Origin of the sequence: Arthrobacter silvisoli, from assembly GCF_003369445.1 — a bacterium.
Taxonomy (GTDB): Bacteria; Actinomycetota; Actinomycetes; order Actinomycetales; family Micrococcaceae; genus Arthrobacter; species Arthrobacter silvisoli.
In genome coordinates this window covers 1-46,607 of the sequence record NZ_QRCU01000010.1, presented here as the reverse complement: position 1 = coordinate 46,607, position 46,607 = coordinate 1, and the positions used below count along the sequence as shown (strand labels likewise).

At 66.7% G+C, this 46,607-nt stretch carries 43 protein-coding genes, 4 tRNA genes and 3 pseudogenes; 19 read left to right on the top strand and 31 right to left on the bottom strand.

Translation table 11 applies throughout. The features are described from left to right. Positions 1–191: 191 nt before the first annotated feature. From DWV11_RS20595 to DWV11_RS01635, 3 genes and pseudogenes are all read left to right on the top strand, one after another. A pseudogene (locus tag DWV11_RS20595) lies at positions 192–488 on the top strand (DUF5134 domain-containing protein); the annotation flags it as partial. 37 nt (positions 489–525) lie between these two features. Beyond that, positions 526–969 (top strand): hypothetical protein, encoded by a 444-nt coding sequence (locus tag DWV11_RS01640; RefSeq protein ID WP_425452034.1) that lies wholly within the window; start codon positions 526–528, stop codon positions 967–969. A 30-nt stretch (positions 970–999) separates the two neighbouring features. Then, a complete protein-coding gene (locus tag DWV11_RS01635; protein ID WP_115787157.1) occupies positions 1,000–1,473 on the top strand; it encodes a ribose-5-phosphate isomerase in 474 nt (157 codons plus the stop codon). A gap of 318 nt (positions 1,474–1,791) precedes the next feature. Here the strand turns inward: DWV11_RS01635 and DWV11_RS01630 are convergent, their stop codons facing one another. Next, positions 1,792–2,928, bottom strand: a complete 1,137-nt coding sequence (locus DWV11_RS01630) for an NADH:flavin oxidoreductase/NADH oxidase (protein WP_115787156.1) — start codon at positions 2,926–2,928, stop codon at positions 1,792–1,794. An 83-nt stretch (positions 2,929–3,011) separates the two neighbouring features. On the opposite strand from DWV11_RS01630, the gene DWV11_RS01625 reads away from it, so the two are divergent. Next, complete coding sequence (locus DWV11_RS01625; protein WP_115787155.1) at positions 3,012–3,818, top strand: exodeoxyribonuclease III; 807 nt, start codon at positions 3,012–3,014, stop codon at positions 3,816–3,818. 55 nt (positions 3,819–3,873) lie between these two features. After that, positions 3,874–4,740 carry a DUF8083 family protein gene (locus DWV11_RS01620; RefSeq protein ID WP_115787154.1) on the top strand — a complete coding sequence of 289 codons (867 nt, stop codon included), beginning with the start codon at positions 3,874–3,876 and terminating at the stop codon, positions 4,738–4,740. Between the two features lie 46 nt (positions 4,741–4,786). Here the strand turns inward: DWV11_RS01620 and DWV11_RS01615 are convergent, their stop codons facing one another. The 15 genes from DWV11_RS01615 to DWV11_RS01540 form a co-directional block, all read right to left on the bottom strand. After that, the gene (locus DWV11_RS01615; protein ID WP_115787153.1) at positions 4,787–5,839 is read right to left on the bottom strand and encodes a LacI family DNA-binding transcriptional regulator; all 1,053 of its coding nucleotides are present in this window, start codon (positions 5,837–5,839) and stop codon (positions 4,787–4,789) included. A 111-nt stretch (positions 5,840–5,950) separates the two neighbouring features. Beyond that, positions 5,951–6,175, bottom strand: coding sequence for a hypothetical protein (locus tag DWV11_RS01610; protein WP_115787163.1), 225 nt, complete (start codon positions 6,173–6,175; stop codon positions 5,951–5,953). Between the two features lie 68 nt (positions 6,176–6,243). Continuing rightward, the gene (locus tag DWV11_RS01605) at positions 6,244–7,128 is read right to left on the bottom strand and encodes a carbohydrate ABC transporter permease (protein ID WP_115787152.1); all 885 of its coding nucleotides are present in this window, start codon (positions 7,126–7,128) and stop codon (positions 6,244–6,246) included. 1 nt (position 7,129) lies between these two features. After that, positions 7,130–8,149, bottom strand: coding sequence for a carbohydrate ABC transporter permease (locus DWV11_RS01600; protein ID WP_115787151.1), 1,020 nt, complete (start codon positions 8,147–8,149; stop codon positions 7,130–7,132). A gap of 79 nt (positions 8,150–8,228) precedes the next feature. Beyond that, positions 8,229–9,509, bottom strand: coding sequence for an ABC transporter substrate-binding protein (locus DWV11_RS01595; protein WP_115787150.1), 1,281 nt, complete (start codon positions 9,507–9,509; stop codon positions 8,229–8,231). Positions 9,510–10,006: 497 nt separating this feature from the next. After that, positions 10,007–10,420, bottom strand: a complete 414-nt coding sequence (locus DWV11_RS01590; RefSeq protein ID WP_115787149.1) for a hypothetical protein — start codon at positions 10,418–10,420, stop codon at positions 10,007–10,009. A gap of 250 nt (positions 10,421–10,670) precedes the next feature. Beyond that, a complete protein-coding gene (locus DWV11_RS01585; protein ID WP_115787148.1) occupies positions 10,671–11,282 on the bottom strand; it encodes a hypothetical protein in 612 nt (203 codons plus the stop codon). Further along, a complete protein-coding gene (locus DWV11_RS01580; RefSeq protein ID WP_115787147.1) occupies positions 11,279–11,905 on the bottom strand; it encodes a DUF6286 domain-containing protein in 627 nt (208 codons plus the stop codon). Before DWV11_RS01580 ends, DWV11_RS01585 begins: the two co-directional genes overlap by 4 nt. Continuing rightward, a complete protein-coding gene (locus DWV11_RS01575; protein WP_115787146.1) occupies positions 11,902–12,288 on the bottom strand; it encodes a hypothetical protein in 387 nt (128 codons plus the stop codon). The genes DWV11_RS01580 and DWV11_RS01575 overlap by 4 nt, the downstream gene beginning before the upstream one ends. Beyond that, complete coding sequence (locus tag DWV11_RS01570; RefSeq protein ID WP_115787145.1) at positions 12,285–12,476, bottom strand: hypothetical protein; 192 nt, start codon at positions 12,474–12,476, stop codon at positions 12,285–12,287. The genes DWV11_RS01575 and DWV11_RS01570 overlap by 4 nt, the downstream gene beginning before the upstream one ends. Further along, the gene (locus DWV11_RS01565) at positions 12,473–12,928 is read right to left on the bottom strand and encodes an Asp23/Gls24 family envelope stress response protein (protein ID WP_115787144.1); all 456 of its coding nucleotides are present in this window, start codon (positions 12,926–12,928) and stop codon (positions 12,473–12,475) included. The genes DWV11_RS01570 and DWV11_RS01565 overlap by 4 nt, the downstream gene beginning before the upstream one ends. Positions 12,929–12,989: 61 nt before the next feature. After that, positions 12,990–13,466 (bottom strand): hypothetical protein, encoded by a 477-nt coding sequence (locus DWV11_RS20000; RefSeq protein ID WP_168404505.1) that lies wholly within the window; start codon positions 13,464–13,466, stop codon positions 12,990–12,992. A 161-nt stretch (positions 13,467–13,627) separates the two neighbouring features. Beyond that, positions 13,628–13,703 (bottom strand) — tRNA-Phe (locus tag DWV11_RS01550). Between the two features lie 49 nt (positions 13,704–13,752). Then, a tRNA-Asp gene (locus DWV11_RS01545) sits at positions 13,753–13,826 on the bottom strand. A gap of 84 nt (positions 13,827–13,910) precedes the next feature. Then, positions 13,911–13,983, bottom strand: a tRNA-Glu gene (locus DWV11_RS01540). Positions 13,984–14,200: 217 nt separating this feature from the next. Here DWV11_RS01540 and DWV11_RS01535 point away from each other — a divergent pair. Continuing rightward, complete coding sequence (locus DWV11_RS01535; RefSeq protein ID WP_115787141.1) at positions 14,201–15,118, top strand: DMT family transporter; 918 nt, start codon at positions 14,201–14,203, stop codon at positions 15,116–15,118. 58 nt (positions 15,119–15,176) lie between these two features. On the opposite strand, the gene DWV11_RS01530 is transcribed toward DWV11_RS01535, so the two are convergent. Both DWV11_RS01530 and DWV11_RS01525 read right to left on the bottom strand, forming a co-directional pair. Continuing rightward, complete coding sequence (locus DWV11_RS01530; protein WP_115787140.1) at positions 15,177–16,100, bottom strand: carbohydrate kinase family protein; 924 nt, start codon at positions 16,098–16,100, stop codon at positions 15,177–15,179. After that, positions 16,097–17,209, bottom strand: a complete 1,113-nt coding sequence (locus tag DWV11_RS01525) for a LacI family DNA-binding transcriptional regulator (protein ID WP_245953385.1) — start codon at positions 17,207–17,209, stop codon at positions 16,097–16,099. Before DWV11_RS01525 ends, DWV11_RS01530 begins: the two co-directional genes overlap by 4 nt. 138 nt (positions 17,210–17,347) lie before the next feature. Here DWV11_RS01525 and DWV11_RS01520 point away from each other — a divergent pair, with 138 nt between their 5' ends. Both DWV11_RS01520 and DWV11_RS01515 read left to right on the top strand, forming a co-directional pair. Then, on the top strand, positions 17,348–17,764 hold the full coding sequence (locus DWV11_RS01520; RefSeq protein WP_115787138.1) for a metallopeptidase family protein: 417 nt from the start codon (positions 17,348–17,350) through the stop codon (positions 17,762–17,764). Between the two features lie 95 nt (positions 17,765–17,859). Continuing rightward, on the top strand, positions 17,860–18,780 hold the full coding sequence (locus tag DWV11_RS01515) for a cation diffusion facilitator family transporter (RefSeq protein ID WP_115787137.1): 921 nt from the start codon (positions 17,860–17,862) through the stop codon (positions 18,778–18,780). A gap of 11 nt (positions 18,781–18,791) precedes the next feature. On the opposite strand, the gene DWV11_RS01510 is transcribed toward DWV11_RS01515, so the two are convergent. Further along, a complete protein-coding gene (locus DWV11_RS01510; RefSeq protein WP_115787136.1) occupies positions 18,792–20,219 on the bottom strand; it encodes a GntR family transcriptional regulator in 1,428 nt (475 codons plus the stop codon). Between the two features lie 155 nt (positions 20,220–20,374). Between DWV11_RS01510 and DWV11_RS01505 the strand changes: the two genes are divergently transcribed. After that, complete coding sequence (locus tag DWV11_RS01505) at positions 20,375–20,755, top strand: hypothetical protein (RefSeq protein WP_115787135.1); 381 nt, start codon at positions 20,375–20,377, stop codon at positions 20,753–20,755. Positions 20,756–20,978: 223 nt separating this feature from the next. On the opposite strand, the gene DWV11_RS01500 is transcribed toward DWV11_RS01505, so the two are convergent. From DWV11_RS01500 to DWV11_RS01475, 6 genes are all read right to left on the bottom strand, one after another. Continuing rightward, on the bottom strand, positions 20,979–21,323 hold the full coding sequence (locus DWV11_RS01500; protein WP_210725639.1) for a DUF6510 family protein: 345 nt from the start codon (positions 21,321–21,323) through the stop codon (positions 20,979–20,981). Then, positions 21,320–22,057, bottom strand: a complete 738-nt coding sequence (locus DWV11_RS01495) for an FAD-binding oxidoreductase (protein ID WP_245953384.1) — start codon at positions 22,055–22,057, stop codon at positions 21,320–21,322. Before DWV11_RS01495 ends, DWV11_RS01500 begins: the two co-directional genes overlap by 4 nt. Before the next feature lie 10 nt (positions 22,058–22,067). Next, positions 22,068–22,571 carry a molybdopterin-dependent oxidoreductase gene (locus tag DWV11_RS01490; RefSeq protein WP_245953383.1) on the bottom strand — a complete coding sequence of 168 codons (504 nt, stop codon included), beginning with the start codon at positions 22,569–22,571 and terminating at the stop codon, positions 22,068–22,070. A 224-nt stretch (positions 22,572–22,795) separates the two neighbouring features. Then, entirely contained in the window at positions 22,796–23,179 is a 384-nt protein-coding gene (locus tag DWV11_RS01485; RefSeq protein ID WP_115787133.1) for a carboxypeptidase-like regulatory domain-containing protein, read from the bottom strand. A 23-nt stretch (positions 23,180–23,202) separates the two neighbouring features. Then, entirely contained in the window at positions 23,203–25,935 is a 2,733-nt protein-coding gene (locus DWV11_RS01480) for a PEP/pyruvate-binding domain-containing protein (RefSeq protein WP_115787132.1), read from the bottom strand. Between the two features lie 43 nt (positions 25,936–25,978). Then, complete coding sequence (locus DWV11_RS01475) at positions 25,979–26,995, bottom strand: universal stress protein (RefSeq protein ID WP_115787131.1); 1,017 nt, start codon at positions 26,993–26,995, stop codon at positions 25,979–25,981. A gap of 328 nt (positions 26,996–27,323) precedes the next feature. On the opposite strand from DWV11_RS01475, the gene DWV11_RS01470 reads away from it, so the two are divergent. Further along, positions 27,324–27,959 (top strand): NAD(P)/FAD-dependent oxidoreductase, encoded by a 636-nt coding sequence (locus tag DWV11_RS01470; RefSeq protein ID WP_115787160.1) that lies wholly within the window; start codon positions 27,324–27,326, stop codon positions 27,957–27,959. 4 nt (positions 27,960–27,963) lie between these two features. Here DWV11_RS01470 and DWV11_RS01465 read toward each other — a convergent pair whose 3' ends face one another. Next, complete coding sequence (locus DWV11_RS01465; RefSeq protein WP_115787130.1) at positions 27,964–28,608, bottom strand: copper resistance CopC family protein; 645 nt, start codon at positions 28,606–28,608, stop codon at positions 27,964–27,966. A 132-nt stretch (positions 28,609–28,740) separates the two neighbouring features. Between DWV11_RS01465 and DWV11_RS01460 the strand changes: the two genes are divergently transcribed. The 5 genes from DWV11_RS01460 (at position 28,741) to DWV11_RS01440 (ending at position 36,799) form a co-directional block, all read left to right on the top strand. Further along, positions 28,741–30,201 (top strand): NCS2 family permease, encoded by a 1,461-nt coding sequence (locus tag DWV11_RS01460; RefSeq protein WP_115787129.1) that lies wholly within the window; start codon positions 28,741–28,743, stop codon positions 30,199–30,201. A gap of 87 nt (positions 30,202–30,288) precedes the next feature. Continuing rightward, positions 30,289–31,293 (top strand): formimidoylglutamase, encoded by a 1,005-nt coding sequence (hutG, locus tag DWV11_RS01455; protein ID WP_115787128.1) that lies wholly within the window; start codon positions 30,289–30,291, stop codon positions 31,291–31,293. Positions 31,294–31,418: 125 nt separating this feature from the next. Next, positions 31,419–31,489: transfer RNA gene (locus tag DWV11_RS01450), tRNA-Cys, on the top strand. A gap of 139 nt (positions 31,490–31,628) precedes the next feature. Further along, on the top strand, positions 31,629–36,476 hold the full coding sequence (locus tag DWV11_RS01445; RefSeq protein WP_115787127.1) for an NAD-glutamate dehydrogenase: 4,848 nt from the start codon (positions 31,629–31,631) through the stop codon (positions 36,474–36,476). Between the two features lie 101 nt (positions 36,477–36,577). Further along, positions 36,578–36,799, top strand: coding sequence for a hypothetical protein (locus tag DWV11_RS01440; RefSeq protein ID WP_115787126.1), 222 nt, complete (start codon positions 36,578–36,580; stop codon positions 36,797–36,799). Between the two features lie 128 nt (positions 36,800–36,927). On the opposite strand, the gene DWV11_RS01435 is transcribed toward DWV11_RS01440, so the two are convergent. After that, positions 36,928–38,034: a LacI family DNA-binding transcriptional regulator gene (locus tag DWV11_RS01435; RefSeq protein ID WP_168404507.1), complete on the bottom strand. Its 1,107-nt coding sequence runs from the start codon at positions 38,032–38,034 to the stop codon at positions 36,928–36,930. Between the two features lie 215 nt (positions 38,035–38,249). Here DWV11_RS01435 and DWV11_RS01430 point away from each other — a divergent pair, with 215 nt between their 5' ends. The 4 genes and pseudogenes from DWV11_RS01430 to DWV11_RS01415 all read left to right on the top strand — a co-directional run bounded on the left by DWV11_RS01430 (position 38,250) and on the right by DWV11_RS01415 (position 43,080). Next, the gene (locus DWV11_RS01430) at positions 38,250–39,566 is read left to right on the top strand and encodes a sugar ABC transporter substrate-binding protein (RefSeq protein ID WP_115787124.1); all 1,317 of its coding nucleotides are present in this window, start codon (positions 38,250–38,252) and stop codon (positions 39,564–39,566) included. 29 nt (positions 39,567–39,595) lie between these two features. Further along, positions 39,596–40,201: pseudogene (locus tag DWV11_RS01425) on the top strand (carbohydrate ABC transporter permease); the annotation flags it as partial. An 8-nt stretch (positions 40,202–40,209) separates the two neighbouring features. After that, positions 40,210–41,106 (top strand): carbohydrate ABC transporter permease, encoded by an 897-nt coding sequence (locus tag DWV11_RS01420; RefSeq protein WP_115787123.1) that lies wholly within the window; start codon positions 40,210–40,212, stop codon positions 41,104–41,106. A gap of 30 nt (positions 41,107–41,136) precedes the next feature. Further along, positions 41,137–43,080, top strand: a complete 1,944-nt coding sequence (locus DWV11_RS01415) for a glycoside hydrolase family 3 protein (RefSeq protein ID WP_245953382.1) — start codon at positions 41,137–41,139, stop codon at positions 43,078–43,080. A gap of 92 nt (positions 43,081–43,172) precedes the next feature. On the opposite strand, the gene DWV11_RS01410 is transcribed toward DWV11_RS01415, so the two are convergent. From DWV11_RS01410 to DWV11_RS01395, 4 genes and pseudogenes are all read right to left on the bottom strand, one after another. Beyond that, the gene (locus tag DWV11_RS01410) at positions 43,173–44,093 is read right to left on the bottom strand and encodes a helix-turn-helix transcriptional regulator (RefSeq protein WP_115787122.1); all 921 of its coding nucleotides are present in this window, start codon (positions 44,091–44,093) and stop codon (positions 43,173–43,175) included. A gap of 237 nt (positions 44,094–44,330) precedes the next feature. After that, positions 44,331–44,579 (bottom strand): hypothetical protein, encoded by a 249-nt coding sequence (locus tag DWV11_RS01405; RefSeq protein ID WP_115787121.1) that lies wholly within the window; start codon positions 44,577–44,579, stop codon positions 44,331–44,333. 190 nt (positions 44,580–44,769) lie between these two features. Next, complete coding sequence (hutH, locus tag DWV11_RS01400) at positions 44,770–46,362, bottom strand: histidine ammonia-lyase (RefSeq protein WP_115787120.1); 1,593 nt, start codon at positions 46,360–46,362, stop codon at positions 44,770–44,772. A 5-nt stretch (positions 46,363–46,367) separates the two neighbouring features. Beyond that, a pseudogene (locus tag DWV11_RS01395) lies at positions 46,368–46,607 on the bottom strand (urocanate hydratase); the annotation flags it as partial.

Here is a 46,607-nt window from a genome sequence, read left to right as displayed (position 1 = left end):
CGAACCCCACGGCTTCTTCAACCAGAACCCCACCCTGAACCTGCCCACCGAAACCCGCGGCACCACCGGCGGACACTGCAGCACCAAATAACCGGCAACACCGCTAGTAAACCGGCAACACCGCTTCGGTCCCCGGCACGCCCACACCGTGCCGGGGACCGAACCCACCCCCCACCAATTCCCTGGCTGTCGTGAAAGGCGTGATCGGCGTGTTCAGCATCCCCGCACTCAACTGGGCCCTCACCGCCGTCCTGCTCCTGGGCGCAGCCGGCCACCTGGCCAGAACCGTACGCACCGGCCAGGCCACAGACCGTGTCAACAACGCCCTGCACGCCCTCATGCACCTGCTCATGGCCGCCATGCTCTGGAACCTCGCCCCCGCCACCCTCCTGGCCCAGATCACCCTCCTGGCCGGCGCCGCGCTCTGGTTCACCATCCAAGCCGTCGCCCGCCCCGAATTCCCCCTCCTCTGCACCGGCACCACACGCCGCCTCGGCTGCGCCCGGCGCCGCGCTCTGGTTCACCATCCAAGCCGTCGCCCGCCCCGAATTCCCCCTCCTCTGCACCGGCACCACACGCCGCCTCGGCTGCGCCTACCACGCCCTCTCCATGAGCGCCGCCGCCCTCATGATCGCCCTCATGGCACCCCACACCACCCCCGACCCCACGGCAACAAAGAGCACCACCGGCATGACCATGCCCATGACCCACGCACACCACCACACCACCGCCGCAGCCACGGCCTCCGGCTCCCCCGTGCTGGCACCCGCCCCCGCCCTCGCCCTCGCCATGACCGTGCTCTTCGCAACCGCCGCGGTGGTCTTCACCATCCTGCTGCTCCGCAAACGAACCACCCGCCACCCAAACCACCCGCACGCAAACCACAAACACCCCACCCACACCACACACGCACTCGAAGCCCTCGGCGCCACCGCCATGGCCCTCATGTCCGCCACCATGACCACCTGAGCAGAACCCATCAACCTTAAGGACCCACTCATGCGCGTTCACATCGCAACCGACCACGCCGGCATGGAGCTTAGCTCCCACCTGATCACGGCGCTCTCCGCCAGCGGCTACGAGATGGTGGATCACGGGCCCTCGGTCTATGACGCCGAAGACGACTACCCGGGATTCTGCATCAAGGCCGCGCAGGCCGTGGTCGCCGACCAGGCCGCGGGCGTGGACGCGCTCGGCATCGTGCTGGGCGGTTCGGGCAACGGCGAGCAGATCGCCGCGAACAAGGTCGAGGGCGTGCGCGCTGCCTTGGTGTGGAACCTGGACACGGCAAAGCTGGCCCGCGAACACAACGACGCCAACGTGGTGGCCGTGGGCGGACGCCAGCACACCGTCGAAGAGGCCACCGAGCTGATTGAGGCCTTCCTGGCGGAACCCTTCAGCAACGCCGAACGCCATATGCGCCGCATCGGCAAGATCGCCAGCTACGAGGCCACCGGCGTCGTCGCCTACTGAGCCGACCAAGCCGATTATCACACCACACACGCACTCGAAGCCCTCGGCGCCACCGCCATGGCCCTCATGTCCGCCACCATGACCACCTGAGCCCGAAGGGCGCCCGAAACGGTCCCGGCCACGGCGGCGCAGCGGCGTGCACCCTTGCGCCAGGTGACGTTCCCTCCCGGTTGCTCCCGCCTTCACCGGACAAGCAGCGGCATTTCCGCAGCTCAGGGGTCGGTCAAGCGCAGCGAGCGGCCGTGAACCACATTGCAGGCGGGAAGGAACGTCGCCGACCCGCCCTCACAGAGCCGACCCGCCCTTACAAAGCCGGCATCACCAGTGCGCGCGCCAGTACTGCGGCGCGGAAGGGGTCTTCTCCAACGCCTCGCCGAGTTCCCGTGCTGCCAGTGCGGCCCAGTTCGGCTCACGCAGGGCGGCGCGGGCGATCGAGACGCCGTCGGCCTGGCCGTTCACCAGCACCTGCTCCGCCTGCTGGGCCGTGGTGATCATTCCGACGGCGGTCACGAAAGCGTCGTTTTCCACGCCCCGCGCAGCCGCATCGGCGGCGAGGGCCTTCTTCACTTCGTCCGCCAGCGCGATCTGGTAGCCCGGACCCACCGGCCCCCGGTAGGCGCCGATCCCACCGCTGGACAGGTCAAACACGGTGACGCCCAGTGAACGGAGTTCCACGGACAGCCGCGCTGTCTCTTCGATGGTCCAGCCGCCGTCCACCCAGTCGGAGCCGGAGAAGCGCACGCCCAGAGGCTTTTCCGCCGGCCATGCGGCGCGCACGGCGGTAACCACTTCCCGCAGGTACCGGGTGCGGCCCTCGTACGAGCCGCCGTACCCGTCCGTCCGCGTGTTCGTCAGCGGAGACAGGAACTGGTGGATCAGGTAGCCGTGGGCGGCATGGATCTGGACGAAATCGAAGCCCGCCTCGTCGGCACGCCGGGCGGCATCCGCCCACGTTTCAACGGAGTCCCCGATCTCGTCCACGGACAGCGGATGCGGCTCGGCCAAGCCGAATGCAGAGGTGGCCGACGGCGCCACGGTGACCCAGCCGCCGTCGCCGGGTGGAACGGACCCGGTGAGTCCCTGTGAAACGAAGCGCGGCACGTTGCCGTAGGTGGACGCCTTGGCGCCGGCATGCGCCAGCTGGACGCCGGCGGCGGCGCCCTGGCTCCTGATGAAGGCGGTGATGGGCTTGAAAGCCGCCGCCTGCCCGTCGTTCCAGAGGCCCAGGTCCTCGGGCGAGATGCGTCCCTCCGGCACGACGGCGGTCGCTTCAGCGATCACCATGCCGAACCCGCCCGCGGCCCGCGCTCCGAGATGGACGAAGTGCCAGGGAGTGGGAACGCCGTCGCGGGCGTCGACGGAGTACATGCACATCGGGGCGAGGAAGGTCCGGTTGCGCAGCACGAGCTGGCCGGACGGGGCGGAAAGGACGGCTTCGGAGAAAAGTGTGCTCACGTCGGTGGCAACGAGGGATCCGTGCGGGGTATTCCGTACGGTACCCGCAGACCCGCCCTGCCAAGTTCGGTAAGTTAGTGCCTGTGAAGATTGCTACCTGGAACGTGAACTCCCTCCGTGCCCGTGCCGACCGTGTGGAGGCCTGGCTGCAGCGCAGCGACTGCGACGTCCTGGCCATCCAGGAAACGAAGTGCAAGGACGACAACTTTCCTTGGGAACTCTTCGAACGCATGGGCTACGAGGTGGCGCACTTCGGGCTGAGCCAGTGGAACGGCGTCGCGATCGCCTCCCGGGTGGGGCTCGACGACGTCGAACGCACCTTCCTCGACCAGCCGGTCTTCGGCAAAGCAGGCAAGGACCCTGTCCAGGAGGCACGCGCCATCGCCGCTACCTGCAACGGGGTGCGCGTCTGGAGCCTCTACGTGCCCAATGGCCGTTCCCTGGACGATGAGCACATGCCCTACAAGCTCAAGTGGCTGGACACCTTGAAGGGCCACGCTGCCGGCTGGGTCACGGAGAAGCCGGAGAGCCAGATCGCGCTGATGGGTGACTGGAACATCGCCCCCACGGACGAGGACGTCTGGGACATCGATTTCTTCCTGGCAAACCGCATGACCCACGTCAGCGAACCCGAGCGAGCCGCGTTCCACGCCTTCGAAGCCGCCGGCTTCACCGACGTCGTCCGCCCGTACACGCCGGGCCCCGGCGTCTACACCTACTGGGATTACACCCAGCTGCGCTTCCCCAAGAAGGAAGGCATGCGCATCGACTTCGTCCTGGCCTCCCCGGCGCTGGCGGCCCGCGTCACCGGCGCGCAGATCGACCGGGAAGAGCGCAAGGGCAAGGGCGCGTCGGACCACGCACCGGTGATTGTCGAGCTCGCGGACTGACGCGGACCGGCTTTCCGTAGACAGGCAGGCAACAGGTGAAGGAGGCGGGGCTGCAATGAGCGAAGACTTCTACCGCGGCCAGGCAGGGCTTCCCTTTTCCTCTGCCCTGCGCGTCTACGAGCCGCTTGAGGCGTTCCCCGAGCGGCAGCGCGCACAGCTCGAAGCCAGCGGCACCCGCGGCGGCTCCCGGGCCGCCGTCGAGCACGCCGAACTCCTCGCTTCCCTCGGCCGTGTCACGCGCCCCGGGGGCGACCCCTTCCCCACCGGCCACACGGACCTGGTCCGGGTGACGCGCGCCCCCGCCGAAGGTGGAAAGCACGACGGCGGCCGCCTCCTTTACTGCCCCAGCCAGCTGGTGATCCGCGCCGGACTGGCGGCGAACGCCTTGATGGAAGGCATCCACGGTTCCCTCGCGGAGCTGCTCATCCCGGTGGACCAGCGCGAGAAGCACCAGCTCCGGATCGACCGGATCAATGCGGGCCAGGATTCCAAGCGGGTGCATACGCGGGCCTCCACGTGGGGCATTCCGTTCAGCTGGTTCTCGCTGTTCCAGGAGGCGGACCACAAGGAGGTGGTGGAGGGCAACGGCCGCATCCTCACCGTGCGGGTGTGGGTGCCGTTGACCGAGGCGCTGGAGCGGGCGCGTTTCGCTGTAGCCAACCTGGCCCTCGCGGCACCGGACCTGGACATGCTGGACGACCTCACGCAACTGACCGAATGGTTGGAGATGTTCCACGTGGACTCGATGGTGGAACTGGACTACGGCGCGGTGGCGGACAAGGTCTACCCGGACGAGTCTCCGCTGGATGTGCGGCTGGGCATCGAGTGCCTGGCCGAGGGCGACATGACCGGCGCGGCCGCGGCGTACCGCCGGCTGGCGTCGCGCTGGATCCCGATCCGGCAGTTGGCCCGCGCCTCGTAGCTTCAGGCGGCTAGTTTCAGGCGGCCTAGCTTCAGGCGGTCTAGCTTCAGGCTGCGGGCGGGGCCGTCGTTTCCCGGACGATCAGGTGGTGCTCGGCGGTGACCGATCGGATGGATCCTGCAGTCCCGCCAAGCTCTTCAAGAAGCATTCGGGTGCCTAGCTGGCCCTGTTCGAGGGGGCTCTGGGCAATGGTGGTCAGCCCCATGGCCTCGGAGAATTCGTGGTTGTCGATGCCGATGATCGAGAGTTCCTCTGGCACGCGCACGCCGCGCCGCCGGGCCTGCAGCATCGCGCCGATCGCCATTTCGTCGGAGGCGCAGAACAGCGCGGTCGGCTTCGGTCCAGGCTTGGACCACAGCTCGTCGAAGCCGGCCTGCCCGCTGCTGACGGTGAAATTGCCGAAGATGTCCCACTCGGGCGGCAGGGTTAAGCCGGCATCCTTCATGGCCTTGATGAAGCCCTCCACGCGGAGGCGGGGAACGGCGAAGTTGAGGTCGGAATCGTCCTGGCCGTGGAGCAACGCGATCCTGCGGTGGCCCAGCTTCAGCAGGTGCTCGGTGGCTTCCACGGAGGCCGCAAAGTCGTTGATCCCGATGCTGGGGCAGGATTCCACGGGCCCGCCGACCACTACGAGGGGGATGTCGATCCGCTGAAGGTCGCCCACTTCTTCCGGGGTGAGGGACATGCAGAGCACCAGCAAGGCGTCGATCTGCTTGTAGACCATGGTCTTGCTGAAGAGGCGTTCGCGGCTTCCGCTTTGCCCGCCGAGGTTGAAGAGCGAAAGGTTGTAGCCGTTGGCGTGCAGTTCCCGGTCCACGCCTTCGATGGCTTTGAAGAAGAACCAGCGGTCCACGTAGGGGGCCAGCACGCCGACGGTGCGGGTCCGGCCGGTGGCCAGTCCGGACGCCGACGAGGAGGCGACGTAGCCAAGTTCCCCGGCGATCCTGAGGATTTTCGCCCTGGTGGCTGCAGAGACCCGGGGCAGTCCCCGCACGGCCCGGGAAACTGTGGCCGTTGAAACTCCGGCGGCCGCTGCGACGTCTTCGATGCTTACCCCGGCATGCCCTCCGCGCTGGGACCGCTCGCTCGTCTTCGCCAATGAAACCCTCTCCTGAGACCGCACGGAGGCGGGAAGTCCCTGCCGAGGGCTGGTATACAGTTTATCCCGCCGGCAGATGTCCCCGGGTTCCGCGCTCTTTTTGCCGCTTGCCTATTCGAACCGGCGCCCGGTCCGGGCGGGCAGCCGCCGACGCAAGCGCACAAGTCCCCACAGTCCCAGCACGGCGGCGAGGAGCCCCAGGGCCCAGCCGAGTGCAGGCTGGGCGGTGACTTCCATCCAGACTGTGGTGACAAGCAGCACCAGGGCCCAGAAGCCAAGGAAACCGATCAGGATGTCCAGGTCCTCGGCCGAACGGCGCTTGCGGCGTGCGTGGATGTCCTTGTCCGCGGAGCCCCCGACGGCGGGGCTGCCGCCGTCGGAAGCTGCGGGGTGTCCGGGACGGCTCACTTGACCGCGCCCGCGGTAAGGCCGGCCACGATCTTGCGCTGGAAGATCAGCACCAGGATCACCAGCGGGATGGTCACGATGGTTCCGGCGGCCATGACGGCGGTGTACGGTTCCTGGTGCGGCTGGGCACCGGCGAAGGACGCAATGGCGACCGTGACGGTCTTGGTCGCGTCCACCGACAGCTGGCTTGCGATCAGGAATTCGTTCCATGCCCCGATGAAGGTCAGGATCGCCGTCGTGAAGGTGGCCGGCGCCGCGAGGGGCAGGATGACCTTGCGGAAGGCCTGGCCCTGGGTGCAGCCGTCGATACGCGCCGATTCCTCAAGCTCCCACGGCATCTCCCGGAAGAAGGAGGTCAAGGTGTAGACCGCCAGCGGCAGGGAGAAGGAAATACTCGGGATGATCAGCGCCTGGTAGGTGCCGAACCAGCCAATGTTCGTGAACAGCTGGAACAGCGGGGTGATGAGGGCGACGCCGGGAAACATGGATGCGCCCAGGATGAAACCGAGCACCAGGCTCTTGCCGCTGAACCGCAGGCGGGCCAGGGCATAGGCCGCGAAGACACCGACAATCAGCGAAATGATCGTGGTGATGCCCGCGACGATGAGGCTGTTGATCAGGTTCTGGGCGAAGTGGTTGCCCCGCGATTCATCGAACACCGTGGCGAAGTTGTCGAACGTCACGTGCGTGAAGAAAAACGTCGGGTCGAAGGTGTAGCCGACGTCGCGGAAGGCCGTGACGATCATCCAGTAGAACGGTGCCAGGCACCAGATGAGGATGATCGCAGCCTGGATGTAGGTGCGGGCCGGAGCCCAATCGAAGACGCGGCGGCTGGCGGGAACATCGGCGTGCCGGGCAGCAGTGGCGGTTGCGGTGCTCATGTCACTTCTTTCCGGTAGTTGCCGCGTCCACGGCGTTCGCGCCAAGGAAGCGGACGAAGATGAACGCGACGAGGAAGATCACGATGAAGGTGATCGTGGACAAGGCCGAGGCATTGTTCAGGCCTTGCCTGATCTGGTCGACCACCAGGATCGAAAGCGTGGTGGTGTTGTTCGCACCGCCGGTCATGATCGCGGGGAGGTCGTACATGCGCAGCACGTCCAGCGTGCGGAACAGGATCGCGACCATCAGCGCGGGCTTGACCAGGGGAAGCGTGATCTGGGTGAAACGCTGCCAGGCCGAGGCGCCGTCGACCTTTGCCGCCTCGTAGACCTCGTCCGGGATCAGCTGGAGCCCGGCCAGGATCAGCAGGGCCATGAACGGGGTGGTCTTCCAGACGTCCGAGATGATGATGGCCCATTTAGCCGGCCATTCGGAACCGGTCCAGAGGATCTGGGTGCCGAAAAGTGTGTTCACGATGCCTTCGAAGGCGAACATGAAGAAGAACAGCTTCGCAGTCACGGCGGTGGGGATGGCCCACGGCACCAGCACGGAGGCCCGGACCAGGGCCCGGCCGCGGAAGGCGCGGGACATGATGACTGCCATCCAGAAGCCGAGCACGGTCTCCAGCGCGACCGTCACGATCGTGAAGAAGAACGTGGTGCTCATGGCGTCCCAGAACTGCGCACCAAGGGTGCCCGGCGGGCAGGGACCAAGCGCCGGCCCGGAACCACACTGCTGCAGCAGCCAGTGGGTGTAGTTCTCGAAGCCGGCGAAGCCGCCTTCGGTGAAGAAGCCGGTGGCCGGATCGAGGCCGGAGTCCTTCTGGAAGGACATGATGATGGCATTGATGATGGGGTAGACGATGACTACCCCAAGCAGGACGAGCGTTGGCAGTATCAGGGTGTAGGCCCAGCGGCCCTGGGTGACCTGGCGGCGGTCAGCGCTTTCCTTGCCCGGCATGTGATGCGTGCCGGCCAACGTCTCTTTGGCACTGGTCGGCGTGGGGGCCTCAGTGGACATGATGACTCCTGTTCTCCCCTTCTTTGGGGAAGCCGGAGAACCGCCGCTGCGCGGCGGCTCTCCGGCGGGTAGAGGACCGCTACTTGGCAGCGTCGATTGCGGCCTGCATGTCCGCAATCGCCTGGTCTACGGATTTCTCACCCTTCAGTGCCGAGTAGGCGTTGTCCTGGACGGCCTTGGTGACGCCCGGGTAGAACGGCGTCACGGGGCGCGGCACGGCGTTCTGGATGGAGGTCAGCAGGGTCGGCATGTACGGAGCCTGGGCAACGATCTCAGCATCGGTGTAGATGTTGGCCTTCACCGGCGCCAGGGAACCCTTCAGGGCGAAGAACTTCTGCTGTTCGTCCTCGGTGAGGAACTTGGCGAAGTCGAGGGCAGTGGCCTTGTACTTGGAGTAGACACTCACGGCTGCACTGTGGCCACCGAGCGAGGAGGCACCGGGGCCGTCCTTGCCGGGGAGCGGAGCAACGGCGAAGCTGTCCTTCACCTTTGAGGAGCCGTCAGTCTTGGCCAGGTTGTACACGTACGGCCAGTTGCGGAGGAAGAGGAGCTTGCCGTCTTCGAATGCCTGGCGGCCCTGTTCTTCCTGGAAGGTGATGCCTTCAGTGGGGATGTTGCCGTCCTTGTAGGCTTCGACCAGCTTGCCCAGGCCTTCCTTGGCTTCGGCCGAGTTGACCGTGGACTTGCCGGCGTCATCCACGATCTTGCCGCCGAAGGTGTTGATTGCCTCGGCAGCGTTCACCGTGAGGCCCTCGTACTTCTGGAACTGGCCCGCGTAGCAGCCGATCTTGTTCGACTTGGCGATGGAGCACATGGACATCATTTCGTCCCAGGTCTTGGGCGGAGTGGGGACGAGGTCCTTGCGGTAGTACAGCATGCCGCCGTCGGAGTGGACCGGAACGGCGAACAGGGTGTTGTTGTAGGTTGCGGCCTTTACCGTGGCCGGCAAGAGTGCCGAAGTGTCAACGGCCATCTTGTCCTTGAGCGGCTGCAGCCAGCCCTTCGCGGCAAACTCTGCGGTCCAGACGACGTCCACGGTCACCAGGTCGTAGCCCGGGTCCTTGGACTGGAAGTGCTGCACGAGGTCGTCGTGCTGCTGGTCGGCCTTGTCGGTCTGTTCCTTCAGCGTGACCTTCTGGTCCGGGTGGGCGGCATTCCAACGGTCAACTGTGGGCTGCTGGACGGCTGCGTTGTCCTTGCCGGTGACGTAGGTGATCGGGCCGCGGCCATCCAGATTGGCAGCTGCATCGCCGCCGCCGCTCTGGGTTCCACCCCCGCCGCCACCGCCGCCGCAAGCGGACAAAGAGATGGCGAGCACGCCGGCAACAGCGGCCGGAAGGAGGTACTTGCGAGTTTTCATTTCCGGGACTCCTCGATGAGTGAACCAGGTGATTGCCGCTATGCGGCGATGTGATGTGGTGCTGCTCACACTAGCGAGGATCGAGGGAAAAATGCAAGCGTTTACACATATTCCCGTAATCGTTAGGAAACACGGAATACATAACCCCTCCGTGACCAACTCGAGACCAAGGAACCCCCCGCCGTGGCCGCTCCGACACCGAAGAACATCTACCTGGTCCAGCCGTGCTCGTCCGCGGCGGGAACGGCCACGGGATGGGCGAGCTGCCCGGCATCACCTCATGCCTGGAGTGCCTTTCCGCACTAGGGGTCGACGCCGCCCAGCAGCTGTTCCGCGAGTTGCCGCCGTCAGCCACGGCCAGGTCAAGGCGAACCGCGCCGCGTGGCTGGTGAGGCCCGAAGAGTGAATCAGGTCCGAATGCTGAAGAGGTCCGGGACGAACCGATGGCAGGTCCCGCCGTTGCCGGCGGGACCTGCCATCAGACTGAGGACCAGGCGCTACTTGTCGCCCTTGAAGAAGCCCGCGATCTTGGAGCCCAACCCCTTGACGTTCTCCACCGCGTCGCCCGCGAACTCCTTGGCGTTTTCGACGGCATCGCCCGCGAACTCCTTCACGTTCTCCACCGCATCGCCCGCGAACTCCTTCACGTTCTCCACCGCATCGCCCGCGAACTCCTTCACGTTCTCCACCGCATCGCCCGCGAACTCCTTCACGTTCTCCACCGCATCGCCCGCGAACTCCTTCACGTTCTCCACCGCATCGCCCGCGAACTCCTTCACGTTCTCCACCGCATCGCCCGCGAACTCCTTCACGTTCTCCACCGCATCGCCCGCGAACTCCTTCACGTTCTCCACCGCATCGCCCCCGGGAACCTGACCCTCAGTGTTTCCATTGCCGTTTGCTTCGCTCATGGTTCTCTCCTTCTCCTGGTTCTCGTGTTCCTGGTTCGTCGGCTCCACTCAGACGCGTGTCCCCCGGCGGCCCGGGCAAAGCCCAAGCAAAGGGAAAAATGCTCATCCCCCTGCCAACAAACTAGGGCCCGTCGGACTGGCGCGGCAAGGCAAAACCCCTGTCCAGGGCGTATACCGACATATAGACCGGGATGTTCACCGCCGCGTCAACCAATGGCTATATGGACCCACGCCGGAGAGGGGACGGACCTCAGCGGACGCGTTCAGCTTTGCTGAACCGGGAGCGGGCGCCGCCTGCGATGTGGAGCAGCACCGGGGTCCTACGACCCACCACAAGGTCCAGGGCTTCGACCAGGCCGGAAACCTCGGCCGCGAGTTGCTGCGGGGAAACCCCCTGCCTGGGGTGCACCCGCACCCTCAGGCCAGGCCGGCCTTGGAACTCGTAGGTGGCGACAAAGACCGCTGCGAGATCGGCGCGTCCGGCCAACGCGGCCTTCAGGGCCTGCTCCGCCACGCCGCCGCCGATCTGGACGTCGCCAGGGGTGGTTTCGTCCTCATAGTCCGCAACGATCAGGTTGGCCCGGCCCTTGCCCTGCTGCGCCAGCCAGGACACCATCAGCACGATCAGGATCACCATCACGGCAGCGGCGGCCACCCAGAGCCAACTCTCCTGGCGCCCGGGAATCCGGGTTTGCTCGGCCAGGTAGGCAGCGTGCTGGTAGACATCGGCCGACCAAACACGCCACCACTGGGCCACCGAGGGAACGCTGGCGAGCAGCACGAGCAAGGCGCCGGACGCCGTCATGAGCAGTCCGAGGATCCCCACCAGGATCCGGTTGAGGATGTGCGGGGTCCCGTTCACGCTCCGATCACCCCCGAGACGGCGACGTTCACGCGGATGGCCGGCATGGGCGAGGGCGCCATGGCGCGCAGTTCGTCCTCGACGGCGGACTGGACGCGCTGCTCGTGCACCGGGACTCCGGAGGTGGGCCGGACGTTGACCACCACCAGGCGCTGCGACACCACCACCATCACTTGTTCCTGGGTGACGTTGGCGGCAGCGCGGGCGCTTCGCGCCAATGCTGCGGCGATGACTTCGTCATCCACCACGACCGCCACCCGCGGATCATCGAGCAGATGCCGAGCACGCCGGCCCGGGAGAACCGCAGTGAGCAGGAAGATGAGGCCAAACATCACCAGAACCGCGCCTGTTGCGCCGAGCAAGAGCGGGGAAATGCCTTCCGGAAGTTTCACGATGCGCTCGGCCGCTGTCTGCGGGTCGATCAGCCAAGGCTGCTGCCCGATGGCGCGCAGCGCCGACTCGAGCAGTCCATAGACGCAGATGGCGATGACCAGGACGGCGGCCACCCCGGCGGCCAGCGCACGGGAGGAACGGGTCTCGCGGCGGAGGATGGTGCGGATCCCGGGATCGGCGGGCGCATGGACGTCCTGGCCGCTTGTCACGCTGCTTGTGCCGCTGCTCATTGGACCCGTCCTCCCTCGGTGACACGGACCCCGCTGATCCTGATATCCACGCGGCTCAGGAGGGAGCCGCTCAGCTCTGTAACCCTGCGCAGGATGTCTGTCTTGGCCGCCACGGCACGGTCCCACACGGAGCCACCGGACGCCGCCACCCGGTCTGGTTCCACAAGGACGTCCGCCAGCGGCGGGATGCTCACGGGCGCGACGATCGACAGGGCCAGCAGGCCGCCGTCGTCGGACCATTCGGCGCGGACGTCGTGCGCGTGGACACCCAGCGCCTCAGCGGCGGCTTCGCGGGCCAGCGATGTCAGCGCCTGGGTGCTGATCCGGTTGTGGCCGGCCAGGCCCGCGGAAGCCTGGCTGACGGCCGCGGGAGCTGCACTCATGACGAGGAGCGCCGGCCGGTGATGGCGTCCAGCACGCTGCGCAGGTCCAGCTTCCCGTCGGCTGCGCGGCCGAGCATGGCCCCGATGCCCATGAACAGGAGGGAAACCAGGAAGCCCCAGAGTCCGAACTGGAAGGACATGAAAGCAACGAAGGCACCGATTCCGATGCCGACCACGGTCATGTTCACTGCAGTGCCTCCCTTTCGGTGCCCGCCCTGCCGCCCGGTTTCGCCGGCGGGGCGATGTAGACGTCGTTGATTTCGATGTTGACCTCGATGACCTGCAGGCCCACGAGCTTCTCCACCGCACTGTAGACGGCGGCCCGGACTTGGTTGGCAACGTCATGGAGGGGGTAGCCGTACACGGCCACGAGGTTGATATCCACGGCTACTTGGGTTTCGCCCACTTCGGCACGGACGCCTGCTGCGTGGTCCGAGCTTCCGACGGCGTCCCGGATGGCGCCGAGCGCACGGGACGGTCCGGAGCCGAGGGAGTAGACGCCGGGGACCGCCTTGGCCGCGATCCCGGCTACCTTGGCAACGGCCGAATCCGAGATGACCGTGCGCCCGGTGCCCGCAGGCTGTTCCTCCGCTGCCAGTTCCCCTGCTATCTCGTCACGGTTTATCTCGTCACGGTCCATGCCTGCGCCCCTCCCCTTCTTCTGGGTACCACCCTAACGCGTGGCTGCGACAGCTTGGGGGCTACTTGCAGTTCCTGTCCAGCCATTCCTCGATCGGCTTGAAGAGCTGTTCGAACTCGCCGGTCCCGTACTTGCTGTAATCCGTGCCTGCCGAATCGACGAAGGCCTTGAGCTTCTCGAAATGCGGCTTCAGCTCGTCGGGAACCTTGTCCTGGAACTTGGCGAGCTCGTCCTGGGCCTTCTTCACCTCATCGGGATTCCCGCCCATCGCGCCCGCCATTGGCAGGATCGAGATGCTCAGCACGGTGGCACTGACAGAGAGGCAGGCCTCGCTCATTGATCCGAAGCCGCCGGCCAGCCCACCTGATCCGCCGGTACTGCCGGACGATGAGCCCTCCGGTGACGGCTCCGACGCCGAGGGCGACGGCGGGTTGCTTTGCTGCGTGTTCTGGGCCGTCGGGGCCGGGAACGAACAGGCTCCCAGCGCCATGGTCGCGGCCAGTGCGGCGGCAAGGAACAGCCTGGACTTGAGCTTCATGGTTTCCCCCATTTCGACGCGGCCTGAGTGCCGGCGAGGAAAGAATACGCCCGGGGCCCACCGCTGAACAGAGCGGGGAATGAGGGACTTGAAGAACAGCCCGCAAAGAAGAAGCGCGTTAAAGAGAAAAGCACCAATTCCGAAGAATTGGTGCTTCCCAGTGGTGGCTCCGACCGGCGTCGATCCGGTGACCTTTCGATTTTCAGTCGAACGCTCTACCAACTGAGCTACAGAGCCTGAGGTGTTTTATCACCGTGATAGCCGGAATCTCTTCCGGCCATCAGAGCGACCCTGACGGGACTTGAACCCGCGACCTCCGCCGTGACAGGGCGGCGCGCTAACCAACTGCGCTACAGGGCCTTGCTTGTTTGCGGCGTATCTACCGCGTTTTTCAAGGCTTCCAGCCTACCAGACTTTTCAGCCTGCTTTGACCACTTCCTTGCGTACCCCCAACGGGATTCGAACCCGTGCCGCCGCCGTGAAAGGGCGGTGTCCTAGGCCGCTAGACGATGGGGGCCTGGAACAATCCGGATTTGCGGCAGAGAAGATCCCTGGGAATCTTTCCTGATGTTCGCTCGTCCGAACTGGACTCTAAAACTTTAGAGCATAGAGGCGGATATTCCCAAATCGGCGTCAGGCGGGCCCTCTGGAGCCGCGCAAGCTTGGCAGTTTCTTGTTGCAGGACGTCCGGAAATCGCGAGCCAAGTGCCGGTCCCCGGGGATAGTTTGGCTGCATGGCCACAAGCATCCCCACCACTCCCCAAGGCACGGCGCCCACAGGCAGCCGGGGCATCAGCAAAGCCGGCGTCGCCGCCGTCGTCATTACCGTCGTTCTCTGGGCTTCGGCTTTCGTCGGCATCCGTGCCGTCGGCCCAAGCTTCTCCCCCGGCTCCCTCACGCTCGGCCGTCTGGCGGTTGCCGCCGTCGCCCTCGGCGCGGTGGTGCTGCCCACCATCAAGGCCTGGCCGAAGGGCCGGGAATGGTGGCCGATCCTGGCCTATGGCGTGATGTGGTTCGGTGGCTACAACGTGGCGCTCAACGCGGCGGAGCACCTGCTGGACGCCGGAACGAGTGCCATGCTCATCAACGTCTCGCCGATCCTCATCGCGGTGCTGGCCGGAATCATCCTGAAGGAAGGGTTTCCGCGCTGGCTGATCATCGGCAGCGCGGTGGCGTTCGGCGGGGTGGCGATGATCGCCCTGGGTTCCGGGCAGCGCTCGACGGCGGATGTCGCCGGGGTGCTGTTGTGCCTCCTCGCTGCGGTGCTCGCCTCGGTCAGCGTGATCGTGCAGAAGCCCGTGCTGCGGAAGTTCACCGCGGCACAGGCCACCTGGTTCGGAATCATGGTCGGGGCGCTCTGCTGCCTGCCATGGGCCGGCCAGCTTGCGGCCGAAGTCCAGGCGGCGCCACTCCCGGCCACGGCGGGGCTTGTCTACCTGGGCATCTTCCCCACGGCCATCGCGTTCACCACCTGGGCCTACGCCTTGTCCCTGATCGAGGCAGGCAAGCTCGCCGCCACCACGTACCTCGTGCCGGGGACCACCATCCTGATTTCCTGGGCCCTGCTCAACGAAGTCCCGAGCATCTGGGGGCTCATCGGCGGCGTCGTGTGCCTAGTGGGTGTAGGGCTGACGCGGCGCCGCTCCCGCTAGGAAACGCCGCCTGCCAAACGGCGCCGCCGCCCGGGAGGCGGCGCCGTTCCAGGCAGTGCTAGCGTGCCATTCCGGCGAGCAGTTCACGATGCGTGGGCGGGTTCGCGCCGGGCCGGCCGACAGTGATGGACGCTGCCATCGAGGCCGTCTGGCCGATCCGCTCCAGCACCGTCGGAGCGAGCCCTTCGCTGCCGCGCAGCAGCAGGCCCATGATGAGGGCGGACATGTAGGAATCCCCGGCGCCGATGGTGTCGGCCACCGTCGAAGGAACGGCCGGCACGGTCAGCTGGGTAGCCCGGGTGGCCATGAGCGAACCGTTGCCGCCCCGGGTAACCACGGCCAGGTCCGCGCCCAGGCCGAGGATGCGCCCGGCGGCCTCCTCGAGGGACTTGCCCGGGTAGAGCCAGCCGGCGTCATCCTCGCTGAGCTTCACGACGTTGGACAGCGGAACGAGGCTTTCGAAGGTCCCGAGCGCCTCGGCGTGGCTGCCGAGGAGGTCCGCGCGGATGTTGGGGTCGAAGGTGACCATGCAACCGCCCTGGGCCTGTTCCAGCAGGTTCCGCACCACGCGGGCTCCGGGCTCCAGGAACGCCGCGATCGAGCCGGTATGCAGGATCTTCGGCGCGTACGGGAGGGTGGCCGGGGGAAGTGCCCATTCGATATCGAAGGTGTACTCGGCGGAACCGTCGGCCGCGATCTCTGCGGTCGCCGTCGCCGTGCTTGCAAGCGACTGGGAACCGGGCAGCAGCACGACCCCCGCGCTGCCCAGGTGCGCCGCGATGGCCTCGCCGCGGAAATCGCGCCCGACGGCGGTGAGCAGGCCGACGCTCACGTCGAGCCGGCCCAGCCCGTAGGCGACGTTCGCCGGGGAACCACCCGGGTATTCGGTCTGGCCCTCGGGCGAGTTGACGATGTCGATGAGTGCTTCGCCGACCACGACGACGTCGAGCGGCTCCGGCGAAACGGCTTCGGTGGGGTTCATGGTTTCCTTCGTTCTTGTGGGGGGTGTATGGCGCGCCGGCTGTTGGGTGACTCGTTGGGCGGCGCGACCGACTGGCGTTCGATCAGGGGGCATTCGAAGAGTTCGGTGCGTCCGGAACCGGCGGCGCGCGAACCGGCCGCACCCGGTCCTGCAAGGACCAGCTCGACGGCGCGCCTGCCCATCTCGACGAAGGGCAGTTCCAACGTGGTCAGTCCGGGCCGCAGGTTCGGTGCCAGGGTCTCCTGGTTGTCGAAACCGACCACCGACACGTCGTCCGGGACACGGAGGCCGAGCGAGTCCAGGGCCTGATAGGCGCCCCAGGCGGTGCGGTCGTTGGCGCAGAAGACGGCGGTGGGCGGATCGTTCAGGGCCATGAGCTCCAGCGTGTTCGCATAGCCGCCGCGCACCTCGCCCTCGCCGTTGCGCAGCAGGCCCGGCCCGGGTGCGATGCCGGCGTCAGCGAGCGCGCGCAGGTAACCGGCGCGGCGGCCGGCAGCGGCGGGCAGCCCGACGTCGTCGGGAATCCCGATGTTGATCATCGCGATCCGCCGGTGCCCCGCGTCGAGCAGGCGCTTGGTGGCGGTGTAGCCGCCCAGCTCCTCATCGGGGGCGATGCTGGGGAGCCTGCCGCTGCGGTCGCGCGAATTGAGGACGACGGCGGGCACCTCGCCCAGTGCCTCCGGCACCTCGAGCACCCGGTGGTACATCCCGGCATAGACGACGCCTGCCACCTTGTAGGACAGCATGGTCTCCAGGGAGGACTCTTCGAGCGCCTTGTCCCCGCCGGTGTTAACGGTCAGCAGGAGCAGCCCGGCTTCCCAGGCGCGGGCCTGCGCGCCTTCGATGATCTTGCCGGCGAAGGGGGCGGTGGCCACGAAGTCCCCCACGAAGCCGATCATTCCGGCGACGCCGCCGCGCAGGACCTTCGCGTGCGCATTCGTGCGGTAGCCGAGCTGCCTTGCCGCTTCCTGCACGCGGTGCCGGGTCTCTTCGGAAAACCTGGTGCCGGCGGCGTCGTTGAGCACCAGGGAAACGGTGGCCTGGGAGACTCCGGCGGCGGCCGCGACGTCATGCATCGTGGGGCCTGTCCTGTTGCCGGCGCGGCTCATGGGGCTACCTGTCTGCGGAGTCCGCGGGGGTGGGAAGATGACAATCCGGGGCTCGGGTTATGCGTATAACCCAAGCCCCGGAAACTGTATCCCCCGTCACTCTGCAGCGTCAACGACAGCAGCGGTTAGAGTCGAAGAATGTCTTCCCAGCTGCCGCCCGGCCTGCCGATCCAACCCGACGGGACGCCCTTCGACATGTCCGAGGAAGACTTCGAGGCGGCAGTGAGCGATGCCTTGCTCCTGATCCCGCGCAGGCTCGCCCAAGCCATGGACAACGTGGCGGTCTTCATTGAAGACGACTACGTGCCAGGACCGGGGGAGGACCAGGACACCGTGCTGCTCGGGCTCTACGAGGGCGTGCCCCTGACGGAACGGGATTCCTGGTGGGATGCAGGTTCCCTGCCGGACCGGATCACGATCTTCCGGCAGCCCATCCTGGACATCTGCTCCTCGCGGCAGGAAGTGATCGACGAGGTGGCGGTCACCGTGGTCCACGAGATCGCCCACCACTTCGGCATCAGCGACGAGCGCCTGCACGAACTCGGCTGGGATTGAGCCCGCCAGGGCTCAATCCCAGGGGGCCACGCCGGCAGGGTTCCCTGGCCGAAGCGGGGCGAGGCCAGGGGGCCGGCGGGGACTAGCCTTAGAGCATGGGGCACGACCACAACCATTCGCACGGCATCACGGCAACGGGGAAGCACCGGAAACGGCTCATCGCTGTCCTGGCCATCACCCTGGCGGTGGTGCTGATCCAGGTGGCGGGCGCCGTCGTCTCCGGTTCGCTGGCGCTGCTCGCCGACGCCGGCCACATGCTCTCGGACGCCGCAGGAGTCTTCATCGCGCTCATGGCCGCGTGGGTGGCCACCCGCCCGCCCAGCGATCAGCGCACCTACGGCTACCAGCGCGCCGAGGTGCTGGCGGCCTTGGCCAACGCCCTGATCCTGCTCGTCATTTCCGTGGTGATCCTGCTCGAGGCCATCCGCCGCTTCGGCGACTCCCCGGAAGTCCACACGGACACCATGCTTTTCGCGGCCATCCTGGGTGCCGTGGCGAACCTGGTATCGCTGCTGATCCTGCGCGGTTCCCACGAGGAGAGCCTCAACCTGCGCGGCGCGTACCTTGAAGTGCTCGGGGACCTGCTGGGATCGATTGCCGTCATCGCAGCAGCCGTGGTCATCATGCTCACGGGCTTCCAAGCCGCCGACCCCATCGCATCCATCCTGATTTCGCTGATGATCCTGCCCCGGGCCTGGCACCTGCTCCGCGACGTGGTGGACGTGCTCCTCGAGGCCAGCCCCAAGGGCGTGGAGGTCAGCATGATCCGCGAACACATCCTCTCCGTGAACGGCGTGGTGGGCGTGCACGATATCCACATCTGGACCATCACCTCCGGGGTTCCGGTGTTTTCGGCCCACGTGGTGGTGGAGGACAGCATCCTCAACGCCACCAGCACGGACCGGCTGCTGGACCAGTTGACCTCGTGCCTGGGCTCGCATTTCGACACGGACCATTGCACCTTCCAACTGGAACCTGCCAGCCACTCGGAGCACGAGGCGCACCAGCACGCCTAGGAGGACCTAGTTCAAAGGGCGCTCACACCCAGGCACAGGCTCCAGGGAACCGAGGGGAGTGCGATCCTCCGTTCAACCTGATGGTTGGTTGAGAGGATTGCACCGACAAGGCTGGCGGTGTTGGTGGCGATAACGACCCCGTTTTGCTCTACGATGCACGTGTTCGGCGGCAAGGGCCGAAGGAGTGGGTCGAACTCGGCCTGGAGGCGGCTGACGAGGACGTCCACGGCCGCGACGCCTGCCATCTTGCCCGCCCTGGTGACACGTTTGGTGAAGGTGATGACGTGCTGGTTGGTTCCGAGGGCGTCGATGTACGCGTAGCTGGCGTGGACCGAGTCATCAGCGTCGGACGCCGGCCACCACGGTGCCGTCGAGTAGTCATAGAACTCCGGATCCATTTCGAATCGCTGAGGTGATTCCGGGCCCGACGGAAGGTAGCACCAAATGGAGCCGGGTTCGCCGAAGTAGCCTTTTTCGGCGATGAACCCAGTCCCGTATAGTGCGGGCGTGGCTTTCAGATTCTCGCGCGCTACCTCGTAGACGCTGTCGAGTTCATCCAGCCTGCCCTTCTTTGCGTGGTCGAGTCCCTCCTGGGCGGCTTCTTCGACGCTCGTAATCGATGCAGCCGCTGCCCCTTCGAGATTCAATGCGAACGATTCCACGGCGGAAAGGGCGGTGTCGATGCCCTCATTGGCAGGCTGCGAGCCTGGCGGCGGAGAGTCCAGGGACAACCGCAGGTCGATGAGGCGGTTCATGTCCCGGCGAACATGCTCCTCGGCGAGGAGCCGGGCGCGGGCGGCATCCGCGGCCCGTATAGCGTCCACTATCATCGCGTGCTCTTTGGCCGCAGCGCTTCGGCGGTCGGAAGCCCCGGTCCATACCAATGCCCCGACCTCGGCTTGCATTGCCATCTCCTGACGGGTGAACAGCACGGATCCTGACGTGGCAGCAAGCTCTACGTGGAATTGACTATCCGCCCGCATCATTTCAGCGGGTGTCTTCGCCGTCTCGATCATCGCCGCCATCGAAGCGAGTCGTCCGATAGGGACCTGCTGTGATCGGCCGGCCGCCACCGCCGCGGCCGAACCGGCCAAGACGGCACGGTACTCGCGGATGTCGCGTAGATCCTCGAGGGAGTATGCGGCAAGGGTGTCCCGCTGGGCTTTGGCGATGTCTCCGGTGTTCGCCCGCACGAAGCTCCCGCCGCCCTTGCCTCGTCGTGTTTCCACTAGCCCCAAGTGACGAAGCTCGGCGAGCGCGGTTCTCAGGGTCATCGTGGAGACCCGCATCCTTGCCGCGAGTTCGCTTTCGCTGGGGAGCTGGGTGCCGTCTTCGAGTACGCCCAGCTCGATCGAATGACGGAGCCGAAGTGCGATCTCCTCGCCACGCTCGGCTGTCTCCAATGGCGCGAACGCGAGCCGCTCTCTCCAACTGGACATGGCCACCCCCTTTGAACGATGCCGCAGGCGTCTTAAAACTTTGACATCTAATCTTGTATGTCTATTGACATCTAAAATTAGAGTTCTAAGGTTAAGTGTATCAGAAGGCGGGATCGGGGGCCCGTGCCACCTCGATCAGCAGCAAGGAGTCGGTCATGTTGGACAGCACGGATGTCGTCCACATATGGCGTCAAGCAGGCAACACCACCCCGGTGGACCGCCTCAGCCTCTATGCGCAGGCTCTTACGGCCGCCTGTCCGGTCGGCGCGTACCGGACACTGAACGATGCGCAAGAAGACAGGGCGCTCCTGGCCTTGTTCCGGGTTGACCACCCCTATGCGACCCTTCCGTCCTTCCATCAGGTGCCTCCCTTGGCGCTGTCCGGCTACCACCAGTTGCTCTACGACCTGGCCCGCGAAGGACTCGGCCCAAGCGATGGGTTCCACGCCCGAGAGCCGAGGTTTGGGCATGCATCCAACGCGGCCCCACGCCAAGAGGTGGACGCTCTGGCTTTCAACGGTGGCGAACTACCGTGAAACGCCGCAGCATGGGGCCATTCACCACCCAGCCGTCCCTCGGGGGTACACGCTTCCAGACAGTCCTCCTCCAATGGCCGGCACCAGCGCAGGTCCGGGCTAACACCCCGGAAGCATGGGATGCACTCATGCGGGACCTCGACGCCGGCTTCGCCGCGGCGCGACTCCATAGAAGGTAAGTCCGGGATTAGGGGCCCAGATTGCACCAGGGCCCCAAACGCGCTTAGCCCTCGCGGTCGATCTGCAGGTAACTGAGTCCGCTCACATCAAGCCAATACTGCGTGGGGGTCTCCACCAGGCGCAGCAGGACGCCTTCGCAGGAATCGCAACGCACAACGATTCCGGGACCGTCTGCGTACACCGTTGCCCGGGCAACGACGCTGACGGCACCGCAGTGCTTGCACCGTCCGATCGCCTGGATGATGTCGAAGCGGAACAGTTCCCACAGCGCTCCCGCAGCGGCGTTCCCGTCAAGATGGGGTATCGGGTTGCCCGGGATCCCTGCGATGTCCTGGTCCTCGAAGCGCGGTTCTTCACGCCCCGAAGCCGCATTGCTGTTGCCGCTCACCGCGTCCCTCCCGTCCCGCCGAAGCGTTCGGTCTTGATCGTGGCGGCGGGATAGCCTGCCTGCACGAGCCATTCTGCGACTGTTTCGACGAACACTGTCTGGCCGCACACGAAGATGTCCGGGGCGACATCCACGGGCAGGATGTTCGCCAGCAGGGTTCCTGCGGTGAGCCGCGCCGGAGGGTTTGGCCAGCCCACAGGCACGCTGCGTGTGTAGACGTAGTCGACCGAGAACCTGGACGATTCAAGGCCCAAGGTCCGCAGTTCCTCCCGGTAGAACCCTGCCTCAGGTGACTTGAGTGAGTACAGCAACCGGAACTGCGAGGGATTCGCCGATGCCTCATGCGCACGAACCATCGACATGAGCGGCACCACGCCGGACCCTCCGGCGATGAGCTGGACCGGATTCGGGTCCGAGGGCCGCCAGACGAACCAACCGCCCACCGGGCCACGGATCTCCAACTGCTCGCCTACCGCAAGGTCCCTGACCAGATACGGGGAAACCTCCCCGTCGGCCAGTTCCGCGACGGTTATCTCGAGGATCCCGCCCATTCGCGCGGTGGCCACGGAATAGGACCGCACGGCCGAGTATCCGTCGTCCGCGGTGAGCCGGACGTCGATGTGCTGGCCGGCAAGATAGCCGTCCAGGCCGGCCACCCGCAGCCCTATGGTCCTGGATGTTTCAGTCTCGGGGACACCGCTGACCACGTCCGCGATGCGCCACATGGTGCTCATCGGACGGGCCTCATGAGTAGCGCTCTTCCCGCCACGGATCACCGTGCAGGTGGTAGCCATTGGATTCCCAGAAGCCTGGGACGTCGTCCTGCGTCAGCTCGATGCCGTGGACCCACTTGGCGCTTTTCCAGAAGTAGAGGTGCGGCACAAGCAGGCGCGCGGGACCGCCGTGGGCCCGGTCCAGGCGCTCACCGTCGAATTCCCAAGCGACCCAGGCACGTCCTCCCAGAAGGTCGTCCAGCGGGACGTTTGTTGTGTATCCGCCGTAGGAGTGGGCTGTCGCGAAGCTGCTCCGCGTGTCCACGTCTTCGAACAAGGTATCGAGGGACACACCCCGCCAGGAAGTGCCCAAACGGGACCAACTGGTCACGCAATGGATGTCCGTGTGGACCTCGGCCTGCGGAAGCGCCATGAAGGAATCCCACGACCACGTATGGCGCTGGCCCCCCTCCGTCGTGATGAAGAATTCCCAGTCCTCCAGGGGAATATCCGGTGCAGGCCCGGCGGTAAGCACCGGAAATCCTTCCGTCTGGTACTGCCCTGGCGGTAGCGCCGGATTGCCGCCGCGTCGCCTTCCGTGAAAACCGGAAGAAATGATTCCCATCATGCACCTCCACTGCGGAAGCTACGGCCGACTGTGATCGGTTCCCTCACGATAGGGCAAGCGCCCGGCCGGGTCCAGAAGTCGGCGGGGTCCAGAAGTCTGCAGGGTCCGGAAGTCAGCGTTTGGCAAAGCGCTCAGCGGATTCCGCTGTCGACAATCAGGGTGACCTGGACGGGACGGTCCGAGATGACCACGTCCTGGGAGGCCACTGACGCGTAGCCGCCGATGTTGGTTGCCCTGATGACGTAGCCGCCGTCCGGGAGGGTCAGGCTGAAGGCGCCCGCGGTATCGGTGACCGTTGACCCGCGGACCGTGTCTTCAGCCAGGGCGACGACCGAGGCTCCGGACACAGGGCGCGGCGCACACTCCATGCCCGGGCGTTCCACGGGACACACGGGCGCCGTCAGGACATGGCCCGTGACCGTGCCGAAGTGGCCCGCCGGCTGCCCGGAGTCGCCGGAGCAGCCGCACAACAATGCGGCAGCCGCTGCCATCCATGCCAGCCCGATCCTTGCCATGACACCCACCAACCCGAACCGCGTCAGCCTTCCGGCACCACCGTACCGGCCGCGCCATCCACGGTGATGGTCTGGCCGCTGCGGATCCGGCTCGTCGCATCCGGAACACCGACGACGGCAGGAATCCCGTATTCGCGCGCCACGACCGCACCGTGCGAATTGGCTCCGCCCATTTCCATGACCAGTCCCCCGGCCGTCAGGAAGAGCGGGGTCCACCCCGGGTCCGTGGACGGGGCGACAAGGATTTCCCCGGGCTCCAGCCGCGCGCCCACGGGGTCCAGGATGACGCGGGCCACGGCGGTCACGGTCCCGGCCGAGGCCGGGCTCCCGGCCAACGCCCCGTCAGCGGAGGCAGCGGACGCATCAGCACCGCGGGCCGCCACCGCCTCGGGCTCCGTGCCGTCGGACAGCAGGACCCTGGGTACGTGCCGGCGCCTGAGTTCGAGGTTGTAGGCCTCGCGCCGCTCCGCCACAAGGCCCCTGAGATCGGCGCCGTCGAGGGCCCTGTGTGCCTCCGTGAAGTCCAGGAAGAACACGTCCCCGGCGTCCGTGATCCTGCGCCGCTCCGACAGTTCCGTGCCTACCAGCGCCAGCTGCGCCCGGGCCGCGGCGAGGCCCTCCACCAGCCGGTACTTGGGGAGTTCCCGCATGCCCGCGAACGTCCGGGTCCGGGCGAGCGCACCCTTCACGATCCTGGCGTGGAGCGGTCCTTTTGCCCGTGCGCGCCGGACGAGGATGGCGGCTTCCGCCTCCGCTTCCCGGGCGGCCTTTGCGAATTGTTTGTCGGGGGCGAGTTCCGGGTCCTGCAGGCGGAGATAATTCGCAAGGATTCCGATGATGTGGGTGGGGTCGTCCGCCCAGCGGGGCATCCCCAGGTCGATTTCAGCAACGGCCCGGTGGCCGTACTCAGCCAGGAACGCGGCCAGTCCCGACTGCACGGCGGTGGGCAGTCCGCCGTCGCGATACTGCCCGGCGAGGTCTTGCGGCGCCGTGTTCGCGAACGCCTCCACGGAGTCGGGGTCCGCTTTGATGGCCTGGGCAAGGTGCCACAGGGAAAGGTCCATCTCGGTGGTCACGTTGTTAGGCAGGCCCCGGATGACCAACTGCAGCTCATCCCAGGGGGCCTTCCCGCCGAGGATCCGGCGGACGAGTCCCAGCATCGCGAAGCCGGCGAGCGCGGGCGGCAGCGTGTTGGGCAGGATGCGGAAGAGTTCACGGCCCAGGATGCGTTCGGCGTGCTCCAGCCGTTCACGCGGGCTTGCGTCCGCCGGAACGGCCAAGCGGTCCTGCAGCGTCTCTCCGAAACGCCGGGCACGCTCCAGCGCGGCGTCGGGACGGAACAGGGCACGCGCCAGGGTTTCCGGAACCCTGTAGCGGGCGATCACCGGGGCCACGTGGCGGATGAGCCGGAACGGGGTCCTGCTGGTGACGGCGAAGCGCGGGTCGTCGAACAGGCTGCGCATCACCGCCGCCGAGCGCGCCTCCATGACGTCGAAGACCTTCGGCACGATCGCCCGGCCGGTGCCGCTGCGGAGCACTGCGCTCAGGTCGATGTAGATGCGCTGGCCGGCCTCATGGAACGGCGAAGGCCCGTTCCTTGGCTCCGGCACGTTAAAGCCGGCGGCCTTCGCCACGGAAGCGCCAATGAGCCGGATTCCGGCCAGTCCCATCGGGGTGATCGGCCGGGTGAGCCCCTGGGCGAGGCTGAAGCACAGATAGGCGTGCGCTCCCGGCGTCGACGGCGGCTTGGTCACCTGCGGGTACAGCGTGGTGATGGGGCGGGCCTGGGTGAGCCACAGTTTGCCGTCGCTGTCGATGGCCCACTCAGTGTCCTGCGGGGAACCGTAGTGTGCCTCGACCCGGCGGCCGAGGGCGGCGAGCGCCCTGATCCGGGAGTCGTCGAGGCAGGCCTCCCGCTGGCCGTCCGCGCCGCTGGCTCCGCCGGGGCTCTCCACCCGTTCCGTGCCGCCGCCGGGGAGCGGGCGGATCACCAGGGTCCGGTCCCCCGTGCGCCGTTCGGTGATGCTTCCCGTCACGGAGTCCACCACGAAATGGTCCGGATTCACGGCACCCGAAACCACGGCCTCGCCCAGCCCGGGGCTGGCGTCGATGACGGCCTCATGCCGCCGCCCGGTGACGGGGTTGGCGGTGAACAGTACGCCCGCCGTCGCCGCGTCCACCAGGAGCTGCACGACGACGGCGAGGCTCACCGCGGCGTGGTCGATCCCGTTGCTGGCGCGGTAGCTGACGGCCCGGTCCGTCCAGAGCGAGGCCCAGCATTTGCGGACAGCTTCCAACACGGCATCCGCGCCGACGACGTTGAGGTAGGTGTCCTGCTGGCCGGCGAAGCTTGCGAACGGCAGGTCCTCAGCCGTGGCGGAGGAGCGGACCGCCACGGCGGCGTCCGGTCCGAGGCTGAGGTACGCGTCCCGCACGGCGGTCTCGACGGCGGCGGGCATCCCGGCGTCGAGCACTGCGGTCCGGGCGCGGGCGGCGAGGTCCGCCAGTGTGTCGAGGTCGTCCGGAGGCACCGTTTCCAAGGCAGACAGGACGGCGCCGATCGCGCTGTCCGGCTGCCCGGCCTGAAGCGCCTCGCGGTATGCCTCGGTGGTCAGGCAGAAACCCGGCGGAACCGGCAGGCCCGCCCCGGTCATCTCGCCGAGGTTGGCCGCCTTGCCGCCCACCTCGGCGAGCATGCCGGCCCTGATCCGGTCCAGGCCGAGGATGAACCCGGGAGACGTCTTCGATTCAGCCATGGTGCCCGCCTTCGGACTGCCTGGAAGGTCCGTGGTCCGAGGCCTATGCGGCCCCGAGCATCGGGCCGAAGTCCGCCCTGTCTGCCAGTCGCGGGTCCTCCCGGTCCGGGACCACCATGACGGGGCCCTTGGCGTGGTGCAGCACGCCGTCCGAGGTGGAGCCCAGGAGCATTCCGGTGAAGCCGCCGCGGCCGCGGGTGCCCAGCACCACCAGTTCCACGTTCCTGCTTGCCTCCACCATCACGTCCACGGGGGAACCGTCCAGGAGTTGCGTCTCGATGGTCAGGCGCGGGAAGTGGCTGCGGATCCAGGCCAGGCCGGCGTCGAGTTGGACGCGGATGTCCTTGAACAGTGCCTCCCGGTCCAGGGGGGCCGGGACCCAGGCGAGGGAGCCGCTGTACTCGGGAACAGCACAGATGACGCGCAATTTGGCGCCCATCCGCTCGGCGGCTTCGGCGGCGTCGAGAACGGCCACGCGGGCCTGTTCGGAACCGTCAACGCCCACTGCCACGACATTTTCGATGGCGCGCGGCCCGGACTTGGCCCGCTCGGCCTTGACGTGCTTGTCCTCGGTGGGTTCGCCGAGCCGGTCCCCGCAGTAGAGCGGCACGGTCACGGTGGGGCACTTGGAGTGGGCCGGGAGGGCGCTGCTCACGGAACCCAGGAGGCGGCCCACGAAGCCGCCGCGGCCGCGGGTGCCGAAGACCAGGAGTTCGGCCGAGGCGGAGAGCTCAAGGAGCACTCCGGAGGCGTCGCCGTTCTCCACGGATCCATCCACGTCGATCGGGTAGGCGGAAACCTTGGCCAGGGCCTGGCGCACGATCTCTTCGGCGCCTTCCCGGATCACGGAGTCATCCACGGTGGCGTAGCCGCCATCCAGGCCGGAGGCGGCGAAGATCGGCACCGAGTAGGCGGTCACAACGTGCAGCGGAAGGTTCCGGCGCTCGGCTTCCCGCGCCGCCCATACGAGGGCGCACTGGCCGTGCTCGCTACCGTCGACACCCACCACGATGCCGCCCGGGGCAATGGTGGGTTCCTGCTCGCTCTCGTGCTGGACCATGGGGCCCGCCTCCTCGCACTGCTGGCTTCTTGTTGCCGCTATTCTGCCAGAGGCCGCTGCCCTGGCTTGCCTTCCCTGGCAGGCCGCGGGTCGGGGCCTCCAATGCTCACTATTCTCGGTTCGAGGGAACGAATCAAGCAGGCTCCGGCGGGCTCAGGACCGGCTAGTCCCGGGCCGGAAAGGTGTGTAGTGTTCGATGCACGGCAAACGGAAATGTGTTCTGGGGCACACTCCGTCTTGTCGTGTGCGGCCGCTTGGGGAAACCGGACGCCACCCCCTGACTGCCTGCGGGCGGGCACTATCCAAGGAGGAACCAAGCGTGCAATTCATGCTTGCCCCGAACGCGGAGCGCACCACCACCGTGGTGATCGGCGCCGGGATGCCAGGCCTTGCGGTCGCGAGCGAGCTCAGTCGCCGCGGGGTGAATGCCATCGTGGTCAGCGGCCTCAACGGCCAGGCCTTCCCCTTCGCCGGGGCCTCCGCGCATACAGGCAAGCTGGGCCGCTGCGACGGGCCGGACGCTGCGTCCCTGCAGGAACGCAACGAGATCCTCCGCCACCTGCGCAACTATGCCGCCAGCCACCACCTGGACGTCAGGACCGCCACCCCCGCCGTCCGCCTCGACCGGCTGGCGCACCAGCGGCCTGTCGAAGAGAAGGTGTGGGCGATCCACACCGAGCAGGGCGTGCTGCTGGCGGACAACATCGTGCTCACGCGCTGCGGGCAAAGCCAGCTGCGCCGCATGCTCGCGGAACTGGGCATCGCAATCGGCCAGAACCTCACGGCCGTGCTGCGGGCCATGGGAATGTACCTGGTGGGGGTGGGCGAACTCGTCAGCCCCACGCCGAAGGAAGTGCTGCGCCAGGCCAAAGTGGTGGGGCAGGCCATTTCGGCGAAGGTGCACCCGGAAAAAGTGCACGCGGCGCTGACAGGCAGCTTCCCCGCGGTTTCCGCGCTGGCTTAGCCGCTTACTCTTCGGCGGTTTCGTCGTCGCTTTCCGCGTCGCCGCCGGCGGCCAGCTTGCGACGGGCTGTCACGCCGAGGAACACGAGCAGGGCAAGGGCAACAACGGCGAATCCGACAATGCTCCACGGGAACGGCTCGGACGCGTCGGGCGTCTTTTCGGGAGTCGTGGAAGAGCCCGGCGCGACCGTCCCGGCGGAAGGAACGGCCCCTGCCGAAGCGCCCGACGACGGCGAGGAGGACCCGGTGCCGCCGCCCGGCGTCGTGCTTCCCGCCCGTGCTGTAAATGTGACGGTGCCATTGATGGGGTGCCCGTCCGAGCTGGCCACCCGCCACTCCACCGTGTACTTGCCGGCCGGGGCTCCCGGAAGGAGTTTCTGCGAGACCACCGTGTCCACCATCTCGACCGGCCCGTCGGCCCAGTCCTTCCCGGAGGCGTCGAAGACGGCGATGGACGCACCGAGGGCCAAAGGCCGGTTGTTGAAGGTGACCGAGACGGAATCCGGCACGGTCGCTACGGTGGAGCCGTCGGCCGGCGAGCTGGACTCTGCCTTGTCATGGGCGGAAGCCGGGGCGGCCCCGAAAAGCACCGTGGCGGTGAACAGGAAGGCAGCAAGGGCCGAGGCCACGAGCTGGCGGACGGGACGCATGGTCGGATAACTCCCTTGGGTTGGCTTCCTTGCGGTGTTGACTTCCTTACACCCTAGGCGAATTTCCTGGGGCTCCTTGCCGTGCGGGCTTAGGATTTGAGGGCACACCCCCACCACTTCCCGGAGATCTCCATGCTCAACCAGGGTTCACAGCTCAAACAGGGTTCGGCCATCGACCGCTATTTCAAGATTACGGAGCGCGGTTCCAACTATTCGCGGGAAATCCGCGGCGGCTTCGCCACATTCTTCGCCATGAGCTACATCGTGGTCCTGAACCCCCTGATCCTTTCCGGGGCGGATTCCAACGGCAACAGCCTCGGCTTCACCGCCGTGGCCGCTACCACGGCGTTCGTAGCCGGCATCCTGACCATCCTCATGGGCGCCTGGGCCAAGCACCCCTTCGCGGTGGCCACGGGCCTGGGCGTCAACGCCTTCGTGGCGGTGACCGTGGCCTCGCACCCGGGCCTGACCTGGCCGGACATGATGGGCCTGGTGGTGCTCTCCGGCCTGACCATGCTGATCCTGGTCCTCACAGGATTCCGGACCGCCGTTTTCAAGGCCGTGCCCGAGGCTCTCAAGACGGCGATCGTGGTGGGCATCGGCCTTTTCATCGCCCTGATCGGCCTGGTCAATGCCGGTTTCGTGCGCCGCATCCCGGACGCCGCCGGCACCACAGTCCCGGTCAGCCTCGGGGTTGACGGCAAGCTGCTGGGCTGGCCCACCTTGGTGTTCGTGGTCGGCCTGGTGCTCACCATCGCCTTGGTGGTCCGCAAAGTCCGCGGCGCCATCCTGATCGGCATCATCGCCTCCACGGCCCTGGCCGCCATCCTGGAATTCACCCTGCACATCGGCCCGAGCTTCGATGGCAAGAACGTCAACCCGCGGGGCTGGTCCCTGGTTGCCCCGAAGTTCACCGAATGGGCGGCACCGGACCTGTCCCTCATCGGCAAGGCCAACCCGATCGGCGCGTTCGAGCATCTGGGCTTCATTGCCGCCGCCCTTTTGGCCTTCGTGATCCTGCTGAGCATCTTCTTCGACGCCATGGGCACCATGGTGGGCCTTGCCCGGGAGGCGGGCAACGTGGACAAGCACGGCAACATCCCCAACGTTGACCGGGTGCTCCAGGTGGATGCCCTCGGTGCGATCGTGGGCGGCGGGGCTTCGGTTTCCTCCAACCAGATCTTCGTTGAGTCCGGCGCCGGCATCGGTGAGGGCGCCCGCACCGGCCTGGCCTCGGTGGTGACCGGCCTGCTGTTCCTGGTGGCCATGTTCTTCACCCCGCTCATCAATCTGGTGCCGTTCGAAGCCGTCGCCCCGGCACTGGTAGTGGTGGGCTTCATGATGGTTTCCCAGGTGAGCAAGATCCACTGGCAGGACTGGGGCCTTGGCATTCCCGCGTTCCTGACCATCGCCCTGATGCCCTTCACCTACTCGATCGCCAATGGCCTGGGCGCGGGCTTCATCGCCCACGTCCTGATCCGCACCTTCCAGGGCCGGGCCCGCGAAATCCACCCGCTGATGTGGGCCGTGGCCGGGGCGTTCCTGCTGTTCTTCGGCATCGGCCCGGTGGAGGAAATCCTGGGCATCAAGTAGCCCCTCAAGCCGCGACGTTCCGGGATTCCGGACACTGCACCGCAGGCCGTGCTGTTTTTAGGGCACGGCCTGCGGTGTGCTTTAACCATGGAAACCAGCACCCTCCCCCTCGACGTCCGCCCTGTTCCCTGGACCGGCCGTTTCGATGGCGACGGCGCGGAACACCGCCGCTGGTGGCAGGCCGTCTCCCCGTACGCCCCGCACCTCTCTGCGCCGCAACCCACAGCACCTCAGGCCGACGGCGAGACAGCCGCCCGTACCCGGCCCGCCGTCGTCGTGGGCTTCTGCAGCGACGAAGGCGTGCGCCGCAACAAGGGACGCGTGGGCGCTGCGGCTGCTCCGGCCGCGATCCGCGCGGCGCTCGGGCCGCTCGCCTACCACCTGGACCGCAGCGTCTTCGACGCCGGCGACGTCGTGGTGGAAGGCGAGGCCCTGGAGGAGGGCCAGTTGCGCGCCGGGACCGTTGTGTCCGCACTGCTCGACGCCGGCAACCTCACCGTGGTGCTCGGCGGCGGCCACGAGACCGCGTTCGCCAGCTACCTGGGCGTGGCCGGCTCCTCCGCGGTACGCGGAACAGAAACAGACTCCGGCAAGCGGCTGGGCGTGCTGAACCTGGACGCCCATTTCGACCTGCGCGACGCCGCGGTGCCAAGCTCGGGCACGCCGTTCCTGCAGATGGCCCGCGCGGAAGCCGCCGCCGGCCGCGCACTGCAGTACGCCGTCGTCGGAATCTCGGAGGCGAACAACACCCGCACGCTCTTCGACACGGCGCACCGGCTGGGCGTGAAGTACCTGCTGGACGAGGACTGCTCGGCGGAGGCCGTCTCCGACTTCGTGGCATCCTTCCTGGCCGGCATCGACGTGCTGTACCTGACGATCGACCTGGACGTGTTGCCCGCTGCGACGGCTCCCGGAGTCAGTGCACCGGCCGCCTACGGTGTGTCCCTGCCCGTGATCAGCGCCGTGTGCCGCCAGGTGGCCGCCAGCGGCAAGCTCCTCCACCTGGACGTCGCCGAACTGAACCCGGAGTTCGACGTCGACTCCCGCACCGCGAAGGTGGCAGCGCGGCTGGTGAACACGCTGCTGGGGTGACCACCGCGTCACATGGCGCAAAGCAAAGGCAACATCGGGACATACTTGGCAACCCGGCGTCGCGCTTCGAAAGGCGGCGAAAACAATGGTGGAGCAGCACTTGCTGCCTGCCTAGTCTCGATGCACGTGGTGTACCCAAGAGGCCAGGGAGCTGCCTGCAAAGCAGCGCACGCGGGTTCGAATCCCGCCACCACGTCTCACGCGTTGCAGCAGCAACGCACCCGTTCCGGAAGCCTTTACCGCCGCCCCCGCGCCAGCCATCATGAGATGAGGCGCAAGGACTTCGCCGACCGCAGCAGCACGGCCGCTCCTTTGCGCGGCGGAGGCGCAGCGACATGTCACCCAGGGGCGAGCCGGCGGACGGATTCCTGACCGACTACTACGAGCATGTGGCCGATGACGACGTCCGCAGCTACACCCCGGAAACGCTGCTGGAACGGGCCCGCTACCACCGCGCGCTGGCCGAGCGGCGCGAGCCCGGGCAGACGGTCATCGGGGTCCTGCACGAGACCGACGCGAGCCTCGTCGCCATCGTCACGGACGACTTGCCGTACCTGCTCCCCTCCGTCACCGCCGAAATCGCGCGCGACGCCGCGGCCATCCGGCTGCTCGTGCACCCGGTCTTCAGCGTCCTCCGCGAGCCGGGCACCCACCGCCTGGCCGAGGTCCACCGGGGACCACACCGCCGGGGGCTGCCTGCCGGCGCCGAACCTTCCGCCGCGGAAGAAAACGACGGCGGCCACCTCACCGAAGCATGGGTGGCGATCGAGATCCCGCGGCTCGCGGACCAAGAGCGGGCCGGGCAGCTCACGCAAAGGCTGCAGGCAGTCATCGACGACGTCCGGGCCGCGTCCGAGGACGCGGCCGCCATCCACGAAGAGCTGGCCGGCGAGATCCGTAGGCTGGAAGGCGTGCCGGACGGCCGGGAAGCACGGGAGCTGCTGCGCTGGCTGGGCGACGGCAACTTCATTTTCCTGGGCCACAGCGGGAAGCGCGGCCTGGGGCTGCTTCGGAAGGGCCCGGCGGGCGGGCACGCAACCGACGCCGGCCAAAGCCGTGCCGCCGTCCTCACCCTCACAAAGTCCACCCTCCGCTCCACCGTGCTGCGCCGCGCGTACCTCGACGAAATCAGCCTGGCCGAGGCCGACGGGACGGGCTGCACCTTCGTGGGCCTCTTCTCCCCCGGCTCGGCGGCGCGCTCTGCCCTCGATATCCCCGTCATCAGGGACACCGTAGCGGAGGTGCTGCAGGGCTTCGGCTTCCCGGCCGATTCGCACCACGGCAAGGAACTGCTGTCCGTCATCGAGGCGTACCCGCGCGACGAGCTTTTCCACATCGACGCCGCCCAGCTGGCGTCGCATGCCCGGGACATCCTCCGCCTCCAGGACCTCCACAGCACGCGGCTCTTCCTTCGCCCGGACTCGTACGGCCGGTTCATGACCGCCCTGGTGTTCCTGCCCCGCGACCGCTACAGCACCGCGGTGCGCCTGAACATCGAGCGTGAACTGCGGGAGGCTTTCGGATCCGAGGCCATCGAGTTCGAACTCCGTCTGGGGGAATCGGCAATGGCCCGGGTCTTCTTCCGGATCCTGCTGCCGCACGCCGGCGCCGCTGCGAGCGCCGGCGCTGCCGCCGATTCCGACAGTGCCGCTTCAGCCGGCCCCGCACCGGCCCTCATCGACTCCGCCGCCCTGGAGCAGCGGATCATTGCCGCCACCCGCTCCTGGGCGCAAGGCCTGGACGAGGCGCTGCAGGCCCGGTTTCCCACGGACGAAGCCTCGCGGCTTTCCCGGCTCTGGGCCACGGCTTTCCCGGGCAGCTACAAGGCCGACTACGAGGTTGAGGACGCCGTGGAGGACATCTCGAAGTTCGAGAGCTTCCCGCCCGGCGACGGGGACACGGCCGACCCCTTGTTGACCGTGTACCGGCGCCCGGGGACGGCAGTGTTGTCCGAGGATGCCCGGATCCGGCTCTACACGACCAAGCCGCAGAGCCTCAGTGGGATCCTGCCGTTCTTCCACAACCTCGGCCTCAAAGTGTTGGACCAGCGTCCGTTCGCCGTGCTGCGCGCCGACGGCCGGCAGTTCTTCCTCTACGACCTCGGGCTCAAGTATCCGCGCGGCGTGGACCCCTTGGCCACGGGCGAGCTCCTGGCTGGTTCGTTTTCCGCTGCGATGCGCGGCGATTCGGAGTCGGACGCCTTCGACGCGCTGGTCCTCCGCGAACGCCTCGGCTGGCGCCGGACCGCCATCCTGCGCGCCTACGCGAAGTACCTCCGGCAGCTGGGCAGCACCAACTCCTACGGCTTCATCGCGGACACCCTCCGGGAGAACCCCCAGGCAACACACGCGCTGCTTGACCTGTTCGAGGCGAAATTCGATCCGGATACCTTCGCCCCGGACCTGTTCGAGCCGGAGCTGATCCACCCGGGGCCGGCCGAGGGCGACGTGTTCGAGGGGGACAGCAGCGAATTCAGCCATCGCACCCAGGCCGTCCATGCCGCCCGTACGAAATTGGCCAAAGCCATTGACGCCGTCCCGGGCCTGGACGCGGACCGCCTGCTGCGTTCCCTGGCGAGCCTGGTGGACGCCACGCTGCGCACCAACTTCTACCTCGGCAAGCGGTACATGAGCTTCAAGCTCAGCCCCGCCGGCATCCCCGCCGCGCCGGACCCCCGGCCGAAGTTCGAAATCTGGGTCTACTCACCACGGGTGGAAGGCGTGCACCTGCGGTTCGGAGCCATAGCGCGCGGCGGCCTGCGCTGGTCGGACCGGCGCGAGGACTTCCGCACCGAGGTCCTGGGGCTGGTGAAAGCCCAGACAGTCAAGAACGCGGTCATCGTCCCCACCGGGGCCAAGGGCGGCTTCTTCCCCAAGGGCCTGCCTGATCCGGCCGAGGACCGTGCAGCCTGGTTGGCAAAAGGCCAGGAAAGCTACCGCACGTTCGTCCGCGGGCTGCTGGACCTCACGGACAACCTCCTGCCGGACGCCGACGGCGGCAACGGCCGCGTGGTGCCGCCGCCCCGGGTGGTGCGGCACGACGGCGACGACTACTACCTGGTGGTGGCTGCGGACAAGGGCACGGCCGCGTTCTCCGACATCGCCAACGCCCTGGCCGCTGAGTACGGATTCTGGTTGGGCGACGCCTTCGCTTCGGGCGGTTCGGTGGGCTATGACCACAAGCAGATGGGCATCACCGCCCGCGGCGCATGGGAGTCGGTGCGGCACCATTTCAAGGAACTGATGATCGATTCCGGGAACGAGGACTTCACGGTGGTGGGCATCGGCGACATGAGCGGCGACGTGTTCGGCAACGGCATGCTCCTGTCCCGGCACATCAAACTCGTGGCGGCGTTCGACCACAGGCACATCTTCCTGGACCCGAACCCGGACCCGGCTGTTTCCTACGCCGAGCGGGAACGGCTCTTCAAACTCCCCCGTTCCTCCTGGGCCGACTACAAGGCCAAGAAAATCAGCGCCGGCGGAGGCGTCTTTTCGCGAGCGGAGAAGTCGATCCCCATCACCGAAGAGGTCCGGTTCTCCTTGGGACTGGAAGAAGGCACGACGGCGATGAGCCCGCCCGATCTTTTACGTGCGGTCCTCATGGCCCCGGTCGACCTGCTGTACAACGGCGGAATCGGCACCTACATCAAAGCGTCCACGGAGTCCCACACCGACGTCGGAGACAAGTCCAACGACGCCATCCGGATCGACGCCAGGCAACTCCGCAGCCGCATCATCGCCGAGGGCGGCAACCTCGGCATCACTCAGCGCGGCCGGGTGGAAGCGGCCCTGGCCGGGATCCTCGTGAACTCCGATGCGATCGACAACTCCGCCGGCGTCGACTGCTCGGACCACGAGGTCAACATCAAGGTCTTCCTGGACCGGATGATTTCAGCGGGCAGGATGTCCGTGGCGGAACGTACCGGGTTCCTTCATTCGCTGCAGGACGAGGTGGGACGTCTCGTGCTGCAGACCAACAACGACCAGAACACGCTCCTCCTCAACGACAAGCAGCTGGCCCTCGAATGGAGTCCCAGTTTCGAGCGGACCATGGACTGGCTGGAGGTGGTGACGGACCTGGACAGGGACCTCGAATGCCTGCCAAGCAACGACGAGCTCAGGGAACGCGTCCAGACGGGCAAGGGATTGACGACGCCGGAACTCGCCGTGCTGGCGGCCTACGCCAAGATCGAACTCGCCCGCGAACTCACCGAGGGCGGGCTCTCCGACGATCCCTGGTTTTCGCAGACCCTCCGGGACTACTTCCCGCGGCAAGTCACCGAACGGTTCGGCGAACACCTGTCGACGCACCCCTTGATGCGCCAGATCGTGGCCACCGTCGTGGCGAACGACATGATCAACATGGGTGGCACCGCGTTCGCCTTCCGTGCGATGGAGGAGACCACCGTGTCGGCGACGGCGGTTGCCCGCGGGTTCGTGGTCATGCGGCAGATCTGGGACTTCGACGCGATCATGGACGCGATCGCCCACCTGCCGGCCGGCCTGGCGAGCGAGCACGGCGCCGCCATCGCGCTGGACATGAGGCGGCTTCTGGACCGCTCCGTCCGCTGGTACGTGACCCACGACTTCCGCGACAAACCCGTGGCCGATGCGCTGGCCCGCCTCGAAGGGCCGATGTCCCTGATGCGGGCTAATTTCACCGGGTTCCTGCACGGCATCAACCTGGCCCATTCGCTGAAACGGCTGGCGCATACGGATTCGCTCGGCGTGCCGCACGAGTTGGGAATCCGGGCCTCGGAAATCCTGGTCAGCTACGGACTGTTGGACATCACGGCGATCGCCGAGGAACTGCAGGAACCACCGGAGGCGGTGGCCGAGGTCTACTTCGCAGTGTTCGAACGCATCTCGGCCATACCCTTGCTGGAACACATCACCATGCTTCCGCGGGCCACCCACTGGGAGTCCCTGGCCCGGGCCGCATTGCGGGACGACATGTACCTGGTGCTGGCCGACATGACCAAGGCGGTAGTCCGGCACACCGCCCGGTCCGCCACTGCGGCCGCCGATCCGGTGGAGCGGATCACCGATTGGGAACGCGGAAACATTGAACAACTGTCCCGGATCCAGGAGACCATCCAGGAGGCCATCAAGCCCGGGCCGGTGGACATCGCGGCGCTTTCCGTGGCCGTGAAGCTGCTGCGGGCCATGGTCCGTCGCTGAGACCGGCATCACAGGGTGACAGTCATCTTACAAATTTTTGCCTTCGCCCTCTATGCTTGATAAGCCGCCTTCGCATGCGGCGAGTATTAGGAGGCCCCCAAATGACCCCTGCGATGACAGCAGAACGCGAAATCCACCTGACCTTTTCCAACGGCCAGGAAATCCACGACGGCCTGGACCAGGCAGTCAACACCCTGATCGAGGACGCTGCGGAACACGCAGACTGCGGCATCCTCGTTACCCGCCACAAGCCGGGTAGCTACACCGTTGCCTTCGACGAGTCCGTGCCGTTCGGCCAGACCCGCGAAGCGATCGCAGCCTGAGCCCAGCGCAGGGCGCAGGCACAGCGGCTCGCAGCAACAAACACAGGGAACGGCCCCTCTGAGCTACCGTTCAAGCTCAGGGGGCCGTTCCTTTTGTGTTGCCGTAGGAATCATCAATGACAGCACTTCTACAGCGTGCAGCCGCAGCTTTCCCGAAGCAGCACCTGAACAGGAAGGACCCGGTGCTCGCACGCCGATGGGACCTGGGCCATCCGTTTGCTCAGGAGCTCGACGGCGACCCGGCCCAGCAGGTCCATGGGTTGGCGGACCGTGGTGAGCGCCGGCTGCATGAACCGGCCTGCATCGATCCCGTCGAACCCGGTGACTGCAACGTCTTCCGGAACCTTGACCCCGGCCTCGGTGAGGCCCTCGATGACACCCAGAGCGGTCTGATCGTTCGCACACACAATCGCCTCAGGGAGGTGCGGCCGGCCAGCCTTATCGGCGAGCAGTGCTGTGACGGCTTCGCGTACGTCTGACCTGCCAGTCGTGCCGCCCAGGACAGTGCCGTCCGGGGCGGCAAGACCGGCTGCCTCAAGAGCGTCAAGGAACCCCTGGTGTCGCGCGTGGCGGTCGTAGTCATCGATAGGCCCGGCGAACCAGTAACTCCTGCGCCCATGGTCTTCGATCAAGTGCTTGACGAGCCGGCGCATCCCGGCCTTGTTGTTGACAGTCACGGAAGACATGGCCATGGGGTCTTCAGGGAATTGGGCAACCAGGACGATGGGCTTGGTCCGGGCCAGGTGGACGAGCGTTGACTCGGACATCACGTGGGGAAGCACAACGAGGCCGTCTACCCGACGGGCGATCTCGTCCAAGGCCACGCCGCCGGAGTCCAGCTTCTGCCAGCCAACGGCGAGCGGGAGGCCCCGCACAGTGCATTCGAGTTCCACGCCCCGGAGCACCTCGTCGGCAAAGAGCGGGTAGAGCCTTGGACTCGTCGACGATTCGCGGACGAGCGGAACGTCGTCCTCGTCGAACAGCTCCGGCATGGCCAGTTCGTCGGGCTCGTGGCCGCTGAACGAGTACATGCCGACGACGCCGCTGTGGCGCTCGGCCAGGCCCCGCGCGAGGCCGCTCGGGATATAGCCGAGCTCCTGGACTGCCTTGCGGATCGCTTCCTGCGTGGCGGGCCGGACCTTGTCTGGGGTGCGGAAAAACCTGGATACGGAGGCCGTGGAAACACCCGCGGCCTCCGCGACGTCGTAAACCGTTGGCGTGGTGCTGGTAGACACAGAATCCCCTTCCCCGAGGGCGCTCGAGCACGAGGTCAAGTTGCCCGGCCAATCGCCGAGGCTAGCACTTACCGTACGCGCATACATCCCCGAAAGAAAAGAGGACGTGACCCTTGCCACAGCAAAATGTATGCGCGTACACTCGATGGCACGGGCCGATCGTCGACGCCGAACAGCAGCCCCTACGTTCTCCCCTTCCTTTGAGAGGAACAATGATGTTTAAGAAACGAGCAGCACTGCCGGCACCAAGAAAGCTCCATCCCAAAGCTACGAAAGCAGCCGCAATCGGCCTGGCGGCAGCCCTACTCCTGACTGCTTGCGGACGCGACAACGGATCCGGTTCCGGATCCACCGAATCAGCTTCCCCGATTGCCTCAGGCCCCGCGTCCGGAACCGTCACGGTGTGGGCGCAGGGTGCCGAGGGGGCCGCACTGCCTGCACTGGCAAAGGAATTCGAGGCCGCCAATCCCGGCGTGAAGGTCAACGTCACGGCCATCCCCTGGGATGCCGCCCACAACAAATACCAGACAGCCATCGCCGGGGGCACCACCCCTGATATCGCCCAGATGGGCACCACCTGGATGAGTGACTTCAGCGATGCCTTTGAACCCACGCCCGGTGCCGTCGATACCGGCGACATCTTTCCCGGTTCTGTGAAGTCGACCGACGTGGGCGGGACCAGGTACGGCGTCCCGTGGTACGTGGACGCCAACGTGGTCTTTTACCGCAGCGATCTTGCAGCAAAGGCTGGCCATGAGACCTTCCCCACGGATTGGGCTGGCTTCAAATCCTTGGCCAAGGACCTCCAGAGCAAGGCCGGCGCCGAGTATGGGGTCGCGCTCCCCGCGGGCGGGGCGGACTCCTTCCAGCGCATTCTCCCGTTTGTCTGGTCGGGCGGGGCTCAGTTGGTGAACCAGGACAGCAGCAAATGGACGCTGGATACGCCCGAGCTCGCTGACGCCCTCAACTACTACAACAGCTTCTTCACCGAAGGCATCGCCAACAAGAACCCCGCCACCGGTGCCGGTGCGGCCGAGTCCGCGTTCGTGGATGGATCCGTTCCCATGTGGATCGGCGGCCCGTCCGGGATCGGCGAGCTGGAAAAGGCCGGCGGCGCGGGATTCGCCGACAAGTACAAGGTGGCCTTGGTTCCGAAGCAGAAGTCGGCGACCTCCTTCGCCGGGGGCTCCAACCTGGTCGTGTTCAAGAAATCCCAGAACCGGGATGCGGCCTGGAAGTTCATCCAGTGGCTCTCCCGGCCCGACATCCAGGTCAAGTGGTACAAGGCGACAGGGGACCTGCCCGCATCCCAGTCTGCGTGGAAGGACCCGTCACTCTCCGGTGATTCCAAACTCGCCGTCTTCGGCGACCAGCTCAAGGACGTCAACTCCCCGCCGTCCCTGACCACCTGGACCCAGGTGTCTGCCGCCGCCGATACCCAGCTGGAACAGATCGTGAAGGCCGGCAAGAACCCGGCCTCGGCCCTCAAGGAACTGCAGTCCACGGCCGACTCAATCGGGACTGGCCGCTGAACATGAGCACCACGTCCAGCCGCACCCCGTTGACCCTCGCTGTGGCATTAAACAGCGGAATCAAGCGCTTCCGGACGGCTTTCCGCGTGGGGTTCTACACCCCCGTGGTCACCAGCATTGTCGCCGTGGCTGTGGTGTGGCGGTTCATCCTGCAGCCGGACGGCCTGCTGAACACCATCCTGGGCGCTGCGGGAATCCACGGCCCTGACTGGCTCAACAGCACCGCGTGGGCCATGCCGGCCATGATTCTGATGGCCGTGTGGCGGAACATGGGCACGCTGATGATCATCTTTCTGGCGGGCCTGCAGAACGTATCGGCGGAAATGCTCGAAACCGCGGAAGTGGACGGCGCCAATGCTTGGCAGCGGTTCACCAGGATCACGCTGCCCACCCTGCGGCCGACCCTGCTGCTGGGCGCGGTGCTGCTCTCCGTCGGCTACCTGCAGTTCTTCGAAGAGCCGTTCGTGATGACCAAGGGCGGACCGCTCGATTCGACCCTGTCCATCAGCTACTTCACTTACAACCAGTTCGGATTCGGCAAGTACGGCTTGGCATCTGCCGCCAGCTATGTGCTCTTCGTCGCCATAGCGCTGCTGAGCCTCATCCAGTTCCGTGCCCTCCGGTCGAAGGACTAAGCACTGCCATGACATCTCCCACAGAAATCCTCACACCCGGACCCTCGCGGACCGAATCCGGTGAACCTGCGCGCCGTCCCCGCCGACGTGGTCAGCGCGGCCGGCCCCTCGTGTATATCCTGCTGCTGCTCGCCGTGGCTGCCACCCTCTTGCCCTTCGCCTGGATGCTGCTGGGATCCTTTAAGACCCAAGGTGAACTCCTTCGCCGGCCTGTCACTTGGTGGCCGCAGGAGGGCACTCTAGCCAACTACATTTCCTGGTTTACTGAGCTGCACATCGAGAAGTTCTTCGCCAACAGCCTCGTCGTTGCCGTCGTCACGGTCTTGGGCAACCTGCTCTTCTGCTCGATGATCGGCTATGCACTGGCGAAGATGAACTTTCCAGGGAAGCGGTTCCTCTTCCTGCTGGTGATGGTGACCCTGATGGTGCCCGGGGTGGTCACGTTCGTTCCCCTCTTTGTCATGGTCAGCAAACTGGGGCTGGTCAGCACTTACCCGGCGCTGTTCCTTCCGTTCCTGGCCTCGCCCGTGGGCGTCTTCCTGATGCGCCAGTTCATGCTGGGCATCCCGGATTCGATCATTGAAGCGGCACGGATCGACGGAGCCAGCGAGTTCCGGATCTTCGCACGCGTGGTGATGCCTCTTTGCGGGCCGCCTTTGGCAACGCTGGGGATCCTGACCTTCCTAGGCTCGTGGAACAACTTCCTCTGGCCGCTCGTCGCAGCCCAGAGCGAAGACATGTACACCCTGCCGGTGGCGTTGTCCCTTTTCTCGACCGGGCAGAATGCCACCAACTACGGCCTCCTACTGGCCGGATCGGTCCTGGTCATCACCCCGATCGTTGCCCTTTTCGTAGCGCTACAGCGCTTCTTCATCCAAAGCGTCGCCGCCACCGGCATCAAATAGCGCTTTCCCCGAACAGCCGAGAGGTACCACGTGAACCACCTGCAAACGTCCATCGCGCCCAACGGCACCCTTTACCGGGACTTGAACGGCAACGGAGTGATGGATCCCTTCGAGGACCCATCACTCAGCCCGGAGCAACGTACGGCTGACCTCCTGCCGCGGCTTAGCCTCGAAGAGAAGGTGGGCCTGCTGTTTCACACAGTCATTGAGACCGGACCGGACGGGACACTGTTGGAGCGCCCCGGAAATATCAGCAAATCCGGAACGTCTGCCGTCGTCTCGCAGAAGCTCATGAATCACTTTAATGTGCACGCGTTGGGGACCCCGCGGCAGGCGGCCCGCTGGAACAACGCGATCCAGAAACTCGCCGAATCGAACCCGCACGGCATACCGGTCACCATCTCCACGGACCCGAGGCACGCCTTCATTGAAAACACCGGTGTCTCCTTCAACGCGGGCCATTTCTCCCAGTGGCCCGAACCCATCGGCCTCGCCGCGATCGGCAGTACAGAGCTGATCCGGCGATTCGCCGACATCGCACGGCAGGAATACACCGCCGTCGGCATCCGTGCAGCGCTGCACCCAACGGTGGACGTAGCCACGGAACCGCGCTGGGGCCGGCAGGCCGGCACCTTCGGCCAGGACAAAGAGCAAACTTCGCGGTTCGCCGTCGAATACCTCAAAGGACTCCAAGGCGAGTCCCTTGGCCCGGATTCCGTTGCCTGCACCACCAAGCACTTTCCCGGCGGCGGCCCCCAGCGCGACGGCGAAGACCCGCACTTCCCCTACGGCCGTGAGCAGGTCTACCCCGGCGGGCGCTTCGAGGAACACCTTGAACCCTTCCGGACGGCCATCGCCAACCACACCAGCGCCATCATGCCCTACTACGGAATGCCCGTAGGACTCGAGCTCGACGGTGAACCGATCGAAGAGGTCGGCTTCGGCTACAACCGGCAGATCATTACCGGCCTCCTGCGCGAAAAGCTCGGCTTCGGCGGAGTGGTCCTCAGCGACTGGGAACTCGTCAACGACAATGTCGTTGGAGACAAAGTACTGCCCGCCCGCGCTTGGGGGGTCGAAAACCTGACTGCAGCGGAACGGATGCGGAAAATCCTTGACGCCGGTGTGGACCAGTTCGGCGGGGAAGAGTGCACGGAACTGCTCCTTGGCCTGGTCCGTGATGGCTTCGTCGGTGAAGAGCGGATCGACGAATCCGCGCGCCGACTGCTGCTGGTGAAGTTCCAGCTGGGCCTCTTCGACAACCCCTATGTATCGGAGGACGCAGCAGCCGCACTCGTTGGCAACGATGACTTCCGGGCTGAAGGGCACCGCGCCCAGGCACGTTCGGTGACCGTTCTGACTGACAGCAAATCGGACGGAAGCCGCCTGCTGCCGCTCTCCGACAAGCCGCGCATCTACGTCGAAGGCCTGGATCCGGCAGCCTTGGCGGGCACAGGACTTCCTGTTGAGGCGCCCGAGGACGCCGACGTAGCCATCATCCGCCTCCACGCGCCATGGGAGCACCGGCAGGATCTGTTCCTTGAGGAAGGCTTCCACGCCGGCTCCCTGGACTTCCCGCCCGGGCTCATTTCACGGCTGGCGGCCCTCGCCAAGAAGGTTCCGTTGATCATTGACGTCCGTCTGGACCGCCCCGCGATCCTCACCCCGCTGACCCAATTCGCCAGCGCGCTGGTAGGCACTTTCGGCGTTTCCGACGCTGCGCTGTTGGACGCCCTCACGGGGCGGATCCTCCCGCGCGGGCGTCTGCCCTTCGAGTTGCCTTCCTCCATGGACGAGGTCCGCGCCTCGCGGCCTGATGTAGCATCCGACACTCGGTCACCGCTCTTCGCCAACGGGCACGGGCTGTCCCTGATCCGCGGTACCGAAACCGCCCGAGCTGAGCGCCCCTCCCTCGCCCGAAGGCCGGGCGAAGGAACAGCGGGTGAAGCAAAGCACAGGGAACGCCCCTCCTGAGTTATCACCCAGGCCCGGAGGGGCCGTTCATTCTTCTTGTGTTGCTTGTTGTGTTGGGTACCGCGGTCTGGAGTTCCCGGCTGCTCCGTAGGTCACGGGCGCTTTCCCAGGGGCGTCTCAGTGACGGTCTCTTCGGTGCCGGAACCCGCTCCGGTCCCCTGGTCCCCCTCCTGCGTCTCCGCCCAGCTGCCGAGCAGCTTCAGCGCATCCGCGGTGGGGGTTCCAGCGGCTGCGGTGTAGACGAGGAGCGTCAGGCCGGGCTCGGAGGCGAACTCCATGGCTTCAAAGTTCATTTCAAGATCCCCCACCACGGGGTGGTGGAACCGCTTGAAGCCGGTGCGGTGGAAGCGGACGTTGTGCTTGGCCCAGCGCTGCCGGAAGACCTCGCTGCGGGTGGAGAGTTCGCCGATGAGGTCGCTGAGGGCTTTGTCGTGCGGGTTCCTGCCGGCCTCGGAGCGCAGCATGGCGGCGATGTCGTCCGCGGCGCGTTCCCAGTCGGTGAAGAAGTCCTTGGAGGCCGGGTCGAGGTACACGAAGCGGGCCGAGTTGGCGGGCTGCTCGGCACTGTTCATCATGGGCGCGTACAGTGCCCGGGCCATGCTGTTGCTGGCCAGGTGGTCGTGCCGGGCGTTACGGATCCAGGCGGGCGCCTCCGTGATCGCGTCGAGCAACTGCTGCATGGACGCGCTGACCTGCTTCGGGGCCTGCCAGCGCTGCCGTGGAGGTGCCGGCGTCGAACCCTTTGCCAGTTCGAAAAGGTGCGTGTGCTCCGCTTCGTCGAGCTGCAAGGCCCGTGCCACGGCGTTGAGCACGCTCTCAGACACGCCCCCGAGGTTCCCGCGTTCCATGCGGACGTAGTAGTCGATGCTGACCCCGGCCAGCAGCGCCACTTCTTCCCGCCGGAGCCCCTGCACCCGGCGGTTGCCGCCATAGGCGGGCAGCCCTGCCTGCTCCGGGGTGATCCGGGCCCGGCGGCTGCTGAGGAATTCGCGGATTTCGCTTCGGTGGTCCATGTTTCCGACAGTACGCCCGGTCCGTGGGTGCTGGGAGGCACTGGCGTTACCTGTAAAGGCAGCCGCTCCCGCGCGCCGGATCCTCCGCCGTGGATGGAAGGACGGCGCGGCGTCCGGCGAAAGGCAGCAAAAAACCGGAGTCCGTTTGGGAACGGACCCCGGTCTTTTGGAGCCTCAGTCTTTCGAGCCCAGTTTACGCCCGGGGCGGTTGCTCCCCCAGCCGGGTCCCCAGGCGGGTCATGCCCGGCGCAGCTCCACGCCGTCGGACTTCATGAAAAGCTGCTTGGCGGCCGCGTCGGCGCCGGGACCGGCGGGCTCAAGCCAGACGACGTTTCCGCTCACGGAAACCTCCTGGACTTCCCCCGCCGCGATCACATGCGCGTGCTTGACGACCTCGATCCGCTCCCCTGCAGCCAGGCTTGCCCAGTCGGCAACGGTGGCGGCATGTGCGATACGCCTGGACAGGACGGATCCGCGTGACTTCATTGAACTTCTACCCCTTTGTGGATGTTCGTATCTTCGGTTATGTAACTCATCCGACACGTCCGCGACATCGTCGGCGCGGACATGCCGTACATCACTAGTTCTACTACACGGAAGGCGCCCCGGAGGCGGCTGTTGCCAAACATTTCCGGGGCGCCATCCAATGTTTACTTGGACCGCATTTCCTTCGGGATCAGGCGAGGATCCCCACAGCGGATTCGGCGGCTTCGCGCACCGCACCCGAGCCCACCAGGCGGTCGGCCGCTTCCAGCTCAGGCGAGAGGAAACGGTCGGTTCCGGGACCGGCGACGACGGCGCGCAGCACCTCGAGCACGGCCGCACCGGCGGGGCCCGGGGTCAGTTCGCCGTCGGACAGCTTGGTGCGGATGTCGAGGGCGCGGGCGCTGGTGACCAGCTCCACTGCCAGGACGCGGCGGAGGTTTTCCACGGCCTTGCGCAGCTTGCGGGCGGCGTGCCAGCCCATGGAGACATGGTCTTCCTGCATGGCGGAGCTCGGGATGGAGTCCACCGACGCCGGAACGGCCAGCCGCTTGTTGTCCGAGACCAGGCCGGCCTGGGTGTACTGGGCGATCATGAGGCCGGAGTCGACGCCCGGATCGTCGGCCAGGAAGGCCGGCAGTCCGTGCGAACGGGCGGGGTCCAGCATACGGTCCGTGCGGCGCTCGGCGATGGAGGAAAGATCCGCCACGGCGATGGCCAGGAAGTCCAGCACGTAGGCCACGGGGGCGCCGTGGAAGTTGCCGTTGGAGGACACGCGGCCGTCCGGGAGGACCACCGGGTTGTCGATCGCGGCAGCCAGTTCGCGGGTGGCCACGAGCTCGGCGTGGGTCACGGTGTCGCGGACGGCACCGGCAACCTGCGGGGCGCAGCGCAGCGAGTAGGCGTCCTGGACCCGGGAGTCGCCTTCCTTGTGGGAGGCCACGATCGGCGAGTTGGACAGCACCTTCAGCATGTTGTCGGCGCTGGCGGCCTGGCCCGGGTGCGGGCGCAGGGCGGCGTGCAGCTCGGGCAGGAACACCTGGTCCGTGCCGAGCAGCGCCTCGACGCTGAGCGCGGCGGTGATGTCCGCCGTCGTCATCAGGTTGCGGAGGTCCGCAATGGCCATGAGCAGCATGCCGAGCATGCCTTCGGTGCCGTTGACGAGCGCGAGGCCTTCCTTTTCGGCCAGGACCACCGGCTCGATGCCATGCTGGGCGAGCAGTTCGGCGACGGCCGGGCGGCCTTCGACGCCGTAGAGCTCGCCGTCGGGGCCGGTGGCTTCGCCTTCGCCCATGAGCACCAGGGCGCAGTGGGAGAGCGGGGCGAGGTCGCCGGAGCAGCCGAGCGAGCCGAATTCCTTGACCACCGGGGTGATGCCGGCGTTGAGCAGCTTGACGAAGGTCTCCAGGACCGCCGGACGGACGCCGGTGCGGCCCGAGGCCAGGGTCTTGGCACGCAGGAACATGATGGCGCGGATGACTTCGCGTTCCACGGCCGGGCCCATGCCGGCGGCGTGGCTGCGGATCAGCGACTTCTGCAGCTGGGTGCGGAGGTCGTTGGGGATGTGGCGGTTGGCCAGGGCCCCGAAACCGGTGGAGATGCCGTACGCCGGGGTCTCGCTGTGGGCGAGGCCGTCGATGTGGGCGCGGACCTTGGCCACGGTGTCCAGGGCTTCCTGGGAGACGGTGACCTTGGCGTCGTGGCGTGCGACGGCGAGGACGTCCTCGGCGGTGATGCCGCTGGAACCGAGGGTGACGGTCAGCGGTTCGTGGGTGGTGAGAGTCATGATTCCTACTTCTCGTTCATGGGGATGCGGACGCCGCGTTCGTTGGCGACCTCGATGGCGCGTTCGTAGCCGGCGTCGGCGTGGCGGATGACGCCCATGCCGGGGTCGTTGGTGAGCAGGCGCTCGAGTTTCCGGGCCGCGAGCTCGGTGCCGTCGGCCACGGAGACCTGGCCGGTGTGGATGGAACGGCCGATGCCCACGCCGCCGCCGTGGTGGATGGACACCCAGGTCGCGCCCGAGGACGC

Excerpts from the sequence above, each read along its gene's own strand:
- DWV11_RS01465 (WP_115787130.1), bottom strand. The coding sequence starts at position 28,608 with ATGCGTCCCGTCCGCCAGCTCGTGGCCTCGGCCCTTGCTGCCTTCCTG.
- DWV11_RS01590 (WP_115787149.1), bottom strand. The coding sequence starts at position 10,420 with ATGAGCGAAGCAAACGGCAATGGAAACACTGAGGGTCAGGTTCCCGGG.
- DWV11_RS01515 (WP_115787137.1), top strand. The coding sequence starts at position 17,860 with ATGGGGCACGACCACAACCATTCGCACGGCATCACGGCAACGGGGAAG.
- DWV11_RS01405 (WP_115787121.1), bottom strand. The coding sequence starts at position 44,579 with ATGAAGTCACGCGGATCCGTCCTGTCCAGGCGTATCGCACATGCCGCC.
- DWV11_RS01430 (WP_115787124.1), top strand. The coding sequence starts at position 38,250 with ATGTTTAAGAAACGAGCAGCACTGCCGGCACCAAGAAAGCTCCATCCC.
- DWV11_RS01620 (WP_115787154.1), top strand. The coding sequence starts at position 3,874 with ATGAGCGAAGACTTCTACCGCGGCCAGGCAGGGCTTCCCTTTTCCTCT.
- DWV11_RS01580 (WP_115787147.1), bottom strand. The coding sequence starts at position 11,905 with ATGAGCAGCGGCACAAGCAGCGTGACAAGCGGCCAGGACGTCCATGCG.
- DWV11_RS01495 (WP_245953384.1), bottom strand. The coding sequence starts at position 22,057 with ATGAGCACCATGTGGCGCATCGCGGACGTGGTCAGCGGTGTCCCCGAG.
- DWV11_RS01520 (WP_115787138.1), top strand. The coding sequence starts at position 17,348 with ATGTCTTCCCAGCTGCCGCCCGGCCTGCCGATCCAACCCGACGGGACG.
- DWV11_RS01420 (WP_115787123.1), top strand. The coding sequence starts at position 40,210 with ATGACATCTCCCACAGAAATCCTCACACCCGGACCCTCGCGGACCGAA.
- hutH (WP_115787120.1), bottom strand. The coding sequence starts at position 46,362 with ATGACTCTCACCACCCACGAACCGCTGACCGTCACCCTCGGTTCCAGC.
- DWV11_RS20000 (WP_168404505.1), bottom strand. The coding sequence starts at position 13,466 with ATGAAGCTCAAGTCCAGGCTGTTCCTTGCCGCCGCACTGGCCGCGACC.
- DWV11_RS01480 (WP_115787132.1), bottom strand. The coding sequence starts at position 25,935 with ATGGCTGAATCGAAGACGTCTCCCGGGTTCATCCTCGGCCTGGACCGG.
- DWV11_RS01505 (WP_115787135.1), top strand. The coding sequence starts at position 20,375 with ATGTTGGACAGCACGGATGTCGTCCACATATGGCGTCAAGCAGGCAAC.
- DWV11_RS01485 (WP_115787133.1), bottom strand. The coding sequence starts at position 23,179 with ATGGCAAGGATCGGGCTGGCATGGATGGCAGCGGCTGCCGCATTGTTG.
- DWV11_RS01575 (WP_115787146.1), bottom strand. The coding sequence starts at position 12,288 with ATGAGTGCAGCTCCCGCGGCCGTCAGCCAGGCTTCCGCGGGCCTGGCC.
- DWV11_RS01440 (WP_115787126.1), top strand. The coding sequence starts at position 36,578 with ATGACCCCTGCGATGACAGCAGAACGCGAAATCCACCTGACCTTTTCC.
- DWV11_RS01445 (WP_115787127.1), top strand. The coding sequence starts at position 31,629 with ATGTCACCCAGGGGCGAGCCGGCGGACGGATTCCTGACCGACTACTAC.
- DWV11_RS01595 (WP_115787150.1), bottom strand. The coding sequence starts at position 9,509 with ATGAAAACTCGCAAGTACCTCCTTCCGGCCGCTGTTGCCGGCGTGCTC.
- DWV11_RS01600 (WP_115787151.1), bottom strand. The coding sequence starts at position 8,149 with ATGTCCACTGAGGCCCCCACGCCGACCAGTGCCAAAGAGACGTTGGCC.
- DWV11_RS01530 (WP_115787140.1), bottom strand. The coding sequence starts at position 16,100 with ATGAACCCCACCGAAGCCGTTTCGCCGGAGCCGCTCGACGTCGTCGTG.
- DWV11_RS01470 (WP_115787160.1), top strand. The coding sequence starts at position 27,324 with ATGCTTGCCCCGAACGCGGAGCGCACCACCACCGTGGTGATCGGCGCC.
- DWV11_RS01565 (WP_115787144.1), bottom strand. The coding sequence starts at position 12,928 with ATGGACCGTGACGAGATAAACCGTGACGAGATAGCAGGGGAACTGGCA.
- DWV11_RS01510 (WP_115787136.1), bottom strand. The coding sequence starts at position 20,219 with ATGTCCAGTTGGAGAGAGCGGCTCGCGTTCGCGCCATTGGAGACAGCC.
- DWV11_RS01460 (WP_115787129.1), top strand. The coding sequence starts at position 28,741 with ATGCTCAACCAGGGTTCACAGCTCAAACAGGGTTCGGCCATCGACCGC.
- DWV11_RS01635 (WP_115787157.1), top strand. The coding sequence starts at position 1,000 with ATGCGCGTTCACATCGCAACCGACCACGCCGGCATGGAGCTTAGCTCC.
- DWV11_RS01605 (WP_115787152.1), bottom strand. The coding sequence starts at position 7,128 with ATGAGCACCGCAACCGCCACTGCTGCCCGGCACGCCGATGTTCCCGCC.
- DWV11_RS01410 (WP_115787122.1), bottom strand. The coding sequence starts at position 44,093 with ATGGACCACCGAAGCGAAATCCGCGAATTCCTCAGCAGCCGCCGGGCC.
- DWV11_RS01535 (WP_115787141.1), top strand. The coding sequence starts at position 14,201 with ATGGCCACAAGCATCCCCACCACTCCCCAAGGCACGGCGCCCACAGGC.
- DWV11_RS01525 (WP_245953385.1), bottom strand. The coding sequence starts at position 17,209 with ATGAGCCGCGCCGGCAACAGGACAGGCCCCACGATGCATGACGTCGCG.
- DWV11_RS01475 (WP_115787131.1), bottom strand. The coding sequence starts at position 26,995 with ATGGTCCAGCACGAGAGCGAGCAGGAACCCACCATTGCCCCGGGCGGC.
- hutG (WP_115787128.1), top strand. The coding sequence starts at position 30,289 with ATGGAAACCAGCACCCTCCCCCTCGACGTCCGCCCTGTTCCCTGGACC.